General features: G+C 52.4%; 54 protein-coding genes, 1 other RNA gene and 1 pseudogene (2 of these 56 running past the window's edge). 47 read left to right on the top strand and 9 right to left on the bottom strand.

Going from position 1 to position 57,671, the window contains the following annotated elements:
- Positions 1–684 carry the 3' portion of a magnesium/cobalt transporter CorA gene (corA, locus tag IRJ17_RS23140; RefSeq protein ID WP_063230206.1) on the top strand. It extends 294 nt beyond the left edge of the window, so the window shows 684 of its 978 coding nt (coding positions 295–978); its start codon lies off the left edge, out of view; its stop codon occupies positions 682–684.
- Between the two features lie 89 nt (positions 685–773).
- Positions 774–1,466: a DUF421 domain-containing protein gene (locus tag IRJ17_RS23135; RefSeq protein ID WP_254456891.1), complete on the top strand. Its 693-nt coding sequence runs from the start codon at positions 774–776 to the stop codon at positions 1,464–1,466.
- 3 nt (positions 1,467–1,469) lie between these two features.
- On the opposite strand, the gene spoVB is transcribed toward IRJ17_RS23135, so the two are convergent.
- On the bottom strand, positions 1,470–3,056 hold the full coding sequence (gene spoVB / locus IRJ17_RS23130) for a stage V sporulation protein B (protein ID WP_122964205.1): 1,587 nt from the start codon (positions 3,054–3,056) through the stop codon (positions 1,470–1,472).
- An 87-nt stretch (positions 3,057–3,143) separates the two neighbouring features.
- Between spoVB and IRJ17_RS23125 the strand changes: the two genes are divergently transcribed.
- From IRJ17_RS23125 to IRJ17_RS23085, 9 genes are all read left to right on the top strand, one after another.
- Positions 3,144–3,380 carry a post-transcriptional regulator gene (locus IRJ17_RS23125; RefSeq protein WP_122964204.1) on the top strand — a complete coding sequence of 79 codons (237 nt, stop codon included), beginning with the start codon at positions 3,144–3,146 and terminating at the stop codon, positions 3,378–3,380.
- Between the two features lie 178 nt (positions 3,381–3,558).
- Positions 3,559–4,797: a protein translocase subunit SecD gene (gene secD / locus IRJ17_RS23120; RefSeq protein ID WP_122964203.1), complete on the top strand. Its 1,239-nt coding sequence runs from the start codon at positions 3,559–3,561 to the stop codon at positions 4,795–4,797.
- Positions 4,787–5,701 (top strand): protein translocase subunit SecF, encoded by a 915-nt coding sequence (secF, locus tag IRJ17_RS23115; protein ID WP_122964202.1) that lies wholly within the window; start codon positions 4,787–4,789, stop codon positions 5,699–5,701. The genes secD and secF overlap by 11 nt, the downstream gene beginning before the upstream one ends.
- Before the next feature lie 113 nt (positions 5,702–5,814).
- Positions 5,815–6,723, top strand: a complete 909-nt coding sequence (locus IRJ17_RS23110; RefSeq protein ID WP_122964201.1) for a cation diffusion facilitator family transporter — start codon at positions 5,815–5,817, stop codon at positions 6,721–6,723.
- A gap of 73 nt (positions 6,724–6,796) precedes the next feature.
- Positions 6,797–9,151, top strand: coding sequence for a single-stranded-DNA-specific exonuclease RecJ (gene recJ / locus IRJ17_RS23105; protein WP_242772007.1), 2,355 nt, complete (start codon positions 6,797–6,799; stop codon positions 9,149–9,151).
- A 12-nt stretch (positions 9,152–9,163) separates the two neighbouring features.
- Positions 9,164–9,676, top strand: coding sequence for an adenine phosphoribosyltransferase (locus tag IRJ17_RS23100; RefSeq protein ID WP_063230212.1), 513 nt, complete (start codon positions 9,164–9,166; stop codon positions 9,674–9,676).
- 358 nt (positions 9,677–10,034) lie between these two features.
- The gene (locus IRJ17_RS23095) at positions 10,035–12,206 is read left to right on the top strand and encodes a RelA/SpoT family protein (RefSeq protein WP_063230213.1); all 2,172 of its coding nucleotides are present in this window, start codon (positions 10,035–10,037) and stop codon (positions 12,204–12,206) included.
- A gap of 84 nt (positions 12,207–12,290) precedes the next feature.
- The gene (gene dtd / locus IRJ17_RS23090; protein ID WP_173598617.1) at positions 12,291–12,728 is read left to right on the top strand and encodes a D-aminoacyl-tRNA deacylase; all 438 of its coding nucleotides are present in this window, start codon (positions 12,291–12,293) and stop codon (positions 12,726–12,728) included.
- Positions 12,729–12,753: 25 nt separating this feature from the next.
- Positions 12,754–12,933 carry a Rossmann-fold NAD(P)-binding domain-containing protein gene (locus IRJ17_RS23085; protein ID WP_233454075.1) on the top strand — a complete coding sequence of 60 codons (180 nt, stop codon included), beginning with the start codon at positions 12,754–12,756 and terminating at the stop codon, positions 12,931–12,933.
- A 222-nt stretch (positions 12,934–13,155) separates the two neighbouring features.
- Here the strand turns inward: IRJ17_RS23085 and IRJ17_RS23080 are convergent, their stop codons facing one another.
- The gene (locus tag IRJ17_RS23080; RefSeq protein WP_420840577.1) at positions 13,156–15,069 is read right to left on the bottom strand and encodes an N-acetylmuramoyl-L-alanine amidase family protein; all 1,914 of its coding nucleotides are present in this window, start codon (positions 15,067–15,069) and stop codon (positions 13,156–13,158) included.
- 146 nt (positions 15,070–15,215) lie between these two features.
- Between IRJ17_RS23080 and IRJ17_RS23075 the strand changes: the two genes are divergently transcribed.
- The 7 genes from IRJ17_RS23075 (at position 15,216) to IRJ17_RS23045 (ending at position 23,016) form a co-directional block, all read left to right on the top strand.
- On the top strand, positions 15,216–15,386 hold the full coding sequence (locus IRJ17_RS23075) for a hypothetical protein (RefSeq protein WP_167470285.1): 171 nt from the start codon (positions 15,216–15,218) through the stop codon (positions 15,384–15,386).
- Positions 15,387–15,479: 93 nt separating this feature from the next.
- Positions 15,480–16,985, top strand: coding sequence for a coproporphyrinogen III oxidase (locus tag IRJ17_RS23070; RefSeq protein ID WP_242772004.1), 1,506 nt, complete (start codon positions 15,480–15,482; stop codon positions 16,983–16,985).
- Positions 16,986–17,492: 507 nt separating this feature from the next.
- Entirely contained in the window at positions 17,493–18,773 is a 1,281-nt protein-coding gene (hisS, locus tag IRJ17_RS23065; RefSeq protein ID WP_173597460.1) for a histidine--tRNA ligase, read from the top strand.
- A gap of 30 nt (positions 18,774–18,803) precedes the next feature.
- Positions 18,804–20,594, top strand: coding sequence for an aspartate--tRNA ligase (gene aspS, locus IRJ17_RS23060; RefSeq protein ID WP_217022422.1), 1,791 nt, complete (start codon positions 18,804–18,806; stop codon positions 20,592–20,594).
- 50 nt (positions 20,595–20,644) lie between these two features.
- A non-coding RNA gene (gene ssrS, locus IRJ17_RS23055) (6S RNA) lies at positions 20,645–20,826 on the top strand.
- 69 nt (positions 20,827–20,895) lie between these two features.
- Positions 20,896–21,651, top strand: a complete 756-nt coding sequence (locus IRJ17_RS23050) for a tRNA threonylcarbamoyladenosine dehydratase (protein ID WP_122964195.1) — start codon at positions 20,896–20,898, stop codon at positions 21,649–21,651.
- A 6-nt stretch (positions 21,652–21,657) separates the two neighbouring features.
- On the top strand, positions 21,658–23,016 hold the full coding sequence (locus tag IRJ17_RS23045) for an AAA family ATPase (protein WP_122964194.1): 1,359 nt from the start codon (positions 21,658–21,660) through the stop codon (positions 23,014–23,016).
- 15 nt (positions 23,017–23,031) lie between these two features.
- Here the strand turns inward: IRJ17_RS23045 and IRJ17_RS23040 are convergent, their stop codons facing one another.
- Positions 23,032–23,205 (bottom strand): hypothetical protein, encoded by a 174-nt coding sequence (locus tag IRJ17_RS23040; protein WP_167470284.1) that lies wholly within the window; start codon positions 23,203–23,205, stop codon positions 23,032–23,034.
- A gap of 98 nt (positions 23,206–23,303) precedes the next feature.
- Here IRJ17_RS23040 and cymR point away from each other — a divergent pair, with 98 nt between their 5' ends.
- From cymR to IRJ17_RS22995, 9 genes are all read left to right on the top strand, one after another.
- Positions 23,304–23,723 carry a cysteine metabolism transcriptional regulator CymR gene (cymR, locus tag IRJ17_RS23035; protein ID WP_063230222.1) on the top strand — a complete coding sequence of 140 codons (420 nt, stop codon included), beginning with the start codon at positions 23,304–23,306 and terminating at the stop codon, positions 23,721–23,723.
- Between the two features lie 33 nt (positions 23,724–23,756).
- Positions 23,757–24,905 (top strand): cysteine desulfurase family protein, encoded by a 1,149-nt coding sequence (locus tag IRJ17_RS23030; RefSeq protein ID WP_173597459.1) that lies wholly within the window; start codon positions 23,757–23,759, stop codon positions 24,903–24,905.
- Between the two features lie 136 nt (positions 24,906–25,041).
- A complete protein-coding gene (locus tag IRJ17_RS23025) occupies positions 25,042–25,422 on the top strand; it encodes a DUF4183 domain-containing protein (protein WP_167470283.1) in 381 nt (126 codons plus the stop codon).
- A 102-nt stretch (positions 25,423–25,524) separates the two neighbouring features.
- On the top strand, positions 25,525–25,902 hold the full coding sequence (locus IRJ17_RS23020) for a DUF4183 domain-containing protein (protein ID WP_122964191.1): 378 nt from the start codon (positions 25,525–25,527) through the stop codon (positions 25,900–25,902).
- Between the two features lie 234 nt (positions 25,903–26,136).
- Entirely contained in the window at positions 26,137–27,801 is a 1,665-nt protein-coding gene (locus IRJ17_RS23015) for a methyl-accepting chemotaxis protein (RefSeq protein WP_173597457.1), read from the top strand.
- A 102-nt stretch (positions 27,802–27,903) separates the two neighbouring features.
- Entirely contained in the window at positions 27,904–30,165 is a 2,262-nt protein-coding gene (gene recD2 / locus IRJ17_RS23010; RefSeq protein WP_217022423.1) for an SF1B family DNA helicase RecD2, read from the top strand.
- Positions 30,166–30,240: 75 nt separating this feature from the next.
- Positions 30,241–30,738, top strand: coding sequence for a PRC-barrel domain-containing protein (locus tag IRJ17_RS23005; protein WP_122964188.1), 498 nt, complete (start codon positions 30,241–30,243; stop codon positions 30,736–30,738).
- Positions 30,739–30,756: 18 nt separating this feature from the next.
- Entirely contained in the window at positions 30,757–30,963 is a 207-nt protein-coding gene (locus IRJ17_RS23000) for a hypothetical protein (protein ID WP_005832479.1), read from the top strand.
- Between the two features lie 30 nt (positions 30,964–30,993).
- A complete protein-coding gene (locus tag IRJ17_RS22995; RefSeq protein WP_229049892.1) occupies positions 30,994–31,188 on the top strand; it encodes a hypothetical protein in 195 nt (64 codons plus the stop codon).
- 121 nt (positions 31,189–31,309) lie between these two features.
- On the opposite strand, the gene IRJ17_RS22990 is transcribed toward IRJ17_RS22995, so the two are convergent.
- Entirely contained in the window at positions 31,310–31,996 is a 687-nt protein-coding gene (locus tag IRJ17_RS22990) for a TerC family protein (protein ID WP_122964299.1), read from the bottom strand.
- Positions 31,997–32,368: 372 nt separating this feature from the next.
- On the opposite strand from IRJ17_RS22990, the gene IRJ17_RS22985 reads away from it, so the two are divergent.
- The 11 genes from IRJ17_RS22985 to udk all read left to right on the top strand — a co-directional run bounded on the left by IRJ17_RS22985 (position 32,369) and on the right by udk (position 44,605).
- On the top strand, positions 32,369–33,433 hold the full coding sequence (locus IRJ17_RS22985) for an AI-2E family transporter (protein WP_242772002.1): 1,065 nt from the start codon (positions 32,369–32,371) through the stop codon (positions 33,431–33,433).
- 321 nt (positions 33,434–33,754) lie between these two features.
- Entirely contained in the window at positions 33,755–36,403 is a 2,649-nt protein-coding gene (gene alaS / locus IRJ17_RS22980; RefSeq protein WP_173597454.1) for an alanine--tRNA ligase, read from the top strand.
- A 123-nt stretch (positions 36,404–36,526) separates the two neighbouring features.
- Positions 36,527–36,787: an IreB family regulatory phosphoprotein gene (locus IRJ17_RS22975; protein ID WP_063230247.1), complete on the top strand. Its 261-nt coding sequence runs from the start codon at positions 36,527–36,529 to the stop codon at positions 36,785–36,787.
- Positions 36,788–36,796: 9 nt separating this feature from the next.
- The gene (gene ruvX / locus IRJ17_RS22970; RefSeq protein ID WP_122964184.1) at positions 36,797–37,213 is read left to right on the top strand and encodes a Holliday junction resolvase RuvX; all 417 of its coding nucleotides are present in this window, start codon (positions 36,797–36,799) and stop codon (positions 37,211–37,213) included.
- A 6-nt stretch (positions 37,214–37,219) separates the two neighbouring features.
- Entirely contained in the window at positions 37,220–37,510 is a 291-nt protein-coding gene (locus IRJ17_RS22965; RefSeq protein WP_005832492.1) for a DUF1292 domain-containing protein, read from the top strand.
- 82 nt (positions 37,511–37,592) lie between these two features.
- A complete protein-coding gene (locus IRJ17_RS22960; RefSeq protein WP_242772000.1) occupies positions 37,593–39,071 on the top strand; it encodes a sigma-54 interaction domain-containing protein in 1,479 nt (492 codons plus the stop codon).
- A gap of 529 nt (positions 39,072–39,600) precedes the next feature.
- Positions 39,601–40,491, top strand: coding sequence for an NAD(P)-dependent oxidoreductase (locus IRJ17_RS22955; protein ID WP_242775319.1), 891 nt, complete (start codon positions 39,601–39,603; stop codon positions 40,489–40,491).
- A gap of 24 nt (positions 40,492–40,515) precedes the next feature.
- Positions 40,516–41,973 (top strand): CoA-acylating methylmalonate-semialdehyde dehydrogenase, encoded by a 1,458-nt coding sequence (locus IRJ17_RS22950; protein WP_122964181.1) that lies wholly within the window; start codon positions 40,516–40,518, stop codon positions 41,971–41,973.
- A gap of 130 nt (positions 41,974–42,103) precedes the next feature.
- Positions 42,104–43,204, top strand: a complete 1,101-nt coding sequence (mltG, locus tag IRJ17_RS22945) for an endolytic transglycosylase MltG (RefSeq protein ID WP_242771998.1) — start codon at positions 42,104–42,106, stop codon at positions 43,202–43,204.
- A gap of 71 nt (positions 43,205–43,275) precedes the next feature.
- Entirely contained in the window at positions 43,276–43,920 is a 645-nt protein-coding gene (locus IRJ17_RS22940; protein WP_217022427.1) for an O-methyltransferase, read from the top strand.
- A gap of 43 nt (positions 43,921–43,963) precedes the next feature.
- Positions 43,964–44,605: a uridine kinase gene (gene udk, locus IRJ17_RS22935; protein WP_122964178.1), complete on the top strand. Its 642-nt coding sequence runs from the start codon at positions 43,964–43,966 to the stop codon at positions 44,603–44,605.
- A gap of 196 nt (positions 44,606–44,801) precedes the next feature.
- Here the strand turns inward: udk and IRJ17_RS22930 are convergent, their stop codons facing one another.
- Together IRJ17_RS22930 and IRJ17_RS22925 are read right to left on the bottom strand one after the other, a co-directional pair.
- Positions 44,802–45,365: a DUF3221 domain-containing protein gene (locus IRJ17_RS22930; RefSeq protein ID WP_173597450.1), complete on the bottom strand. Its 564-nt coding sequence runs from the start codon at positions 45,363–45,365 to the stop codon at positions 44,802–44,804.
- 31 nt (positions 45,366–45,396) lie between these two features.
- Positions 45,397–46,758, bottom strand: coding sequence for a S1 family peptidase (locus IRJ17_RS22925; RefSeq protein WP_173597449.1), 1,362 nt, complete (start codon positions 46,756–46,758; stop codon positions 45,397–45,399).
- Between the two features lie 353 nt (positions 46,759–47,111).
- Here IRJ17_RS22925 and IRJ17_RS22920 point away from each other — a divergent pair, with 353 nt between their 5' ends.
- Positions 47,112–48,941, top strand: a complete 1,830-nt coding sequence (locus IRJ17_RS22920; protein ID WP_217022429.1) for a peptidoglycan D,D-transpeptidase FtsI family protein — start codon at positions 47,112–47,114, stop codon at positions 48,939–48,941.
- 91 nt (positions 48,942–49,032) lie between these two features.
- Here IRJ17_RS22920 and IRJ17_RS22915 read toward each other — a convergent pair.
- Positions 49,033–49,257 (bottom strand): annotated as a pseudogene (locus tag IRJ17_RS22915) (Mov34/MPN/PAD-1 family protein); the annotation flags it as partial.
- Positions 49,258–49,514: 257 nt separating this feature from the next.
- Between IRJ17_RS22915 and IRJ17_RS22910 the strand changes: the two are divergent.
- The 7 genes from IRJ17_RS22910 to sigK all read left to right on the top strand — a co-directional run bounded on the left by IRJ17_RS22910 (position 49,515) and on the right by sigK (position 55,275).
- The gene (locus tag IRJ17_RS22910; protein ID WP_122964174.1) at positions 49,515–50,579 is read left to right on the top strand and encodes an HD-GYP domain-containing protein; all 1,065 of its coding nucleotides are present in this window, start codon (positions 49,515–49,517) and stop codon (positions 50,577–50,579) included.
- Positions 50,580–50,791: 212 nt separating this feature from the next.
- Positions 50,792–51,358 carry a GNAT family N-acetyltransferase gene (locus IRJ17_RS22905; RefSeq protein ID WP_242771996.1) on the top strand — a complete coding sequence of 189 codons (567 nt, stop codon included), beginning with the start codon at positions 50,792–50,794 and terminating at the stop codon, positions 51,356–51,358.
- 242 nt (positions 51,359–51,600) lie between these two features.
- A complete protein-coding gene (locus tag IRJ17_RS22900; RefSeq protein WP_242771993.1) occupies positions 51,601–52,917 on the top strand; it encodes an SMI1/KNR4 family protein in 1,317 nt (438 codons plus the stop codon).
- 36 nt (positions 52,918–52,953) lie between these two features.
- Positions 52,954–53,373, top strand: coding sequence for an immunity 22 family protein (locus tag IRJ17_RS22895; protein ID WP_242771990.1), 420 nt, complete (start codon positions 52,954–52,956; stop codon positions 53,371–53,373).
- A 283-nt stretch (positions 53,374–53,656) separates the two neighbouring features.
- Entirely contained in the window at positions 53,657–53,941 is a 285-nt protein-coding gene (locus tag IRJ17_RS22890; protein ID WP_122964170.1) for a DUF4183 domain-containing protein, read from the top strand.
- Between the two features lie 86 nt (positions 53,942–54,027).
- Positions 54,028–54,435: a DUF4183 domain-containing protein gene (locus tag IRJ17_RS22885; RefSeq protein WP_122964169.1), complete on the top strand. Its 408-nt coding sequence runs from the start codon at positions 54,028–54,030 to the stop codon at positions 54,433–54,435.
- Between the two features lie 129 nt (positions 54,436–54,564).
- Entirely contained in the window at positions 54,565–55,275 is a 711-nt protein-coding gene (gene sigK, locus IRJ17_RS22880) for an RNA polymerase sporulation sigma factor SigK (protein ID WP_122964168.1), read from the top strand.
- Positions 55,276–55,736: 461 nt separating this feature from the next.
- Here sigK and IRJ17_RS22875 read toward each other — a convergent pair whose 3' ends face one another.
- Positions 55,737–56,336, bottom strand: a complete 600-nt coding sequence (locus IRJ17_RS22875) for a hypothetical protein (protein ID WP_122964167.1) — start codon at positions 56,334–56,336, stop codon at positions 55,737–55,739.
- A 391-nt stretch (positions 56,337–56,727) separates the two neighbouring features.
- Between IRJ17_RS22875 and IRJ17_RS22870 the strand changes: the two genes are divergently transcribed.
- Positions 56,728–57,141: a hypothetical protein gene (locus IRJ17_RS22870; protein ID WP_242771987.1), complete on the top strand. Its 414-nt coding sequence runs from the start codon at positions 56,728–56,730 to the stop codon at positions 57,139–57,141.
- Positions 57,142–57,249: 108 nt separating this feature from the next.
- Here IRJ17_RS22870 and IRJ17_RS22865 read toward each other — a convergent pair whose 3' ends face one another.
- Positions 57,250–57,671, bottom strand: the 3' portion of a protein-coding gene (locus IRJ17_RS22865) for a hypothetical protein (protein ID WP_242771984.1). It continues 430 nt past the right edge of the window; only the last 422 of its 852 coding nucleotides appear in the window; its start codon lies off the right edge, out of view; it ends in the stop codon at positions 57,250–57,252.

The raw sequence follows: 57,671 nt of genomic DNA, 5'->3' as shown, positions 1-57,671 counted from the left end.
GTAGAACTGAACGTTTTTCTCGGCCCTAATTACATCGTGACGATCCACAAATCCCCGATGAACACGATCGGGCGGATCGCAGCCATGTGTCACCGCAACAATTCCTATCTGAACCGGGGTCCCGACTATTTGCTGTATGCGATTGTCGACGGGATTACCGACGAGTATTTTCCGATTATCGATCGGATTAGTGTGCGGATTGACGAGCTGGAGGACGAGATTTACGAGCATCAGATGGAGGAAATTACGGAGGAGTTCCTGGCGCTCAAGCGGACGATTATTTTGATCAGGCGTGTCATCATGCCGCAAAAACGAATCTTCGCCAATGTGAATGGCCGCTTCTCTTTCGATATTTCCGAGGAAAACGTTCCGTTCTACAGCGACTTGACCGACCACCTGGAGCGGATCTCCGACTCGACAGAGACTTTCCGCGACCTGGTGAACGGTGCGCTCGATACGTATTACACGATCATCAGCGCCAAGACAACCGAGACGATGCGTGTACTCACGATCATCTCCACCATCATCCTGCCGCTTACGTTTATCACCGGGCTTTTCGGGATGAACACATTCGCCTGGCTGGGTGAGGAGGCAGAGCCTTACATGCTGATCGTAGCGCTTGTGATCATGCTGGCGATGACCTTCTTCATGCTGCACATTTTCCGCAAACGAAAGTGGTTGTAATTGGAGCTAATAGTTGCAAGCTCCCTGCCGAACAATAATATCAAATGTTCGATAGGGGGCGGCGGGAAGTGGAAGATATTTCAACTGTCATGTTGCGCACCCTTTTCTCGTATTTTTTCCTCCTGATCTTGCTCCGCATCATGGGCAAGCGAGAACTGGGAAAGTTGTCCGTTTTTGATGTGGTGATTTCCATTATGCTGGCTGAAATGGCGGCTCTGGCGATTGAGGATGTAGAAAAGCCCGGGTTGCGCTTTTATTTGCCGATGCTGTTGATTGCCGTTCTGGAAATCGCCATGGCGTATCTCTCGTTAAAGAGCAAGAAATTTCGCGATGTGGTCGACGGTTCAGCCGATATGATCATTGAAAACGGGCAAATTCGAGAGCAGGCGATGCGCCGCAATCAGTTGAACATGGATGACCTGATGGTACATCTGCGGCAAAAAAACGTGAAAAATATTGCGGATGTCGAGTTCGCCCTGCTGGAGCCTACCGGGCAGATGAGCGTCTTTTTGAAGCCGGAAAAAGAGCATCTCACCCGTGGGGATATCGAACTGGCTAAAGAAGAACATATCGGGCCGGTTTCATACAAAGGCTTGCCCATTCCGTTGATTCTGGACGGCAAAGTCAGGCAGGAAGCATTGCAAAAGATCGGGCAAAATCAACTGTGGCTCAAGCGGGAAATTCGCAAATACGGGATCAAGGACATCCGGGAAGTTTCCTTTTGCAGCATTGACGAGCGAGGAATTATGTACCTGGATAAAAAAGACAAGCCGCTACACTAGGTGTTAGCGGCGAGGGAAGAAGATGGCGAGCTGCTCTCCGATCCAGGGAATCCGGCGGACGTCCTGTTTGCCCAGGACGCGCATGGCGACCAGGAGGAGCAAATACAGCAAGCTGCTGATGGACGCGCTGGCGAGAAGCAGCTTGGCCGTCGAGGAATGCAAGAACAGGTGATCCGCCATGTATGAGCCGAGGTAACCCATGGCCAGCATGGCGATCCCAATTTTTCCGAACTCCCATACATCGACGGTAAATCCGATTTTTTTGATCAGGCTGGCAAAGTGCAAAAGGGTGCCCAATGTGATGCCAATATTGGTCGCAATGACGGCGCCGTGAATGCCGAAGGTCGGTTGGGCTGTAAAGACGAACATGGCGGCTGTTTTGATTACAGCGCTGATCAGCGTATTTCGGAAAACGACCTGGGCGTAGTCAAGACCTTGCAAGGCCGCTGCGAGCGGGGCCTGGAAAAAGAGGAACACGGAAAACGGAGCCAGCTCCTTGAGCAAGACGCCGACCTCTCGATATTCGCTGCCGTAGAGCAGTGTACATAACGGCTCCGCAAAAATAGTAAGCAGGACAGTACATGGTGCTCCGATTACGAGTGTGATGCGCATCGCTTGATAGATGCGCCGATGCACGAGAGGAGCATTTTTTTGATAGGCGGCCTCTGCTACGGCAGGAACGAGTGAAACGGACAAGGAATAGGTTAAAAAAGTGGGAAAAAGCAGCAGAGGTACGGCCATACCGGCAAACTGTCCGTACAATCCCGTTGCCGTGGCAGTCGTATACCCCGCGATCACGAGCGCAAGCGGTACGAGCATCGGTTCCAGGACGTAGGCGATCGAACCGATGATGCGGCTCAACGTGACGGGCAGAGCGACGTGAATCAGTTGGGAGATGTTTGTCTTGCTGGCAGAGACAGCTTGCAGAAACGGTCTTTCCAGAAGTTGCGCAGCAGCTTTTTTGCTTCCTTTGCGATATTGCCAGAGAATGTAGAGGAGTCCGGCGGCTTCCCCGAAAATAATGCTGGCGACTGCACCGGCTGTGGCATACTCGATCCCTGCGGACAAAAACGACATGGTCATGACGACGACCAGCGCCATGCGGGCCACTTGCTCCAGCAGCTGGGAGATGGCGGTGGGGATCATGTTTTGCTTTCCCTGGAAGTATCCGCGCAGCACGAGTGAAATACTGGAGATCGGAATGACCGGGATGGCGGCGAGCATGACGATATGGGCGCGAGGGTCCGCGAATAGAGCGCCTGCAATCCAGTGGGAAAACAGCAGGAGCAGCGTGCAAACCAGCAAGCTGATGCCGCCAGCGACTGCGAGGGCGAGCAGCAAGTAGCGGCGGGTCATGCGCGGATTGTTAGCTGCCTCGGTTTCCGCCACTTGCTTGGCGATGGCGACAGGCAGACCGAATGTCGTCACCGTGATCAGAAAGTACAACAGGGGCACGACCATTTGATACAGCCCCATTCCTTCCGCTCCGATGATGCGTGAAAGCACGATCCTGTGAGCAAAGCCAAACACTTTGGTGATGCCGCCAGCAATGATGAGGATAACCGTTCCGTAAAAGAATGACTGTCTCATGGAAGGCTCCTTTGCAAGGAAAAATTCACTCAGTAAAGAATATGGACGTGCCGCTGTCGGCATGACTACTTTGAGGGGGAAACGGGGATGGACCAAGCGCAAAAACAGGAATGGTATGGGCAAGTAGCAAGTCTTTGCCAGAGCAAGGCCGAGGAATTTGCCTTGTTGGGCTACGAAAACGTGGATGCCAAGGACATATGGGAATGCGTCACGAACGGGTACAAGGAATTTCCCCCGATGCACCGTCTCGTCAACGATATTTTGTCTCTGAAACCGAACAAGTACATGAACTATCTCATGATTCAAATGTATAAAAATTCTTAGTGAAACTTCCAGCCTCCCTATTCGTATAAGTAGCATGCTCATTATAGATAAGGGGTTGGTTACCATGGTTCGCTCTTCCAGCAATAATTGACACGTTTTTTCATACTTCGCTATAATGGGCATATTGGTTTCTCGCTTAGGGGCGGGACCCTGTTTATGAAAGAGGGGTATTACAACGATGATAAAATGGGGAAGATTTCTCCTGTTCCTGGTTGTTGTAGGGCTTTTGGCGACACTTGTGTCAACTACGACCAAACAGGTGGCAGGAAACATCACTCTCGGTCTTGACCTGCAAGGCGGGTTTGAGATTTTGTATGAGGTAGAGCCTCTTGAGGCTGGGCACAAGGTTGATATCGAGCTGTTGAAATCAACTGCACACATGATTGAGAAACGGATTAACATCGGCGGCGTGGCAGAACCTGTCATTTCTACTGAGCTGCCAAACCGGATTCGCGTGCAAATCGCTTCGCAATCCGCTGATCAGGACAAGCTGCGTGAACTGATCGGAAAACCTGCTGTACTGACGTTCCGCGACGAGTCTGGCAAGGTCATCCTGCAAGGTAGCGACTTGGCGCCAAACGGGGCAGCGGTCGGCTACGATGACCTGAAACGCCCTCTCGTAACCGTGAAATTCTCGGATGCAAAAAAATTGGAGGATGTAACTCGCGCCAACCTGCATAAGCGCATGGCGATTTTCCTGGACGAAAACCTCCAAACCAATCCTACGATCCAATCCGTGATCTCGGGCGGCAGCGCTCAAATCACAGGAGACTATACCCAAGAATCGGCTCAGGAACTGGCTGACTTGCTGAACTCCGGTGCGATGCCAGCGAAGCTGATCGAGAAGCAGGTAACATCTGTGGGAGCGTCTCTGGGTGCCCTGGCATTGGAGAAGACGCTTTATGCCGGCTATATCGGCGCTGCGCTGATTTTCGTGTTCATGCTGCTCGTCTATCGCATGCCGGGCATGATTGCGAATATTACATTGGCTGGATTTACTTACTTTTGTATGGTCGTTCTCGACTGGATGGACGCAACGCTGACTCTCCCAGGTATCGCCGGTTTCATTTTGGCGGTAGGGATGGCTGTCGATGCGAACATCATTACGTATGAGCGTATCCAAGAAGAAATTCGCTCGGGCAAAACGATTTTGTCAGCGTTCCGCTCCGGTGAACGCCGTTCTTTGATCACCATTATTGATGCGCACGTGACGACGCTGATCGCGACAGGCGTATTGTTCTACTTCGGAACAAGCTCCGTTCAAGGTTTTGCTGTCGTACTGGCTATGACAATCATCGTAAGTATTATCACCAACGTGTTCGGGTCTCGTTTCCTCCTTTGGCTGGTGGTCCGTGCCAACATGTTTAAAAAGCCGTTCTGGTTCGGAGTAAAGGAGAGTGAGATCGGTGAGCTTTGATCGCGAGCATACCGTAGTGCGGTTTGATATCGTTAAAAATCGCCGGAAGTTCTTCATTTTCTCTTCCGCGATTATCATCATCGGTTTTTTGTTTATGATGTTCCAAGGGCTGCACCTTGGGGTTGACTTCAAGGCAGGTACGCGCCTGGACATTTACGTAGGAAAAGAGTTCAAGCCGGAAGACGTCGAAGCCGTTCTCAAACAGGAGATTCCGAATGTCGCTTTCTCCAAGGTAACGCCGTACGGGCAAAATCAAGCCTATACTCGCTTTGATCAAACCATTTCTTCGGATACCTTGATGAAGACAGAAGAAGCGCTGAAGAAAAAGTTCGGCGATCAGGTCACAAAACAAGTATCGTCCGTTGATCCGAGCATTGCTCAGGAGATGGTGAAAAAGGCAGCCATCGCGGTAGGGATCGCTTCCCTCGGGATCGTCATTTACATCGCGATTCGCTTCCAGGTGCTGTTCGGGATTGCCTGCGTCGTGGGACTTTTGCATGACGTGATTATCCCGATCGCGCTGTTCTCCGTGTTTGATCTGGAAGTAGACATTACTTTCATCGCAGCGCTTTTGACCATTCTCGGTTACTCGATCAACGATAAAATCGTTATTTTTGACCGTATCCGCGAAAACTTGCGTACCATGAAGTCCAAGACGATTCCGGATCTGGAGCATCTGGTGAACGTTTCGCTTTGGCAGACGATGCGCCGTTCCGTATACACAGTAGCTACCGTATTTTTTACCGCGCTGGCTATTGCGGTACTCGGAAGCGAGAGCATTCGCAACTTCTCGCTGGCTCTGTTGTTCGGTCTGGTGAGCGGTACGTACTCCTCCATCTTTATTGCTGCTCAAGTTTGGGTAAACTTGAAGGAGCGGAATATGAGAAAGAAGAAAGAAGCATAAGCGGTTCGCTTTTCGCTTCGTCAAAGAGCTTTCGCTATGTAGACCGCAGGGGTTATTCCCTGCGGTTTTCTACTCTTGAAGACAAGTAGGCTGATAGAGGAGGAGAGGCAGGAATGGGCGATGATCGGTTGGCACAAGCGCAGTTTGGGGCATGGGTAGGCATTGTGGGCAACCTTGCTTTGGCAGGGGTGAAGCTGTTGATCGGGCTGATGGCAAAGTCACAGGCATTGATTGCCGATTCTGTGCATTCCGCATCGGATGTAGTCGGTTCCGTGGCGGTTCTGATCGGCTTGCGAGCGGCAGAGCGTCCGCCTGACGCAGATCATCCGTACGGTCACGGAAAAGCCGAATCGATCGCAGCGATTATTGTCGCGGTTTTGTTGGCAGTTGTCGGCTTCGAAATTGCGATGTCTTCGATTAAAGCGTTTTTTGCCCCTGTGGAAGCGCCAGGCATGCTGGCAGTCTGGGCTGCCATCGGTTCCATGATCGTCAAGGAATGGATGTTCCGCTACAAGTTCAAGCTCGGCAAAAAACTGAACAGCCAGTCGTTGATCGCCAACGCCTATGAGCATCGCTCGGATGTATACTCTTCGTTTGCCGCACTGGTAGGCATCGGCGGCGCGATTGTGGGCGAGCGGCTGGGTGTTCCCTGGATGCTGTATCTGGACCCGGCAGCCGGGATATTCGTATCTGTGCTCGTTTTGAAAATGGCTTACAACATCATGATGGAATCGATCCACAGCACGCTGGATCACGTCTTGCACGAGGAAGATACCAAGCAGCTCAGACAGGCGATTGCCGAGGTCGATGGCGTGTTGCGCATCGATTCGCTGCGGGCCAGGGAGCACGGGCATTACCAGATCGTCGATGTGAAAATCGGGGTGGACCCGGCGATTACCGTCCTTGCCGGGCATCAAATTGGCAAGCGCGTCAAGCATATGCTGCTGGAAACATTTCCTGATATTCGCGATGTTTTGGTCCATGTAAACCCATTTGATCCCACTTCACAGCCAAAACGGTAAAAACGGCATGTTTTATGCTGTTGTCAGTCTCCCTCTCCATCCACTATAATGAATGAGGATTGGAGGAGAGCCTATGCTGAAAGCGAAAACACGCTGGAAACTGGCCACCTACGATGAACAGATTGCGGCCAGTATAGCTGAGGAGTGCCAGCTAACTCCGCTCGTGTCCAAGCTGCTGGTGATTCGCGGCGTCGACACAGCGCAGAAGGCCCGTGATTTTTTGCAAGCTGGCCCGGAGTTGTTTCATGACCCTTATTTGCTTGATGGAATGGAACAGAGCGTGCATCGCATTCAACAAGCGATAGAGAGGCAAGAGCCGATCTGTATTTACGGAGACTATGACGCGGATGGGGTCAGTTCGACATCGTTAATGGTACACCTGTTGCGCCAACTGGGCGCTGTTTTTGACTATTACATTCCCAACCGTTTTACTGAAGGGTATGGGTTACATAAAGACGCCTTGGCGCATCTGCATAAAAGCGGTTACAAGCTGATCATTACAGTCGATACAGGAATCAGTGCAGTAGAGCAGGTAGCGTATGCCACGCAGTTAGGTCTTGACGTCATTGTAACCGACCACCACGAACCTCCGGCTGTGATTCCGGAGGCATTTGCTGTGATCAACCCTAAAAAGCCTGGCTGTACGTATCCGTTTGACATGCTCGCGGGAGTCGGGGTCGCCTTCAAGCTGGGGCATGCCTTGCTAAAGGAGCCTCCTTTGCATTTGGCTGACCTGGCAGCACTCGGGACGATCGCCGATTTGGTGCCTTTGGTAGATGAAAACCGCATCCTCGCCAGAGCGGGCTTGAAGCGTCTGAATCAGACCCGCAATATCGGATTGCAGGCGCTGATCCGCGTGTGTGGACTGTCTGACAGCGAACTGTCGGCCGGACATGTCGGATTCGCGCTCGGGCCGCGTCTGAACGCAAGTGGACGGCTGGAGACGGCAGAGTCCGCCGTCAAGTTGCTGACGACCGAGGATATGGCGGAAGCAGAGCAGTGCGCACAAGCTTTGGACGATTTGAATCGCGAGCGTCAGGAGCTTGTAGCGACGATGACGGAAGAAGCCGTGCAGATGGTGAAGGAGCAGTATCCACCCGAGGAAAACAACGTCCTCGTTCTGGCGAAGGAAGGCTGGAACGTCGGGGTTGTAGGAATCGTAGCGTCACGGCTGGTAGAGCTGTTTTACCGTCCGACCATCGTGCTTGGCATCGATCCGGAAAAAGGGACAGCCAAAGGCTCGGCGAGAAGCATCGCCGGCTTTGACATGTACGAAGGTTTGACAGCATGCAAGGAGTGGCTCCCGCATTACGGGGGGCATACGATGGCCGCAGGAATGACACTCCCGGTGGAAAACCTCGATCTCTTGCGCAGCAGGCTGAACGAGCTGGCAGGGGAATGGCTGACGCCGGAAGATTTTACCCCTCTGACCAAAGTAGATGTGTCGATGAGCATGGACGAAATCAGCCTGGAGGCAGCCGAGCAGCTGGAACGGCTCGCTCCTTACGGGATGGGCAATCCGACTCCGCTCGTCATGCTGGATGAAGTCGAGACACAGGGAATGCGCACAATCGGGCGCGATGACAATCATTTGAAATGCACACTCGTCAGGTCAGGCCAAACGTTGGATGCCATCGGCTTCAACTGGGCGCACGTGACGAAAAAGGTGACCCCAAAAGCGCGTTTTCAGGTGCTGGGCGAGCTTTCAGTCAATGAATGGAATGGCAACCGCAAGCCGCAGCTGACGATCCGGGACTTGTCCGTTCCGCATCAGCAAGTGTTCGACTGGCGGGGAAGTCGGGACAAAATAGAGAAATGGCAGCAGTTGAGAGCGGAGTCCGGGACGATGACCGTTGTGTTTCGGGCGGAAAGCTATGAACAGCTCATGCCAAAGACAAGCGCGGACGGGCAGGCTTCTCTCTTTTTCCTGGGCAATGCTGTCGCGCTTGACAGGCAGGCGCCGCAGCAAGCGGTTGTGCTCTACGATTTGCCGAAGCGTCGTGCCGATTTGCTGCAAATCAGTCCGCTGCTGCAACAGGCTGAGCGCATCTACTGTCTGTTTGGCGACCCGGATTTGGGCATGGAGCGGCTATCCTGTCCGAGCCGCGATCATTTCAAGCAGCTGTACCAGTTTTTTGTGCAAGTGCCAGTAGTGAAGCGCATACATTTGGATGCGCTCGCCCGCAAGCTGCAATGGAAGCGAAGCTTGCTGGACGGCATGCTTGCGATCTTTTTGGAGTTGCAGTTTTTGCAGGAGGATGCCGAACAGTATCGCCTGCAAGAGTCGGCAGAAAAAAGGCCGCTGGAAAGCTCCGTCATTTATACGGAGTGGAAGGAAGAAGCGCAACTCGCTACGGATTTGCTGCTCTCATCCTCGGAATCATTGATCCAAACGTTTCATCAGCTGGTGACACCGGTCACCGTATAGGAGGAATTTTTCATGGATTACAAACAATACATTCGCGTCATTCCGGACTTCCCGCAACCGGGGATTCGTTTCAAAGATATCACGACTTTGCTGAAAGACGGCCCTGCTTATCGCGCAGCGATTCAAGACTTGGCTGAATTTGCCCGCGAAGTGCAGGCTGACGTGATTGCAGGTCCGGAAGCACGCGGATTTGTCGTAGGAGCGCCTCTGTCTTACGAAATGGGAATCGGCTTTGTGCCGATCCGCAAATCCGGCAAGCTGCCTTACGAGTCGATCAAGGCAGATTACGACCTGGAGTACGGCAAAGACGCGCTCGCTGTGCACGTAGATGCCGTTACGCCAGGCCAGCGCGTGCTGATTGCGGACGACCTTCTGGCGACCGGAGGAACCATCGAAACGACGATCAATCTGATCGAGCAACTCGGCGGAAAAGTAGTAGGCGCTGCCTTCTTCATCGAGCTGTCCTATCTGGAAGGACGCAAAAAAATCGGGGATGTTCCGATCAAATCCTTGGTGCAATATTAATTGATGCTTCAACGAAAAACGGGTCATGTACCCGTTTTTTTCTTTTTTCCACGCATGGATCATACTTTACAGGGGAAACAGCTTTACAATACGAACGACATAAAAGATAATAGTATGAAATAGACATGACGCTTTTTTTCATCCAGACAGACAACCGATAATGTTCGTCTGCCGCTTCCAAGGAAGAGCAGGCTGCCAGCGTCCGCACGCAGGACGCACCAAAATCATCCGCTACAGAAGAACTACTTGTTCGAAAGGGCTTCTATAGATGATTTTTTTTATACGCTCAAAGCCTTCGCCTGTGACATAAGGCTTGGCAAAGCCAAGTTTTCCAATGAGAGGATAAGGGAAGGGAACTATGATTACCGGCATTGATGAGGTAGTAAAAAAAGCAAGCACCTATTTGTCACAATCGGATCTGGACCTGATTACTCGCGCCTATCAGCTGGCTGAAAAAGCTCACGAAGGGCAGATAAGAAAATCAGGCGTTCCGTACATCATGCACCCGATCGCAGTAGCGGGGATTCTCGCTAACCTGCACATGGACGCGGTTACGATCGCTGCCGGATTTTTGCATGATGTAGTGGAAGACACCGACATTACGCTTGACGATCTCCGCCAACAGTTCGGTCCTGACGTGGCTCTGCTGGTAGACGGGGTAACCAAGCTGGAAAAAATCAAATACAAGTCCAAGGAAGAGCAGCTTGCTGAAAACCACCGCAAGATGCTGGTTGCCATGGCGCAGGACATTCGTGTCATCATGATCAAGCTGGCAGACCGTTTGCACAACATGCGGACATTGCGCCACATGTCCGAAGAGAAGCAGCGGGAAATATCCGATGAGACGCTGGAGATTTTCGCGCCCCTGGCTCATCGGCTGGGGATTGCCTCCGTCAAATGGGAGCTGGAAGATACGGCGCTGCGCTATTTGAATCCGCAGCAGTATTACCGGATCGTCAACCTGATGCAAAAGAAGCGGGTGGAGCGCGAGGCTTACCTGAACGAAGCATCGGATACGATCAGGGAGAAGCTTGGCGAGCTGAACATCGAGGCGGAAATATCGGGGCGGCCCAAGCATATATACAGCATCTTTAAAAAGATGACCAAGCAAAACAAGCAGTTCAACGAAATTTATGACTTGCTGGCCTTGCGGATCATTGTGAACGACATTCGCGACTGCTACGCGGTGCTTGGCATTGTCCATACGTTGTGGAAGCCGATGCCTGGCAGATTCAAGGACTATATCGCGATGCCGAAGACCAACATGTACCAATCGCTGCATACGACGGTGATCGGGCCAAAAGGCGAGCCGTTGGAAGTGCAGATTCGCACGTGGGATATGCATCAGACGGCAGAGATCGGGATCGCGGCCCACTGGGCGTACAAGGAAGGCCAGAGTGTCGTGCAAGGATCGTTTGCCGAGAAGCTGGGCAGCTTGCGCGAGATTATCGAAGGCGGGTCAGAGGAAGCGCCCAATGCGCAGGAGTTCATGGAAAGCCTCAAGCAGGATTTGTTCTCGGACACGGTCTTTGTGTTCACGCCAAAAGGCGATGTAGTCGAACTGCCAAAAGGCTCCGTGCCGCTGGACTTTTCCTATCGCATTCACTCGGCGGTAGGAAACCGAACGATTGGGGCAAAGGTAAACGGCAAGATCGTTCCGCTTGATTACGCCATGAAAACGGGCGATATCGTCGAAATCCTTACTTCCAAGCATTCGTACGGGCCAAGCCAGGACTGGCTGAAAATGGCCAAGTCCGCCCATGCCCGCAACAAAATCAAGCAGTGGTTCAAAAAAGAAAAGCGGGAAGAGAACGTTGCCAAAGGCCAACAGATGGTGGAAGCGGAGATCAAATCGCGCAGCTTCGACGTGAAGGAAGCGATGACGGACACCAACCTGAAGGAAGCGGCGGCGCGATTCAACTTCCAGGGGGCCGAGGACATGTTTGCCGCAGTCGGCTACGGCGGCATTACGGCTTCCCAGATTGCCACACGTCTGCTCGACAAGCTTCGCCGCGAGCGGGAGGAGCAAAATCCGGTCATCCCGGAGATCAAGCAAAATCCGGCTCACCGTGCGCAAAAGAGCGAGTCCGGGGTAAAAGTGCGCGGCGTAGACAACTTGTTGGTGCGTATCTCGCGTTGCTGTACACCAGTTCCGGGCGATCAGATCATCGGCTTTATTACAAGAGGGCGCGGTGTGTCTGTGCACCGGAAAGACTGTCCGAATGTGCTCGCAGATGAATGCTCAGAGCGTTTGATCGACGTCGAATGGGATACCGATCAGAAGCACAACTTCAACGTGGAAATCGAGATCACGGGCAACGATCGCAGCGGACTGTTGAACGACGTGTTGCAAGTCGTCGCAGAGACGAAGACGAATATTGCTGCCGTCAGTGGCAAAGCAGATAAAAATCGGGTGGCGACGATTCATATGACCATCTCGATCAGCAATGTGGATCATCTCTTGAAAGTTGTGGAACGAATCAAGCGGATTAAAGATATTTATTCGGTTCGCCGCATATTGAGCACCTGATCCGTTTTTGGATCGGGTGTTTTGTTTAGGTCAGCCGTGCGTCATTGCGAGCGGCGAGCTTCCAAACGAAAGGAATGGATCGACGTGAGAGTTGTCGTACAGAGAACGAAAGAAGCAAGCGTGACCGTTGCTGGCGAGGTAGTCGGGCAAATCGAGCACGGGCTGTTGCTGTTAGTCGGAATCACCCATGAGGACAGCGAAAAGGAAGTAGACTTTGTCGCGGATAAAATCGCCAATCTGCGAATTTTTGAAGACGAAGCAGGAAAAATGAACTTTTCCGTCCTGGAGACGGGCGGGCAGATTTTATCGGTGTCCCAGTTCACGCTGTACGGAGACTGCCGCAAAGGGAGAAGGCCGAACTTCATGGCAGCCGCTCGCCCTGAGCAGGCTGAACCGCTGTACGAGCTGTTTAATGCCAAGCTGCGGGAAAAAGGGCTGATCGTGGAGACGGGGCGTTTTGGCGCGATGATGGACGTGCGTCTGCTCAACGACGGACCTGTCACCCTGATCGTAGAATCGTAAGCGAAAAGACGGGGAGGCGGGGAAAATGGCACAGGAAGCGCTGGTGATCGGGGCGAGCGGCATGCTGACAGAGGTAGCTCGCTGGCTTGCCAAAGAAGGCTATCGAGTGACAGTGGTGGGACGCGAGCGGCAAAAGCTTGCCCGCGTGCGGGACGGTTCCGGCAATCCGGCAAAAAGCAGCACAGGCGATTGTCGGACAGGTTGAGCCGTGGGAGCGGCGTCCGAGTTACTGAGACTGTGAGATATATAAAAACGGCTGCTGCGGCAACCGTTTTTTCTTTTGCGTGAAACTGCTTATTACGAAAAAATGAAAACACCCCCGCCCAAGGAGGGGACGCACTGGCGATTCGCGCGAGCAGTGTGTCCGTCTCTCGTGGAACGGGGGTTTTGTTTTGGAACCCGTTGTTACGCAGTCTGGCAGCCGGAATCAGCCGCCCTGAGGGTTCAGCGTATTGAAGTATTGGACGATCCCTTTGTACAAGCCGTCTGCGGCGAGATCCTGCTGTTTTTCCGAGCGCACGCGCAGCTCCTCGTTGTAGTTGGACAGGAACCCGATCTCGGCCAGGATGGACGGAACGGAGTTTTCCCGCAGCACGAAGTAATCGCCAAAACGGGATTGCAAATCTTTGTAGCTCGTCGCTTTCACCAGTTCGTTTTGCACGAGGGACGCGAGCTTGCTGGAATTGCCTTGGTAGTAAAAAAACACGATGGAGCCGTTGGTTGCCGTGTTTGGATGTGTATTGTGGTGAATGCTGACAAAAATATCCGCTTTGTTCATGATGGCGACATCCACGCGCTGCTGCAAGGTGAGCTTGCGGTCATCCGCTCTCGTCATGATGACTTTGGCCCCGGAAGCCTCCAGCTTGTTTTTCAGCAGCAGGGCAACTTGCAGGTTGACGGTTTTTTCCAGCGTAGAAAAGCTTTTGCCGGTTGCGCCGTTGTCGTTGCCGCCGTGTCCTGCGTCGACGACGATCAGCTTTCCGGCGAGATCCTGACTGCGAATTACGGCAGGCACGCCGCTTGCCGATACGAGCCACCCGGCAATATAGCCTGTCGAGCCATCGCTGAGCGTTACTTTGAACCAGTCGCCCTCTTTGGACACGACGCTGTATTTTTCCCCTGCCTGCACTTGGCGAATCAAACCGTGCTCGGCACCGGGACCTGAGCGAACGTTCGTATTCGGATTGATGACCGTGACATACGGCCCGCTTGGTGTCGGCACATTCGGCCCGGAGACACTGACCAGCCATCCGGCTACCCAGCCTGTCTGTCCGGCTGATGTCTGCACCCGATACCACTCGCCTTGCTTCTCCAGCACCTTCAGCTTGCTGCCGACAGGCAACGTAGCGAGAATCGCACTGGACGTATTGGACTGGCTGCGCAGGTTCAGTCCGTCCGTTTGCACGGTAGCTGTCTGTTCGGCAGGTGTGGCAGGCTGACTCGGCTGACTTGCCGAGCCGGAATTAGCATCGGTGTTTGGCCCGGGAGACGTGGTCGTGTCTTGCGCGGGCTTGTTGCTGTCCGTTGATATCCAGGCGTTGACGCCATCGTAAGGGAATTGAATCCAGCCGTTTTGTTGCGATAAAACCGTGATCGTCTCGCCAGCGTGAAGCTGCCCGATGGCAGGAGCGCTGGCATCCGGCGTAGGGTACACGTAGGGAGCGAACTCTAGTGTCAGGCTTGCTCCTTGAACGGCTGTCGGCTTCGGCGGGGTGACGACACTCCCTGAATTGCCGGAGCCTCCTGGCTGTTGTGGTGCAGTAGTTCCGCTTCCCGGCGTGGAACCTGGCGACGCTGGGGATGAGCTGTCCTTGACCAGCCAGGCTGCCACCCAGCCTTTGCTTGTCCCATTTAGCTGAATCATGATCCAGTCGCCGTTTTTTTGCACGATCGGGTATTTGGTTCCCGGGTTGATCGTCGTCACAACCGGGTACGTTTGGCCCGGGCCGGAGCGGACGTTGAGATTGGTAGTCGTGCTCTCTGCCGTACTCGCCGGAGCTTGTGCAGGCTGCTGGTTTTGCGAGACGAGCCAGTTTGCCACCCAGCCGCTCTGACCATTAGGCAGCTTGACTTGAATCCAGTCGTTTTTGGTAGAGATGACAGGCAGCACGGTCTTGTTTGGCAGCGTGGTGACGACAGCGTCCTGAAGGCTCGGCCCGGAGCGGACATTGAGCTTGTCCACGCTGACCTGAACAGAACCGGCGGCCCAGGCAGTTGAAACGGGGAGGGAGATGGAGCAAGCGATAGCCAGGAGCGACCCCAGGATTTTTTGACGTAACAGCACGTTTTTGACATCCTTTCCAGATAAAATGCGAGGGAGGCGAAGCGTCGATTCTTTCATGTTTTTGCCAACACAATCACTTCGCGCCAGTTTCTCGTTTTTCCTGCAAGAAGCGACAAAGCTTTTGCCAGGTGCCGCTGGTTGCAATTTGTTGCAAAAGGCCATACTAGAACAGATAGAGCCACAAAAACGCAGGAGGAATTGCAGTGAGGCAGTCAAACAAGGAAACGTTTGCGCAAGGCTTGAATCGACAATTTTTTTCCGTCGACTTTCATGACGATTTGGCGAAAGAATCGTCACGGCAAAATGTAGAAATGTCCCAAGATTTTTATGTCAATATGCGAGACTTGCCGCAATCACACCCGAAAAGGAAGTAATCGCCTGAGATGCCGCCCATCCGCTCTGTTGACCGCGATTGTGCCTGTCAGCTATGATGGAGTGTGGCATTTTAAATAAGCAGGTGAGCACATATGATTCAAATAAAATGCGAGGGACACGCGTTTGAACGCGAACTCTCCTTAATTCTTGCGCTGTTTTACGAAGACCCTGCGTTAGCTTTTGTCTCGGAGTGGGATGGCGCTGCCGATATGCAAATCAGGCTCGCGCTTGCCACTGACAGCTCGGGTGTAGTGGCGTCGGGAGAACTGGATGACAAAACTACTCGACTCAGCCGCCAGGTCAGGCGGGAGTACGTTTCCCGCGATGAAAAGGCGATGCGCAAAACAGCGAAGCAGGCATTGTGCTACACGCTGTTGCTCATGCTGGAACAATATACGGGAATCGAACAAGGCTGGGGAATCTTGACGGGAATCCGTCCGACCAAACTGCTCCATCAGCTGAACGTGGCAGGTGTCGAGAAAGCAGAGGCGCACAAGCGGCTGCAACAGGATGTCATTTTGCGTCCGTACAAACTGGAGCTGCTCCAGGAGATCGTCGACAAGCAGCTTCACGTCGTGCCTGATCTGTACCAGATCGACCGCGAGCTGTCGGTGTACATCGGCATCCCTTTCTGTCCGACGAAGTGCGCCTACTGTACGTTTCCTGCCTACGCGATCCGCAGTCATACGGCTTCGGTCAATCCGTTTCTCGAAGGACTGCATTACGAGATCGAAAAGATGGGCGAGTGGTTGACGAGAAACGACCAGCGAATTACTTCGATCTACTTCGGGGGAGGAACGCCGACGAGCATTACCGCCGATGATATGAACCAGTTGTTCGAGACGATGCACCGCAGCTTCCCGCATATGGACGGCGTGCGCGAGTTGACTGTCGAAGCGGGCAGGCCGGATACGATTACGGCAGAAAAGCTCGATGTGATGAAACGGTGGGAAGTCGACCGGATCAGCATCAATCCCCAATCGTTTACACAAGAGACGCTCAAAGCGATCGGGCGGCACCATACCGTGGAGGAGACGATCGAGAAGTACCATCTCGCCATGGAAATGGGCCTGACCAATATCAACATGGACTTGATTATCGGGCTGCCGAACGAGGGCGTAGCCGAGCTGGCGCACAGTCTGGAAGAAGTGGAAAAGCTGATGCCTGCGTCGCTTACCGTGCACACGCTCTCCTTCAAGAGAGCTTCGGAAATGACCCAGAACAAGGAGCGTTACAAGGTAGCCAGTCGCGACGAAATCGGCAAAATGATGGAAATGGCGTCTGCCTGGACGAAAGCAAACGGCTACGATCCGTATTATTTGTATCGCCAAAAAAACATTTTGGGTAACCTGGAGAATGTCGGCTATGCGAAACCGGGGCAGGAAAGCATCTACAACATCATGATCATGGAAGAAGTGCAGACGATTCTCGGCCTTGGCTGCGGGGCGGTTTCCAAGCTGATGGCGCCGGGCAGCGGCAAGCTGAAGCGTTTTCCGAATCCGAAGGACCCGAAAACCTACAACGACACGTACAAAACATTGGTGGAAAACAAGCTGCGCGATCTGGATGAAGTCTACGCAGGGGCAACGACTACGTAAAAAAGCAGCGCAGGTGCAGGCTGAACGCGCGGCAAACCATAGTAAAAAAAGTTTTATGGAGCGCCTGTTGACGCCTGCTGGCTGGTTTGCTATGATTCACATTAAGCTTTTGGATACAATCAGATCTGATGACGGGAACAAGTACCCAACGAACCGGATAACCAGAGAGAAAGCGCCGTGGCTGAGAGTGCTTTCGTATCACGACTTGGTGAATGACATCCCTGAAGACCGCAGTGAACGAGCGAGGAGCAATCCTCTCCCTTCAGTAACTGGCAGGCGTGCGCCGGCGTTAACGGCTTAATCAAGTGGGATGGCCTTTGATACACAAGGCTGTTCAAACAGGGTGGCACCACGGGAGTATAACCAGTCTCTCGTCCCTGACATGTGGCGAATTGCTAAATGTCAGGAGGCGAGGGGCTTTTTTATTTGGCTAAATAGAAAAGGTCCTTTGATCCTGGAGGTTTGGCGTTGCCCAAGTTTTTCAAAAGACATGGAGGTTCGAGAGGAATGACGAGAATCCAGATTCCCCGCGGTACGCAGGATATCATGCCAGGTACCGTAGAGTTGTGGCACTACGTAGAGGCAAAAGCCCGCGATTTGTGCCGCCGCTTTAACTACGCGGAGATTCGCACGCCGCTGTTCGAGAGCACGGAGTTGTTCCAGCGAGGCGTTGGCGAGACGACGGACATCGTGGAAAAGGAAATGTACAGCGTAGCAAATCCGCGCAGCAACGACGCGCTCACGCTGCGTCCGGAAGGGACGGCTGGCGTCGTACGCTCTTACGTGGAAAACAAGCTGTACGGATCGCCCAACCAGCCTACCAAGCTGTACTATCTGGGGCCGATGTTCCGCCACGAGCGCCCGCAAGCAGGACGCTACCGCCAATTCGTTCAATTCGGGGCAGAAGCGATCGGTTCGAGCGACCCGGCGATTGATGCAGAAGTGATCGGCCTCGCCATTCGCCTGTATCAGGAGCTTGGCCTGACAGGGCTGTCTGTCGAGCTGAACAGCGTCGGCACCGTAGAAGACCGCGCTCGCCACCGCGAGCATTTGCTGGCGCATCTGAACGGCGTACGCTCCGAGCTGTGCGAGGATTGCCAATCCCGGATTGATCGCAATCCGCTGCGCGTGCTCGATTGCAAAAACGAAAAATGCAAAACATTGACCAAAGACGCACCTTCCATTCTGGATTACTTGAGCGAAGCATCGGCAGCTCACTTCGAAGCAGTGAAAGGCTACCTGACTGCTCTCGACATTCCGTACCATGTCAATCCGCGTCTGGTTCGTGGATTGGACTACTACACGCTGACGGCTTTCGAGATCAAAATGGCGGAAATCGGCGCGGTGGAAACGCTTTGCGGCGGCGGACGCTACAACGGTCTGGTTGCAGAGCTGGGCGGCGACGATATGCCAGGCATCGGTTTCGCGCTGAGTATCGAGCGCTTGCTGCTCGCTCTGGAGAAACAAGGCGTGCAGCTGCCGATTAGCGGCGGTATTGACTGCTTCGTCGTCGTACAGACACCGGAAGCCAAACAAGGCGCCTTTATTCTCGTCGACCAACTGCGTCAAGCAGGCGTGGCTGCCGAACTGGACTACCTCGACCGGAAAATGAAAGCGCAGCTGAAACAGGCTGATCGCCTCTCGGCCCGCTTTACGGCCATCATCGGAGAATCCGAGCTGGCAAACGGTACCGTCGTTCTGAAAGAAATGGCAACAGGCGAACAGCAGGAGCTGAAACAGGCTGATTTCGTAGCTGCGCTTGCCGCAAAAGTACAAGGCAACAACTAACAAAACAAAGCAAAAGTGGGGGAAATCATCATGTCTTGGCAATATCGCACCGTACACTGCGGTGAAGTGACAACTGCACACGTAGGACAGGAAATCGTATTGAACGGCTGGGTACAAAAGCGCCGCGACCTCGGCGGAGTTATTTTCATCGACTTCCGCGACCGTACGGGAATCGTGCAGATCGTATTCAACCCGGAGCACAACAAAGCGGCTTGGGAAGCGGCTGACAAAGTGCGCAGCGAGTACGTTCTGGTCGTAAAAGGAACAGTAGTCAACCGCGCGCCTGAAGCAATCAATCCGAAGCTGAAAACAGGCGAAGTCGAAGTTCATATTTCCGACATTCAAATCTTGAACGACGCGAAAACGCCTCCGTTCCAAATCGAAGACGACATCGAAGTAGATGAGCAAGTTCGCCTGAAATACCGCTACCTCGACCTGCGCCGTCCGGAAATGCAACGTTCCCTGTTCCTGCGCAGCAAAGCGGCGAAAGCATTCCGCGACTTCCTGGACGAGAACGGCTTCCTGGAAGTAGAGACACCGATTTTGAACAAGAGCACGCCAGAGGGCGCCCGCGATTACCTCGTGCCGTCCCGTGTGCATCCAGGCGAGTTTTACGCCCTGCCGCAATCCCCTCAGCTGTTCAAGCAGCTTTTGATGGTGTCCGGTCTGGAGCGCTACTACCAGATCGCCCGCTGCTTCCGCGACGAAGACTTGCGCGCTGACCGCCAGCCTGAGTTTACCCAGGTGGACATCGAGACGTCGTTCTTATCGATGGACGAAATTTTGCCGATGATGGAAAAAATGGTCGCTCACGTGTTCAAGCAAACGATCGGCGTGGATGTCGTGACGCCATTCCCTCGTCTGACTTACGCGGAAGCGATGGGACGCTACGGCTCTGACAAACCGGACGTGCGCTTCGGCATGGAGCTGACAGATGTATCCGACCTCGTAGTCAACAGCGACTTTAAAGTGTTCGCTTCTGTCGTATCTGGCGGCGGTCAAGTAAAAGGGATCAATGCAAAAGGCTGCGGTCACTACTCCCGCAAAGAAGCAGACGATCTGGGCAAATTCGCTTCCCGCTACGGAGCAAAAGGCTTGGCTTGGATGGGCTTCAAAGATGGCGAAGTAAAAGGACCAATTGCCAAGTTCTTTAAAGAAGAAGAAATTACCGAGCTGAAAAAGCGTCTCGAAGCGGAAGAAGGCGACCTGCTTCTGTTCGTAGCCGACAAGCCGAAAGTGGTTGCAGACGCATTGGGAGCACTGCGCTCCAAGCTGGGCGCGGAGCTTGGCCTGATCGACCACAGCAAGTTCGCGTTCCTCTGGGTTGTAGACTTCCCGCTGGTAGAGTGGGATGAGGATGCCAAACGTTACGTGGCCCTGCACCATCCGTTCACTCGTCCAAAAGACGAAGACCTGCACCTGTTCGACACCGATCCGGGCCAAATCCGTGCGCAAGCGTACGACATGGTGCTCAACGGCTACGAACTGGGCGGCGGTTCCATGCGGATTTTCAAACGCGACGTGCAAGAAAAAATGTTCAAGGCGCTCGGCTTCACACTGGAAGAAGCGCATGAGCAATTCGGCTTCCTCCTCGATGCATTCGAGTACGGTACACCTCCACACGGCGGAATCGCCCTCGGTCTGGACCGTCTGATCATGCTCCTGGCTGGCCGTACCAACCTGCGTGAAGTGATCGCGTTCCCGAAAACGGCAAGTGCGAGCGACCTGATGGTCAACGCGCCGGATGTAGTAGCTCCGAAACAACTGCAAGAGCTGTCGATTGCAACAATCGTGACAGAAGAAGAAAAGGTAGAAGCGTAATCGACTTGCGCAACTGCATTGCTGTTTGATACATTGGTAATACTATCTACAAAGCCCTGCGATGTTCGTGACATCCGATAGTTTTGAGCCACAAAGTTTGTTCAGGGAGTTTTTCGTCCGCAATTGTAAAGGCATGCCTCCGTCGAGTGGACGTCTGTAACAGTTGGGCAAGACACCCACCTGCGATTAGCAGGTTCAAAACTAAGGAGCTACACGGCATAATGGGGCTCCTTTTTTCTTTGTGATTCCTACTTTTCCGATTGACAATTATCTTACTTGCGAATGAAAGGTGAAACGAACGATGCTTCATCAATTTTCCCGTTGCGAATTGGCCTTCGGTCCCGAAGGTTTGGAAAAAATGAAAAATAGCTGCGTCGCGGTTCTCGGAGTCGGCGGTGTCGGTTCCTTTACAGTGGAAGCGCTGGCGCGTACAGGTGTAGGCAAGCTTGTGCTGGTGGACAAGGACGCCGTTGACATCACGAACATTAATCGGCAAATTCATGCGACACTGAACACGATTGGACAAAAAAAGGCAGAACTGATGAAGGAGCGCATCGCTTCGATCAATCCCGAGTGCGAAGTCGTGACGCTCAACATGTTTTACAACGAGGAGACATATGAGCAGTTGTTTGCCCATGAACTCGACTATATCGTAGACGCCATGGATACGATGTCTGCCAAGCTGCATCTGATCCAGGAAGCCAAACGCCGCAACATCCCGGTTATCTCCAGCATGGGCGCTGCCAACAAAATGGACCCGACCCGGTTTGAAGTAGCGGATATTTCCCAGACGAGCTACGATCCGATCGCCAAGGTCATTCGCCGCGAGCTGCGCAAAAAAGGCATCTACAAAGGCGTCAAGGTCGTCTATTCACGAGAGATTCCTGTAAACGTGCGCACGGATGTGCGTGAGAAAATCGTTTCCAACCCGGATTCACCGATTAGCAAAGTGCGGCAGCCTCCAGCGAGCAACGCGTTTGTTCCGTCCGTAGCGGGCCTGATTTTGGCCAGCGTCGTCGTGCGTGACTTGCTGGACTGGCAGCCGATAAAAGGATAGGGTAGCATGAACGATCTGTTTTCGTTTGCTTATGAAGAAGAGGGCGGCAGCAAGCAAAAGCCGCTCGCTGCACGCATGCGTCCAAAGACGATCCAGGAAGTGATCGGCCAATCCCACATTCTCGCGCCAGGCAAGCTCCTGCGCCGGGCGATTGAAGCCGATCAAGTATCGTCGCTCATTTTTTACGGGCCGCCCGGGACGGGAAAAACGACCTTGGCAAAAGTGATTGCCCGGACGACCCGCACGCATTTTTCCGAGTTGAACGCCGTAACGGCAGGAGTGGCGGACATTCGCAAAGTCGTTGAGGCGGCCAAGGAAAGACTCGTGATGGACAACCAGCGCACGACTTTGTTCGTCGATGAGATTCATCGCTTCAACAAGTCCCAGCAAGATGCGCTGCTTCCTTATGTAGAGGAAGGCACGATCATTTTGATCGGGGCGACGACGGAGAATCCTTTTTTCGAGGTCAATCCGGCGCTGTTGTCGCGTTCGCAAGTGTTTTCGCTCCAGTCGCTTTCGCACGAGGAATTGCAGCAGGTCATGGATCGCGCGCTCGCAGATGAAGAGAACGGATTGGCGGAACTGTCTGTCAACGTGACGAAGGAAGCGGCGGAGCATTTGATCCAGTATGCAGAAGGAGACGCCAGACGTTTGCTGAACGCCTTGGAGCTGGCTGTGATGACGACGCCGCCCGGAGCGGACGGGAGAGTGACCGTAACGCTCGATGTAGCGGTCGAGTCGATCCAACGCCGCGCCGTGCGCTATGACAAAAGCGGCGACAACCACTACGACACGATTTCCGCTTTTATCAAGTCGATACGCGGTTCCGATCCCGATGCTGCGCTGTACTGGCTGGCGAGGATGATCGATGCCGGAGAAGACCCGCGGTTTATTTCGCGCCGACTGGTCATCTCGGCTTCCGAGGATATTGGAAATGCCGATCCGCAGGCGATCTCGGTTGCGGTAGCCTGCTTCCAAGCGGTAGAATTGGTGGGGATGCCTGAAGGACGAATCCCGCTGGCGCAAGCGACGACGTATTTGGCTACAGCTCCGAAAAGCAATGCCGCATACAACGGGATCAACTCTGCGCTGGACCGGATTCGCACCGACGGCCACAAGCAGGTTCCTATCCACTTGCGAGACTCGGCTTACAAGGGCGCAGCCAAGCTGGGACACGGTCAGGGATATCTGTATCCGCACGACTATCCGTACGGTTATGTGCCCCAACAGTATCTGCCTGACGGTGTACATTATTCGTTTTACCAGCCAAAGGACTTTGGCTACGAGCGTCATATCCGGCGTTTTCAGGAAGAGAGACAAAAGCTGGATAACCGTGGATTGCCGAAGAAAAACTCCCCCGAATAAAGGGGGAGGGTGAAGTTAGGTGCGGACGTCTCCGCCGGGTTTGTTCGGCAAGTCACCGTTTTCGTTTGGCTGTTTGCTCTGTTCGCTCGCCCCGTAGCGGGCTTTGTGGGCAATGGTGCCCGCAGGCTGTTCGTACAACGTGTCGGACGGGTGGTTGCGTCCTCGTTCTGAGCGTTTGTTTGTCGCCATTTTGCTTTCACCCCCTAAGATGCTAGTGTGTCCCAGGACGCTCAAGTCATGTAAGCTAAGGGAGTGGGTAAACCCAAGAATAAGAGGAGAGTTGCTACGTGAAGATTTCTACGAAAGGACGCTACGGACTGACGATCATGATGGAACTGGCCAACCGTGTTGGGGAAGGGCCGACTTCCTTGCGCAGCATTGCCCAGAAGCACGACCTGTCCGAGCATTATTTGGAGCAGTTGATCGCGCCTTTGCGCAACGCAGGATTGGTGAAAAGTATTCGCGGAGCTTACGGCGGCTACGTGCTGGCGAAACAGCCGGACGAAATATCCGCAGGCGACGTCATCCGCGTACTGGAAGGACCGATCAGTCCGGTCGAGTTTGCAGAAGAAGAAGATCCGGCCAAACGCCATCTGTGGCTGCGCATTCGCGACAGCATCTCTGCGGTGCTGGACGCGACTTCGCTTCAGGATTTGATCAGCTTCGAAGACGACGGGCATTCCGATAACTATATGTTTTACATTTAAGCAACAGCTACCAAGCTAGTAGAAGGTGACACAGTGTCTGACATGTTGTATTTTGACCACGCTGCCACGACTCCGGTACATCCGCGAGTGCTGGAAGCGATGACTCCGTATTTGACGCAAGTATTCGGCAACCCGTCCAGTGTCCACGGTGCCGGTCGCGAGGCGCGCAAAGCATTGGAGCAAGCGCGGGATGCGATTGCCAGCTTCATGGGTGCCGAAGCGCAATCGCTCATTTTTACGAGCGGCGGCACGGAAGCGGACAATATGGCGATTATCGGCGGGGCGATGGCCCAGCGCGAACGCGGCCGCCATGTCATTACGACGCAAATCGAGCATCATGCCGTCCTGCACGCTTGCGAGTATTTGGAGCAGGCAGGGTTTGACGTCACGTATTTGCCCGTAGATGAGACAGGCTCTGTCCGCATGGAAGACTTGCAGCAGGCTGTTCGTCCCGATACGGTGCTTGTGTCGATCATGTACGGCAACAACGAAGTGGGAACGATTCAACCCATCGTAGAGATCGGGAACTTCCTCCGGGAAAAAGGCATTATTTTTCATACAGACGCCGTTCAGGCATTTGGCGTGCTGCCGTTTCAAGTGAGCGAGTTGCCTGTGGACATGCTGTCCGTGTCCGCGCATAAAATCAACGGGCCAAAAGGCGTTGGCGCCCTGTACCTCGGACGCAAGATTCCGGTGTCTCCGATTTTGCACGGCGGCTCCCAAGAGCGCAAGCGCCGGGCGGGAACGGAGAATTTGGCGGGAATCGTCGGCTTTGCAGAAGCGACGAAGGTTGCCGCAGAGGAGAGGGCGGACCGGGTAGCCAAATACGAGCAGATGAAGGCAGTCATGCTCGCGGTTTGGCAAGAGGCGAACATCGCTTACCATGTAAACGGTCATCCCGAGCATGTGCTCCCGCATATTTTGAATGTCAGCTTCCCTGGCGTTCACACCGAGACGATGCTGATGAACCTCGACTTGGTTGGCATCGCAGCTGCGAGTGGCTCTGCCTGCACGTCCGGGTCGCTGGAACTGTCGCATGTACTCGTGGCGATGAAGCTTGCCGATGAGATTGCCCGATCCGCCATCCGCTTCAGCTTTGGCATTACCAACACGGTAGAAGAAGCAAAACAGGCAGCGCAGGCTGTGGCGCAAATCGTGAGCCGTCTCGCCCGAAGCAAATAGCCTTCAACGACAAACGAACCGCTTGGGTTATGTCCCTGAGCGGTTTTTTCCTGTCCAAAAAATGGTTGCCTGCCGGATTCCAACGGCTTTTCGCAAACATACGCTACTACTGACGTCGGTTGAAAAAGGTGAGAGTATGTTCACGGACAAAGCATCTGAGGCAAAAGCGAAAAAAATCGAAGCAGAGAAGGCGACCAGACTTTGTGCGGAGCCAGAGCTGGAAAAGCAAGAAAGGCAGCAAAAGCAAACGCATCTGAAAGCGGACTGTCATTACTTTTGTGCGATCGCGGATGGGACGAAGCGGGTCTACACCGACGAGGACGCCTGGTTGCCGTACACGACCAGCGGGATTCTTGATCCAGACTGCGTTTCGTTGGTGAACTTGTTTATCAACGGGATGATCCAGCCTCCTGTCCTCTATGAAGTAGCCAAAGGCAGACTGCGGCTGCTGACAAAAGAGCCTCCAGGCAAAGATGTGAGCATCGTCCTGCAATTCATTGCCATTGCCGCATCCTAGCGTTCGCGACGGAAAATAAGGCGGATGATTACGTCACTTGTCCAACACTTCTTCGCAGCTTGCTCAATAAAATAGAGTAGCAACGAAAAAGGAGGACGGATGATGGCGCTTGAGATACTGAAGATCGTGGTCACAGCTACGACGACAACGAATGCGGTTCCGACCGTGACGCGCTTTTTTCGCAGAACATTGGCTCTTGTCGTCGGACCGGCGACGTTGACCATAAATGTAGGGGACTTTCAAACGGATGCGGGTACAACGGCTACCTCTCTCCCGACCCTTCCGGCAAACAATAGCTACTATAACGTCTACATTAACGGGATCATGCAAATGGGCGGGCTTACCACTTATACTCCGGGTGGATCGGGAGTAGGGAAGCTGGACATTACCGTGCCGTCGGGGCAAACGATCGCACTCAGTACCGTCATTGTACTGGAAATTGTCAGCTATGCTCCTACGTCGTCGACAACAGTGAGCTGACGGCGCAGCGTACCACAGCACACATGGAAAATGAGGGAATAAAAGGAAAAACTACAGATAACAGTTCGGTGCAGATTGCAAGCAAAAAAAGCAATCTGCTTTTGTTTTTCGCTCCAAATTTTCTAATTGTGTGGCAATTGTGGTTAATAGTGGATAACAATGTTAGAATGATTCCGTAGAACCAGGCCGGAAGAACGAAAGCGCTTTCGTCCAGCAAAAGGAGAGGAATTATTCATGATTGCCAGACGTATCTCGATTCGCTACAAACTGGTGCTTACCATTCTCTTCCTGACCATGCTTCCATTGATGGTAGTCGGGTACATCCAGTTTGAAAACGCACGGAATGCGGTTTACAGACTGACCGTTTCCGATTTGCAATACATAACCCAAATGAAGGCCCGGGAGCTGGTTCCCTACACGCAGGACACAACGATCAGCGACAGCAATAGACAAAAAATTGACGAGATCATTCGCGAGGTGGCAGAGAGCTACTATAAGCCGAATGGCATGGTTGGCTATGCCTATATCGCGGATGCCAGCGGAGTCCCGATCTTCCACCCGGACCCGAACGTGCAAAACAAATCGCTCGCGGGCGAAGCGTTCATGCAAGAGATGCTGGCGAAAAAGAGCGGCTGGCTGGAGTATGAGTTCCAGGGAGCTACGAAGTTGACCGTGTACGAAGAGTTGCCGAACGGCTGGATTCTCGCGATTGGCAGCTACCAGAACGATTTGCTGGCGACGATCGAGAGCAGCCGTCCGATGATGTTCCTTTTGAACCTGATTAGTGCAATCGTGGCTCTGGCTACCGGAATTTTTATCGTCAGCAGGCTGGTTCGTCCGCTGAAAGAGCTGGTCGCAGCGATGAAAATGGCCGAGACGGGAGATTTGACCAAGCGTGCGAAAATCCGTTCGGGGGACGAGCTTGGCGAGCTGTCAGCTATGTACAACGAGATGATGGAAGTGTTTTGTAAAATGCTGAGTGAAGTGCAGCGTGTCTCCCAGCAGGTTGCGGCGGCATCCGAGGAGTTGACAGCGAGTGCAGCAGAGAGTGCCAGGGCTGCCGAGCAAATCTCGCTTGCTTCAACCGAGATCGCCATGGGCTCGGAGCAGCAGAAACAGACCGTATCGGATACCACTCGATCTTTGTCGCACATCGGCGGCGATATCCAAGAAATCGCCTCTTCCACGGAGCGGGTCAATGCGGATGCGACGCAGGCGTTCCTTTTGGCGCAAGATGGCGAAGGCAAGCTGAAAGAACTTGTTCAGGAAATGGATCAGATCACAAATCATGCGAGGAACACAGAGCAAGTCATCCGGGAACTGGGAATGCAATCGGAAAAAATTATTGGAATTATTACGATCATCCGGCAAATTTCTGATCAAACCAATCTGCTTGCGCTGAATGCAGCGATTGAAGCTGCCCGCGCAGGTGAACAAGGAAAAAGCTTTGCAGTCGTTGCGCAAGAGGTACGCAAGCTGGCAGAACAGTCAGGACATGCGGCAGAAGAAATTGCTTCGCTGATCCATGCGATTCATACCGATATTTTGGATGCGGTGCACGCGATGGGAACGACAACCGAAGCCGTCCAGGAAGGCAGAGGCGGAGTAGCCATCGCCGGAGAAAGCTTCCAGCAAATTTTGGTGGCCGTCCAGGATGTCAGTCAGCAAGTGTACCGGATGAACGAGGCGGCCCAAGGGATTCATCGCGATACGGTCAAACTGGTCGCGCACTCGGATAAAATTGCGGAGCTGGCTGACACGGCGGCACGAGATACGCAAGAGGTAGCGGCAGCGTCCGAACAACAGACCGCGACGACGCAAGAGATGACGGCGGCTGCGGAAACATTGGCGCAAATGGCTGAACAGTTGTCAGACCAAGTAAAACGCTTTACAATTTAAAACGTATGACTGCGAGAAAAATCCACTTTCCCTGTTAAAGTGGATTTTTCTGTTCGTGCCACTTTGAACGTGCTTGGAGCAAGCAAGAGAGGAGAAGGTGAGATGGAAGAACAACAATCAATCTCCCTGTTTGCGGAAAACTATATTCGCGGATTTATTTCACAAGAAATTTTTTACAATGAAGAAACATGGTACGGAGTTATTCGTCTAAAGATAGAGGAGACTACTGAAGCGATCAAGGAATCAGAAGTCATTATTGTCGGCAACTTCCCTCGTCCTCATCCGGATGAGCTATACACCTTCTACGGCGAGTGGAAAACGCATGCTCGCTTCGGGCAGCAGTACGTGGCGAAGCGATACGAGCGAGAGACGCCGAAGACATTGTCGGGCGTGGAGCGGTATTTGGCCAGTGGACTGTTTCAGGGCATCGGGAAAAAAATGGCCAAACGAATCGTGGAACATCTCGGCGTAGATGCCTTGACGATTATCGCCGATTATCCGGAGCGGCTCGCAGAAATTCAAGGGATTTCCGAATCGCGCGCCAAAATCATTTACGAGTCTGTGCTGGAGCATCGTTCGCTGGAAAGCGCGATGGTATTTTTGTACGACTTCGGGATTGGCGTGAACATGGCGTTGCGAATTTACCAGACGTACAAGCTGGAGACGATGACCGTGCTCAAGGAAGAACCGTACCGGCTGATCGAAGATATCGTCGGGATCGGCTTCAAGCGGGCGGACGATATCGCGCGTGCTACCGGGATAGCCGCATCTTCGGAAGAGCGCGTCAAGGCAGCGGCGCTGTTTGTGCTCCAGGAAGCGTCTTATTCGGAAGGCCATGTTTATTTGCCGATCGAAGAGCTTTGCGAAAGAACATTGGCACTGCTTTTGGAATGCGGCGGACATCTGTTTGTCGCAGAAGACATTACCCGTGCGGTCGAGGACATGTTTGTCGCGAGCAAAATTGCCTGGGAAGACGAGCGCGTGTACTTGCCCTCCTTGTTTTTTGCCGAGCTTGGGTTGGCCAAAAGGCTGCGTCATTTCGCGCAGCGGGACTCATTCGGCTCGTTTCCTACCTCTGAATTTTACCGTGCGCTGGGAGCCGTGGAAGATGAACTGGGCATCACGTACGCCCAGACGCAGCGAGACGCGATCGAGCAGGCGATTACATCCGGGCTGATGCTTTTGACGGGGGGACCGGGAACGGGGAAAACAACGGTAATTCGCGGGATTTGCCGCGTCTTTTCGCAGCTGCACGGCCTGTCACTCGACCTGAAAAAATACAACGAAGAAAATCCTTTTCCGATCTTGCTCGTTGCGCCAACCGGACGGGCTGCCAAGCGGATGACGGAGACGACTGGCTTGCCAGCCATGACGATTCATCGCCTGCTCGGCTACAAAGGGGAGAGCTTCGAGCACGACGCCGAGCATCCGATTCGCGGCAGGCTGTTGATTGTGGACGAAATGTCGATGGTCGATATTTGGCTGGCGAACCAGTTGTTCCGCGCCGTACCGGATGAGATGCAAATTATTATGGTCGGCGATCCCGACCAGCTGCCGTCCGTCGGCCCGGGAAACGTCCTGCTCGATATGATCCGCTCCGGCTTGTTGCCGCTGGCCCAGCTTACGGAGATTTATCGGCAGGCGGAGGAGTCGACGATTATCCGGCTCGCCCACGATGTGCGCAAAGGCAACGTCCCGGCAGATTTGCTCGATACGACACCGGATCGGCGATTTTTCACAAGTTCGCCACAAGAAGTTCCGGAAGCAGTGAAACAAATTTGCTCCGGAGCCGTAAAAAAAGGATATACGGCAAAAGATGTACAGGTTTTGGCACCTATTTATAAAGGAAATGCCGGGGTGAACCGGTTGAATGAAGAGTTGCAGGAGCTGTTTAATCCAAAGACGCCGCAAAAACGGGAAGTGACCTTCGGGGACACGACGTTTCGCACTGGCGACAAAGTCCTGCAACTGGTGAATAATGCTGAGGAACAGGTGTTCAACGGCGATATGGGTGAAATTGTTGCGATTTTTTTCCCGAATGAGAACGCAGAAAACCAGGAAATGCTGGTCGCTGCCTTCGACAATCGGGAAGTGGTGTACAAGCGTTCCGATTACCATCAGTTGACGCTTGCCTACTGCTGTTCCGTACACAAATCACAGGGGAGCGAATTTCCGATCGTAGTCATGCCGTTTGTCAAAAGCTATTACCGGATGCTGCGGCGCAAGCTCGTTTATACGGGCATTACCCGGAGCAAGTCTTTCCTCATTATGTGCGGGGAGCCAGATGCTTTTCGCGCAGCCGTGGAAACGGACGAGGAAGGCGTGCGGTACAGCTTTTTGGAAGAACGGCTCAAGCAGGATTGAAAGCTGGAACCATTTGCGCCGAATGGACATGTCCGTTTCGCCCGATACTAAAGGAGCGGAAGGGGGATGTCCCACATGCGCAAGGCAATGGATGCAGTCGGTTTGCCAGTAGTTTGCCTCCAGACGGGAGAGACGCTCGGCACCGTTCGTGACATTCTTTGCGACTCCACTTGGCATGTACGAGGAGTCTTGCTGAGCGAACAGGGTTGGTTCCATTCTGGCACCTACATTCCTACCGAACAGATTCATGCGGTAGGGGAATCCTGCCTTACCGTATCGGGTAAAAACGCAATCACGCCCTTGCCTCATCTCGCCGGATTTGAGCCTGTCGGCATCGTGACGGGAAAATCAAAGCTAAAAGGAAAAGCGGTCATTACCGCTTCCGGAGAACTCCTTGGCAGGCTGGAAGATGTTTACTTTTCAGCGAACTGGGAGAAACTTGTAGGGTACGAACTGTCCAATGGCTGGTTTGCGGACGTGACAGAAGGTCGCAAGCGTTTGTCTGCCCCAGCTTCCGTCATCATCGGGGAAGAAAACCTGATCGTGCCGGACTTTGTTCGTATCCAGGCGTGATAAGGGAGGAAAAGCGTGATGCGTGTCATTTGCCCGAACTGCAGTTCCAAAGACGTAGGGAAGATTGGAACCAATCAATACTACTGCTGGAATTGCTTTATAGAAATGAGCGTTTCCAACGAGCAGATTGCTTCTGTCTACCAGGTGGAAGAAGACGGTTCTTTGCATTCGCTCAACGATCTGTTTATTGAAGATCAAACTGTCTCTGCTCAACTGAACATGTAGCAACTGCTTACGCAGGAAAAACAACTGGAGGTGGCACGCTTGTTTACACGAAGCCTTTTGCGCGTCCTTGCCACAAGCGGAATTGTGGCTGTCATTGGCTATTTGATGGCTCCGCGCCGCCGCAGTCGGTTTTCACTGAATTGGAATCAGCTGCCGTTTTCCATGCGTGATGTGACGCGCATGCTGAAGACAGGGCGCAAGCTGATGCGCGCCGTAACCCGTTAACGGGGGATGACGCTCACAGGAACGTTCATAAGCACCTGAACATAGTATGAGTTCGGGTGCTTTTTTTTTGTGCAGAAAAAAGCTCCGTCGCACGGATGGCGACGGAGCCTACGTTTATTTGTCAGTTTTGTTCGGCGAGTCGTTTTTGCTGCTGGCTTTTCATGCGTCCAATCAGCAGGACGCCGACGACAGCGGCAACGATGAATACCCATTTGACCCACGGATAAGCGGTAAAGAACGGGGCCAAAAACTTCTCGCTCGTTACCATGCTTGCAGCCGTGTAAGCGAGGACGCCGGCACCGACGTAAATCACGACAGGGAAACGCTCCATGAATTTCAAAATCATCGTGCTTCCCCAGACCATGATCGGAACGCTAATGATCAGTCCGATGATCACCAGAAGAAAGTCGCCATGTGCGGCACCGGCAACAGCGATAACGTTGTCCAGACCCATTACGGTATCCGCCACGATAATCGTCCAGATCGCTGCGCCAAGACTTCCGCTTGCCTTCATATTCTCGTGACCGTCATCGGAGACGAGCAGTTTGAGGGCGATCCACAACAGAATCAAGCCACCTACGAGCAGCAAGCCCGGAATTTTCAGCAGCCACACTACTGCAAGTGTTGCCAAAGCCCGGATAATAATCGCGCCCACCGTTCCCCAGATGATCGCTTTTTTCTGCTGATGGGCTGGAAGGTTGCGTGCAGCCATCCCGATGACAATCGCGTTGTCTCCGGCCAAGACCAGGTCGATGACGATGATCGCAAGCAGCGCCGACCAAAATTCAGGTTGTAACAATAGTTCCATGTTCAATTCCTCCTCCTCTTCCTGTTTGGAAAAATGAGTCATCCACCGGGCCGTTTTCTAGATACCTCCCATATTGTATGTAAAGGGGCACAAAAGAAAACGACCTTTCCCTGGACAGGCAAAGGTCGTTTGAAAACAGAAAAAGACCTTTTACCTGTTAGGCAAAGGTCTTGCTTACAACATTAGAAAAATGTTGCCAACATAGCCGGGGATTTCTCCCGTAATGACGACTATGTTGCGAAAAAGCTACTCCCCTTTGGAGATATCCTCTTGTAACTCCATACTACTATCGATGCTTGGAAGGTGTCAATAGGTTACATGAATTTTGTACGAAGAACACACCCTAATGGAAATGGAGAGGAGGTGTCCTTCGTGGAGGAATTGCGGCGTAGCCGCCTTTTTGCGGCTGCTCTCTGGTTGATTGCGCTGCTCGTCATCGGCAATCTGCTGTGGATGCTCCGTTCGGTCCTCGGGCAGTTGTTCGCCCTTTTGGAGGAAGTGCTGATTCCCATTATATTGGGTCTGGTCATTGCGTATTTGCTTCATCCGGTCGTGCAGCTGCTGGAAAAGCGCAGAGTCCCGCGGCTGATGGCCGTTCTGCTGATTTACGCTTCCTTTGTACTGGTGATTACGATTGCGGTCATCAACGCGATTCCCGTCTTTACCAATCAACTCGTGGAGCTGTCCGATGACTTGCCGCGGCTGATGGACTGGTACTACACGTGGATGAGCGAATGGGAGGCGCACAAATACTTTTTGCCAGACAGTATCTCCCACGGGGTGGATCGGGTAATTATCCAGTCGCAGGAAGGGATGTCCCACTCTGTAACGAAGCTTGTCAACAATGCCCGCCAGTCGCTGGGCAAGCTGTTTGCCTTTGCGATCGTCCCGTTTATTGCCTTCTATTTTTTAAAAGACATGAAGGAACTGCACGAAACAGGCATGTCCATCGTTCCGAAGCCGTACCGCAAACAAGTGTTGGTCGTCCTGCGGGACATTAATGAATCGCTCGGGAATTACATACACGGCCAGATGATCGTTGCGTTGGTCGTCGGGGTGCTGGCTTATCTCGGCTACTGGCTGATCGGCATGCCGTATCCGTTCGTGCTCGCCGCTGTGGTATGTTTGACGAACATCATTCCTTACATCGGGCCATTGATCGGGGCGGCGCCTGCGATTGTCGTCGCGCTGACGATTTCGACCAAAATGCTGTTGTTCGTGATCGCCGTCAATCTCGTCATTCAAGTGCTGGAAGGCAACATCCTGTCGCCGAACATCGTGGGGCGCTCCTTGCAGTTGCATCCGCTGACGATTATCGTGGCCTTGCTTGTCGGGGAGACGATCGGAGGGATTATCGGGCTGATCGTGGCTGTGCCCGTACTCGCCGTTTGCAAAGTTGTCATCAGCCGAATCGCTGTGATGATGCATGAAAGTTGACATGGGTCAGGAAAAAAATTTATAATACGAACAGATGAGTACAGGCTTGATCAATGAGGGAACGAGTACGCTGCAAACCTTCTACAGAGAGGGCGCTTCACGGTTGAGAGGGCGCTCAGAAGAAGTGCAACGGAAGGCTACTCCTAAGACCGGGCAAAAACCGGCGGGTTGGCACCGTTAGATGCCCATAAAGCGACAGGCTGTCGCGCCGTTTGGCGTGCAAGAGAGCCTGTAAGCAGGGTGGTACCGCGAGAAAAACAGTTCTCGTCCCTGAGGGGATGGGAGCTTTTTTATTTATTTTCAGAATAGAGGAGAATGCAGATGAAGAAGCTGACAGGCAATCAAATTCGCCAGATGTTCCTTGACTTTTTTGTGGAAAAAGGACATCGCATTGAGCCGAGTGCTCCCCTGGTGCCAATCGACGATCCTTCCTTGCTGTGGATCAACAGTGGTGTAGCGACGCTCAAAAAGTATTTTGACGGACGCATCATCCCGGACAATCCGCGCATCACCAATTCACAAAAGTCAATCCGTACCAACGATATTGAAAACGTTGGCCGGACGGCTCGCCACCATACCTTCTTCGAGATGCTGGGCAACTTCTCCATCGGGGAGTATTTTAAAGAAGAAGCGATCGAGTGGGCGTGGGAGTTTTTGACCAGCCCGAAATGGATCGGCTTCGATCCAGAGCTGCTTTCCGTCACGATCCACCCGGAAGACGAGGAAGCGTTTGAGCTGTGGAACAAAAAAATCGGAGTTCCCGAGGAGCGCATCGTTCGTCTGGAAGGCAACTTCTGGGATATCGGTGAAGGTCCGAGCGGCCCGAACACAGAGATTTTCTACGATCGCGGCGAAGCGTTTGGCAACGATCCAAGCGACCCGGAACTGTACCCAGGCGGCGAGAACGAGCGTTATCTGGAAGTGTGGAACCTGGTGTTCTCCCAGTTCAACCACAACCCGGATGGCACCTACACGCCACTGCCTAAGAAAAACATCGATACCGGCATGGGGCTGGAGCGGATGGCGTCGATTATCCAAGGTGTCGACAACAACTTTGAAACAGACCTGCTGTTCCCGCTGATCGAGCAAACGAGCGCGATTTCGGGTGTGAAATACAAGACAAGCCCTGAGCTTGACGTAGCGTTGAAAGTCATCGCTGACCACGCGCGTACGGTCGTGTTTGCCATCGGGGATGGAGCGCTTCCTTCCAATGAAGGTCGCGGCTACGTCATCCGCCGTCTGCTGCGCCGCGCTGTGCGGATGGGCAAAAAGCTGGGTGTGGAAAAGCCGTTCCTGTACAGCCTGACAGAAACAGTCGGCACGATGATGGGCGAGTTCTACCCAGAGGTTGTAGAAAAACGCGCGTTTATCGAAAAAGTCATCCGTGCCGAGGAAGAGCGCTTCCACGAAACGTTGAACGATGGCCTGGCTATTTTGTCAGACATGGTGAAGGCAGCAAAGGAAAGCGGTCAAACGCAACTGTCCGGCCAAGACGTATTCAAAATGTACGACACGTACGGATTCCCGGTTGACTTGACCGAAGACTTCGCGAACGAGCAAGGCTTGAGCGTAGATCGCGACGGTTTCGACAAGGCGATGGAGGAACAACGCGAGCGTGCCCGCGCTGCCCGTCAAGACGTGGACAGCATGCAAATCCAGGGCGGTCCATTGTCCGAATTGACGGTTACAAGCCAGTTTGTTGGTTATACTGAATTGGTAGCAACAGGAAAAGTCGAAGCGATCATTTTCGACAACCAATTGGCTGAAGAAGCGGAAGAAGGCCAGACTGTACAAGTGATTCTCGACCAGACGCCATTTTATGCAGAGAGCGGCGGTCAGATCAACGACGAAGGATACTTGGTGTCCGACTCCGTCAAAGCCCGTGTGACAGATGTGCAAAAAGGTCCAATGGGCCAAAACGTGCACTCGGTCATCGTCGAAGCAGGAACACTGCGCAAAGGCGATACAGTCCGCGCGGAAGTAAACCGCGAAGCACGCCTGGCGATTACGAAAAACCATACAGCTACCCACTTGCTGCACCAAGCGCTGAAAGACGTACTGGGCACGCATGTCAACCAGGCAGGTTCTTTGGTAGCACCGGAGCGTCTGCGCTTTGACTTCACCCACATCAGTGCGATCACAGCAGAAGAGCTGGAGCGCATCGAGGCAATCGTCAATGAAAAAGTGTGGGAGAACCTGACTGTCGAAATCTCCAACAAAGCTTTGGCAGAAGCAAAAGCAATGGGCGCCATGGCGTTGTTCGGCGAGAAGTACGGCGATGTCGTGCGCGTTGTCAAAGTGGGCGACTACAGCCTTGAGCTTTGCGGCGGCTGCCATGTCAACAACACAGCGGAAATCGGACTGTTCAAGCTGGTCAGCGAAAGCGGCATCGGCGCAGGGACACGCCGGATTGAAGCCGTGACAGGACGCGGGGCTTACCAGTTCCTGAACCAGCAGTTCACGACGCTCAAAGAAGTGGCTCACGCACTGAAAGCACCTGTGCTGGCAGAAGCGCCTGCGCGCGTGGAAGGCTTGCAGCAACAACTGAAAGAAGTTCAGCGCGAAAACGAATCGTTGCGCGCGAAACTGGGCAACATCGAAGCGGCATCGCTGACCGATCAACTGAAGCAGGTAGACGGCATGAACGTGCTCGCTGCACGCGTATCCGCTTCTGACATGGACAACCTGCGCGGCATGGTAGACGAGCTGAAGAACAAGCTTGGCTCTGCTGTCATCGTGCTTGGCTCTGTCGATGGCGAGAAGGTCAACCTGGTAGCAGGTGTCACCAAAGATCTGATGGATCAAGGCGTTCACGCCGGAAAAATTATCAAGGAAGTGGCTACTCGTTGCGGCGGTGGCGGCGGCGGGCGTCCTGACATGGCGCAAGCGGGCGGAAAAGATCCTTCCAAGCTACAAGAAGCATTGGATGCGGTAGTGGAGCTTGTCAAAAGCCAGGCAGTAGCGAAATAACGAAAATCCCGCCAACAATTTTTGCAAAATCGACAAGGAGTAGGTTCCATCCGGGTCGAATAAAGTATGGAAGCGAAAAGCCAATACAACCTTTAAGTCTTGAAGGAAATCGAGGTGTTGATTGTGAGTTCGTTGGATAATACCATGAAGTTTACGGTGCCCAAGGAAGCGAATGCGGCGGAAGTGCAGGCAACATTGACAGAGGTTTACCAAGCCCTGCAAGAAAAAGGATACAACCCGATCACCCAGATCGTCGGTTACTTGCTTTCTGGCGACCCGGCGTTTATCCCTCGCCACAACAACGCGCGCAGCCTGATTGGCAAACTGGAACGGGACAAAATCATAGAAGAGTTGGTGACCGTTTACTTGTCCGAGCGCAAGTAGACCTTGAACATGACACGATTGATGGGATTGGATGTAGGCGACAAGACGATTGGAATTGCTGTCAGCGATGAGCTGGGATGGACCGCCCAAGGGGTGGAGACCATCAAGCGGCAGTCCAAGGAAAAAGACTTTGCCCGCATTCAGGAATTGGTAGCGCAATATCAAGTAGGTGCTTTCGTAGTAGGCTTGCCGAAAAACATGAATGGCACAATCGGGCCGCGCGCCGAGATGTGCCAGGCATTTGGCAAGCTTTTGGAGGAACGGACATCTCTTCCTGTCCACATGTGGGATGAGCGTTTGACGACGATGGCAGCAGAGCGTATGCTGATTTCTGCGGACGTCAGTCGCCAAAAGCGCAAAACAGTAATTGACAAAATGGCGGCCACATTGATCCTGCAAGGATTTTTGGACGCGAAATCGAGGTGACCCTAAGTGAGTGAAGAGATGATGGAAGAATTTGAAGTAGGCGACGTGATTGCCCTGACAGAAGAGGGAACAGAGGAGCCGCGAGATTTTCGGATCATGTATATTTTTGATATCGAAGACCGCAGCTATCTGGTGCTCGTTCCAGTCGATCAGGAGGAAGAAGAAGAGTACGAGGTTCACTTCCTGCGCTATGACGGTACAGACATGCTTCAGCCAATCGAAGACGACGAAGAGTGGGAGCAAGTAGAAGCTACCTTCGAAACATTGATTGCTGATTTGGAGAAAGACGGGATTTAACAACGAGAGAGGGCAGATGCCCTCTCTTTTTTTATCGGCAAGGCTGTTTGCTTCCGAAGTCAAACAGAGAGGAGAAAGCGAGATGGATGGCCTAATCGAGTCCGGCTCCGAACTGATTTGGGAAAAGTACAAGGAAGCCGAAAAACGGATACAGGAGTTGGAAAATTCAATCGAATGGTTCAAGGTGTGCTTCGATACAGCATACGAGGGCATTACGATCGTGGATGAGCACGGCTACATCCGCATGATGAACGATGCGTACTGCCGATTTATCAGCGTGCGCAAAGAAGATGTCATCGGCCGTTACGTGGAAGAGGTGATCGAAAATACGCGCTTGCCTGTCGTGCTGCAAACCGGAATACCGGAAAGAAACCAGGCGCACAGACTGCTCGGGCAGGATATGGTCGTTCACCGCATCCCGATCTGGAAAGAAAACCGGGTCATCGGCGCCGTTGGCATGCTGATTTTTGAAGGGGTGTCGGAGCTATACCAAATTTTTGACCGCATGCAAGTGTTGCACGAGAAAATCGGGGATAGCCGAATTGTGATCGAGGCGCCTAGGCCGAAAAGCAACAAAGTGACATTTGACCAGATTATCGGGGAGAGCGAAGCGATCGCAGAGGCGAAAAAAGTCGCGCGGCGAGCGGCCCAGACGTCTGCCACGATTTTGCTGACCGGGGAGAGCGGAGTGGGCAAGGAGCTGTTCGCCAAAGCGATTCACTCGCTAAGCCCGTTCCAAAATGGCCCGCTCGTAATCGTCAACTGTGCCTCCATCCCGGAAAATTTGCTGGAGTCGGAGCTGTTCGGCTACGAGGAAGGCGCTTTTACCGGCTCGAAAAAAGACGGAAAGCCGGGCAAGTTCGAGCTGGCAAACAAAGGAACGCTTTTTCTGGACGAGATTGGCGACATGCCGCTGCACATGCAAGCGAAAATTTTGCGGGTCTTGCAGGAGCGCGAGGTGGAACGCGTCGGGGGAATCAAGAGCATTCCCGTCGACTTTCGGCTGGTTGCGGCTACGCATCATTCATTGGAAGACAGGGTCAGGGAGGGGGCTTTTCGCAAAGATTTGTATTACCGCCTGAACGTCATTCCGCTTGTCATTCCTCCATTGGCGCAAAGAAGAACGGACATTCCTTTGTTGATCGCGGCGCAGTTGCAGGCGCTCAGCAAGAAAAACAACATGCCGCCAAAAGACATCGACAAAGAAGCCATGTCACTGTTGATCAACTACGATTGGCCGGGCAACATACGCGAGCTGGTCAACACGGTTGAGCGCCTTGTCACCTTGTCGGAGGACCATCGGATACGGACGAGTGATCTGCCTGCGGTCTTTTTCGGGGGAACAGGCTTTGCCGAAGCAGTCTTGCCCCAGCGTGATCGGCAAGCCGGGACGCCGCTGAATCAGGCTGGTGGAGGCGGAGCAGAAGGGGCTTTGGCGGAAAAGAAGCGTATTCTGGAAGCGCTGCATGAAGTGAAAGGGAACAAGTCGAAAGCAGCCAAAAAGCTCGGCATTTCCCGGGCAACGCTTTATAACAAGCTGAGCAAGTATCAAATTAGCTGATAGGTAGCAGAACGGGGGCGGCGATCAAAAAGTGTCTAGACGATTCGGTGTAATTGTCTAGACACTTTTTGTGTTTTCTGGACAGTTGGTCGAAAGAAAGCAAGGATGAAGCGGTTAAAACGTCGTGGCACGGAGTTTGCTTTCTGGAGGGGGGAGAGGCGGGATGTGGCTGCGATTTAGGAGAAGTAGAAAGCGCCTTGGGTTTGGAGATGCGGATGTGTCTGCGAACTAGGAAGAGGCAAAGAGCGTCCGGGACATAGGGAGGCGGGGTGTGCCTGCGATTTTAGGAGAGGGAGAAAGCGCCTTGGACTTGGCGAGGCGGATGTGTCTGCGACCTAGGAAGAGGCAAATAGCGTCCTGAACTTAGGAGGGGCGGGGTGTGCCTACGATTAGGAGAAGTAAAGAGCGCCTTTGATTTAGGGATAGGCGGAGTGACCGCTAGACTCAGGAACAGACAGAGGCATCTGCCGTAGTGCATCCGTCTAACCCCTCATCTTTTAGAAAAAAGGAGGAGTTCAATATGTCGAGTTTGCCTGTAATTGGTATGATTGGTCTGGGCAATATGGGGATGCCTATGTCCAAAAACTTGCTTGGCAGCGGGTATGCGGTATATGGCTTCGACGTCAATCCAGACGCGGAAAAGGAGTTTGCGGCCGCTGGCGGAGTTGCGGGACTGACGATTGAAGAGGTGGTGAAACAGACAGAGGTCGTTTTGACGAGCTTGCCCTCGCCTGGAATTGTTGAGAGCGTTTACACCGGAGCGGGCGGCATTCTGGAGCATGCGAGAGCAGGGCAGATTCTCATGGATACGAGCACGGTGACACCTGGGCTGAATGAGCGCTTGGCAGTGGCTTGCGCAGGAAAAGGCGTCGGCTATTTGGCTGCTCCTGTCAGCGGCGGAGTCATTGGGGCGAAAAATCGGACGTTGACCATCATGGTGGGCGGACCAAAGAACTTGTTCGACCAGATGCAGCCGATATTCGCTGCGCTCGGTCAAAATATTTTTCACGTCGGGGCGAGGGTCGACAGCGGAACGGCGGTCAAGCTGATCAACAACTTGCTGATCGGGTTTTATACATCTGCGGTCAGTGAAGGCGTAACATTGGCGGCGCAAATGGGGCTCGACCTCGACCAGCTGTTCGAGATATTGAATGTCAGCTACGGACAGAGTCGCATCTACGAGCGCAACTATAAAAGCTTTATCGCAACCAACGACTTTGCGCCGCACTTTTCCTTGAATTTGCTGCTGAAAGACTTGAAAATCGCCCAGGAGATGGCTCATCAGGCTGGTCTGGATTTGCCGATCACAGCCGAGCTGATCAGCCTGTACGAGAAGTCGCAGCAAGCGGGCTTCGGTGAGCAGGACATGGCGGCGCTGTATTCCTACGTGCAAGCCGCACAGCGAAAAATTCAGGCGTAGTGCCACAGGGGAGGAGAATGATTCATGGCTACAGCAGTGAAAGAGGTAAAAAACTTCATCAACGGAGAGTGGGTGCAAAGCAGCTCCGGCAAATCGGAAGCCGTCATCAATCCAGCCACAGGCGAAGTCATCGCGCAGGTTCCGCTGTCTTCCCGGGAAGAACTCGATCAGGCTGTGAAGGCGGCGAGCGAAGCGTTTTCCTGGTGGCGCAAAACGCCCGTGCCCAATCGCACGCGGATTTTGTACCGCTATCATCAACTGCTTGTGCAGGAAGCGGAAGAGCTGGCTGTCATTATTACGCAAGAAAACGGCAAAAACATCAAAGACTCCCGTGGCGAGGTACAGCGCGGGATCGAGGCGTTGGAGGTTGCGACAGCCACTCCTACACTGATGATGGGACAATCGCTGCCGGAAATCGCGACAGGAATCGAGGGCGTCATGTACCGCTATCCGCTCGGAGTCGTGGCAGGAATTACTCCGTTCAATTTTCCGATGATGATCCCGCTCTGGATGTTTCCGCTGGCGCTTGCATGCGGCAACACGTTTGTGCTGAAGCCATCCGAGCGCACGCCGCTGCTTGCGGAAAGACTGGTTGAGCTGATGATGGAGGCTGGATTGCCAAAAGGCGTGCTGAACATGGTGCACGGCGCCCACGACGTCGTGAACGGCATGCTGGTCCATCCGCTCGTCAAAGCGGTTTCGTTCGTCGGTTCCCAGCCGGTGGCCGAGTATGTCTACAAAACCGGAGCAGCTCATGGCAAGCGGGTTCAAGCGCTGGCGGGAGCGAAAAACCACGCGGTCGTCATGGCAGACTGCCACATGGAGAAAACCGTGCAGGGAATCATCAACGGCGCTTTCGGCAGCGCGGGAGAGCGGTGCATGGCGACGTCTGTCGTATGTGTCATGGAAGACATCGCGGATGAATTTACCGCAAAGCTGCTGGAAGCCGCGCAGGAGCTGAAAGCAGGAGATACGCAAGACGAGGAGGCGTTCGTCGCTCCGCTGATTCGGGACGCCCATCGCCAGCGTGTGCTCGGATACATTGAGAGCGGGGAGGCGCAGCGAGCGCGTTTGCTGCTGGACGGCAGAAGCGTGATGCAGGAGCTGCCGGACGGCTACTATTTGGGGCCGACCGTTTTTGACGGGGTGACGCCGGAGATGAAAATTTGGCAGGACGAAATTTTCGCTCCCGTTTTAAGCATTGTTCGTGTCAAAAGCCTGGATGAAGCAATCGAGCTGGCGAACCGCTCGGATTTTGCCAATGGAGCCGTGCTTTACACAACATCGGGAGAGCATGTGCGGCATTTCCGTGAAAATATCGACGCGGGAATGATCGGGGTGAACGTGAATGTCCCGGCTCCGATGGCGTTTTTCTCTTTTGCAGGCAACAAGGCGTCGTTTTACGGCGATTTGGGCACAAACGGAACGGATGGAGTGCAGTTCTACACCCGCAAAAAAACAGTGACGGCCCGCTGGTTCTAATTGGGTCTTGAGCAGAAATCCTCCCAATTCTTCTCTTTTCGCCAAAAAATCGTATACAGTGACAGCGAAAGTCAGCTCTTGTATAATAGACGGGATGGAGAGAAGAGACCCTAAAGGGAGGATTTCTAGCTTGAAACCAATGTCAGCGAAGTCTGATTTCAGATCGGAAAGACCTGCCACGTATCGGCGCAGACGGGGCGGACGAATTGTCATGTGGCTCGTCGCCTTGTTTCTCATTGGCCTGTTGGCCGCAGGAGGGGCAGCGTGGTACGTGTACAACGGGTTGCAACCCGTAGATGGTCCGCAAGCGGCCAAAAACGTGACGATCCCCGCCGGTTCTTCCGCGCGGGAAATCGGCAGACTGCTGGAAGAGCAAGGGCTTATCCGCAATGCCGATCTGTTCCAGTATTACGTGAAGTACAAAGGCGTGGGACCGCAGCTGAAAGCGGGAGAATACCAGTTTACAACAGGACAAGCCATTGACGATATGCTCACGGCGATGGCCGAGGGAAAAACGGTCGTCAACGCCGAGCGTTTTACGATCCCGGAAGGCTGGAATATTGAGCAGATTGCCGAGCATCTGGACAAGGAAGGAATTGTGGAAAAAGCAGCCTTCCTGAAAGAAGTGAATGAAGGAGAGTTCCCCGAGTTTGCTTTTGTAGCGGAAATTCCGAAAGATAAAAACCGGAAGCACCGCCTCGAAGGATACCTTTTCCCGGAGACGTACGAAGTGAAAAAAGATTCGACGGCCCATGATGTCGTGTCCCGCATGCTGGCTCAGTTTGCCAAGGAATGGCAGCCGGAATGGAACGAGCTGATCAAGCAGCGTGGGCTGACCATGGACGAAGTGGTCAACCTTGCGTCCATCGTCGAGCGGGAAGTGACCGTGGACAAAGAACGTCCGCTCGTCGCGGGTGTTTATTTCAACCGCATCCGGGACAAGTGGCCGTTGCAGGCAGACGCTACCGTGCAGTTTATACTGGGCAAGCAGCGCGATCGGCTGACGTATGACGACTTGAAGGTAAAAAGTCCGTACAATACGTACACGAACCCTGGATTGCCGCCGGGACCAATCGCAAACCCGGGTCGGGCATCGCTTACGGCGGTTGTCAATCCAGCGAAGCACGACTTCTTTTTCTACGTGACGAAAAAAGACGGAACCTCGGAACATTACTTTTCCAAAACACTTTCCGAGCACAACGCAAATGATGCAAAAAGCAGGGGAAACTAACCAGGTTTCCCCTGTTCTTTTTTGCAAGGTATGCTATAATAATGCGGTTGTAACGAAAGAGGAGTGAAAGCATGATAACCAATCCCGCAATTGACGACTACGTGTCGGGCCTGGTTCCGGAACGTTCTTCGCTGCTCGCGCGGCTGGAACAGGAAGCGGCCGAGGAAAATATTCCGATCGTTCAGCTCGCTTCCGCTCAGGTGATGAGAATGCTGCTTTTGCTGCATCGCCCCGCAGCGATTCTGGAGGTGGGGACGGCAATCGGCTATTCGACCATTTGGCTTGCCGAAGCGGCACCACAGGCGCGGATTGTCACGATGGACATAGATGAAGACCGATTGACCCGGGCACGGGCAAATGTACAGGAAGCAGGCTGCGCAGAACGGGTTGAAATTCTTTCCCGCGACGCGACGCTCGGCTTGCCTGATTCTTATCAGTTTGACTGTCTGTTTATCGACGCGGCAAAAGGACAGTATCGGGCGTTTCTCGATTTGTATTTGCCGCTGCTGAAAGAAGGTGGGCTGGTGATCAGCGATAACGTGCTGTTCCGCGGTTTGGTGGCGACACCGGAAGAGGCTGGAAAGAGACAGAAGCCGATGGTGGACAAGCTGATCGCATTCAACGCCCATTTGGCGGAGCGACCGGATTTGGAGACGACGTTCATTCCGGTAGGAGACGGATTGGCTGTCAGCCTGAAGAAAAAGATACAGCCGTAGGGCAAAAAAGGATGGACGCAGCATGAGGAAGGGGACATGTGGCATGGGTAACCCTGTATTGATTGGCGTGGCAGGGGGCAGTGGTTCCGGAAAAACCACTGTGGCAAGGGAGTTGTATCATCAGTTCCGCAACGATAGCGTGACGATGATCGAGCAAGATTCTTATTACAAAGATCAAAGCCATCTGAGTGTGGAAGACCGGGCTTTGACCAATTACGACCATCCGTTCGCTTTTGACAACGATCTGCTTTTGCAGCATTTGCAGGAGCTTTTGCAAGGAAAGGCGATCCAGAAGCCGATCTACGACTTCAAGGTGCACAACCGCAAGAGCGAGCAAGTCCAGGTAGACCCGAAAGACGTCATCATTTTGGAAGGAATGCTGATTCTTGAAGATGAGCGCATTCGCAACCTCATGGACATCAAAGTGTTCGTCGACACGGATGCAGACGTCCGCATCGTTCGCCGGATCGTACGCGATATCGAGGAGCGCGGCCGTTCCCTGGACTCCGTGGTCAACCAGTATTTGAACGTCGTCCGCCCGATGCATCTGCAATTTATCGAGCCGACCAAACGCTACGCCGACGTCATCATCCCAGAGGGCGGATACAACCGGGTGGCGCTCGATCTGCTGTCCACCAAAATCAAAAACATTTTGTTGGAAAAACAGGAGCCAGCCAAGCTGTAGCATTCTGATGGATACAAAAGAAGGCAAGCACGATGGGCTGTCCCAAAAGGGGAGTCCTGAATGACGGAAACCCTAAAAAGGAATAAAAACATCCCGTTTCACTATCAAAAGTGGAGCGGGATGTTTTTATTCAATAAGTTGTTCTTCTGATTTTAATTTAGCAAGATAAGGGGGTGACTCAATTGCAGTTTGGGGCTTAAGAGACTTCAGCAGTCTCTGGATTAACTCTTAATTCATAACTCTTCCCTAAATCAAAATTATATATATGAATGAGCCATTCAGTTTTTTTGATTTCTACCTTTTGCACGATTAGTGTTGCTGGTTTGTCAGAAAGATTTTTTACAAAATTTAAAGCCGCTTGAACGGCTTTCTTTTGTGACATATCAGAATTAGGGTGCTTCACATCATCTGCAACTACTAGCATACTCAAGTCTGTTTTAGCTGGATATGACTCTAACGAAGGTGAAGTTGACCATGTTTCTACCTCTGAACCCACTTCAATATCTGTAAACAAAATCTTACTATTCTTACTATCAAGCAGAATAGCATCGTCATTTAACGAATACCATTCAACACCATATTTTCCTTCTGTAGCAGATGTTTTGTCACTTTCTGCAACAAGTAGCGCTCTTTTTTCATAGTTCGCCTCAATGACAAATCCCGTTAGTCCTTTATGTTCATTTTTAGGTTTTTCCTCTGAGCAACCTACTGTTAAGAGAACCATGGTAGACAAGGTAATGAACTTTAGATATTTATTCATTTTACCTATTCTCCCTCGTATAAAAAATATCTTAGTCTCCAATATAGATGTCATCAATATCAAAATGATTAACAGCTCTAGTTATATGAGTGTAAATACCATCCCCTGCGTTATGAATGCCTATAGCTGTACCCTCTAGAAAGATTGGAGCGCCACTATCCCCACTCTGGCTTGAATATGACGCTTGTCTCAAGCCTGTAAAGTAAACTTTACCGTCACTGGTGGTTAGGTAGCCACTCCAATTCTTTGATTCTAATGTCCCGCATTTGACGCTTCTTGTTGTAGCACCAGAAATGCATACGGCATCTCCAACTGTTTCATTTTTTGTTTTTTGAACCTCATCAATGTTATTTAATTTTGACTTATCGTTACCAAAAAGATAATAAGTGGCGTCATCAGATCCTTCATCTAACTCAATGATTGCAGCATCAACATTTCCCCCGAAGTTATAATCCTCAACTCTACCAAATCTCTCCCCGCCTTGAGAGAATTTATCTCCAGTAGACTCGACACAATGACCAGCAGTAAGCACATAAGAATCTGTTCCAATTTGAGCAGAGAATGCAGATGTGCAGTTACCACCCGTCTCCACATTAGTAATCCTTAAACCGGCTTGAATTGGCCTGAATTTACTGGATGGGCTAGCTTGAACTTCATGCACATCTTCTTCAAATATATTAATGAGATTGCCATCAACGCCTAGATCTAAATCACTAACAATGACTGAATCTAAAAGAAGACTTCTGGAAGCAGCAGTCTTTTTCTTTACTCCAATATCAATTTTTTGTTCAGGAATATTAACACTGACAGAAGAAATATCCAGTCCCCGCTGTGCTAATACATCCCTTTTTTCGGATACAGACTCTGCAATTTCATCCAGTTGCTGTTCAGTATAATCTGTGTAGTATAACTCAAGCATGTCTTTTGAATAAAGGTTCTTCAGTTCTTCCTCAAATTTTTTGACCTTTTCTTCAGATCCAGTTTTAAATCCAATACGAACTATGCCCCCTAGTTTTTGATCAATATACATGCTAGCAAATTCTTCTTGCAGATTTTCTGCAATGAAGTCCTTGATTGGCGGAATGAGCTTTTTTTGTTCCTCTAGCCTTGCATCTAGCTCTTTTTCCTCTTTTTTCGTGAGAAATACCCCGTATTTTTCTGAGAAATTTTGGGGGTCTTTGGACAATGTTTTTAAGTTTTTAGTATTGGAGGACAAGCCCATTTCCTCTCTAAATCTTTCACTTTCTTTGAGTGCATCATTAGACTCGAGATATTGCTGTATCTCTGGGCTGTGTTTTGGTGCTGCCAATGTTGACGTTGCCGGAATTGAGAATGTAGTTACTGTGGTAGCTAATAGTGCTGCGACCAAAAGTGACGCTCCTAGTTTCTTCATTAGTTCTTACCTCTTTTGTATGATAATGGTAAATTATAACATTTTTTAGGTTAAAAAACCTCATTTCATATTAATTGATAAAATTTCATTTTTTTACATTATTTGAGTTTTAAACACTTTATATTACGAACCGAAATGCTACCTATCACGTGTAATGAATTGGATATTTGCCAATGAAAATGGTGCTAGCCTTAAACATTTGGCACGAAAAAACGGTAGTGTGCTTAGAATTTTTGTGGAACAAATGCACCATCAGCACAAGCCGCTTGGAGTGTCAAGTTTTCGCACCGGATCGTTTTTCGCCCGGCTATTCTGGCAATACTGGGAAGAAAAGGGCGAGGAGGGGAAGCTTCATGCAACTGGATCGCCGAATCAAAAGACGGCATTTTTTGGTGCTGATGGTGATGTCGCTTGTCTGGCTGGGGCTGATCGCCCGTCTGTGGTGGATACAGCTCGGAGCGCCTCACCGCTTTTCCAGACGCGGGATCGACTTGGTGAAAGCCTCGGTGAAGCAGCGGCAGCAAAGTATCGTGCTGCACAGCGGGCGCGGAGATATTTTGGATCGGGGAGGCTATGCGTTCACGGGCGTGGAGCATTTGGCGCTGATCTTGTTTCCGCTCGCTCGTGGGAGCATGGAAGGCACAGATGGGCTTGTCAGACTGGCGAAGATCACCGGACAGCCGAGTGAGCGATTGTCGCGGGCGATGGAGCAGGCGAAGGTGCCGCAGCTTTTGCGCAATGACGCAGGCAAGCTGATCGAGCTAACCAAACAGCAGGCAGAGGAGATCAACGCGCTGGCGATACCGGGCGTGGTGGCGCTGGCGGTGACAGAGCGCTATCGCACGGAAGAAGTAGCGAAGCACCTCATCGGCTTTATTCATAAAAACCCCGGCATGGTCGAGTCCCTGTATCCCGATGAGTGGGCAAACGGCAAAATGAACGCCGAATCGACCGTGGGCGCGTCTGGTCTGGAGCGGAGCTTCGACCGCTTTTTGCAAGGCGTGGAGCCATCTGTCTTGTCCTACTATGTGGACGGTCAAGGAAGGCCGCTGCGTGGTCTCGATATTCGCTATACGAAGCCAAGCAACCAATACTATCCGCTGTCGTTGTCCACCACGCTCGATGTGGACATTCAGCGGCGCATGGAAGCAGCGGCTGAGCAGGTCGGGCTTCGGGAAGGCAGCTTGATTGTTCTGGATGCGCAAAATGCCGATATCATCGCGGCTGTCAGTCGCCCGGCCTACGACCAGACGAATGTGAGCGGGCTTGCGACAGAGTGGAAAAACAGAGCGTTCAAACAGTTGCCGCCAGGTTCCGTCTTCAAGACGGTAGTCGCTGCCGCCGCTCTGGCAGAGGGTGTCGTTTCCCCGACCGATCGGTTTACATGCAGCGGAGAGTATGGCAAGTACCATTTTTCTTGCTGGAAAAAAGAGGGGCACGGCAGCGTCACGTTGGAAGAGGCGTATGCGCAGTCGTGCAATATCGCTTTTGCCGAGATTGCGAAAAGGGTCGGCGGGGAAAAGCTTGCGGAATACGCCCGTCGGCTGGGCTTGGCGACAGAGGTTGGGCACGCTACGGCCCACTTGTTCAAGCTCGATGGTTTCAAGCAGCTCGATGGCGAAGAAAGCGGGCGTGTATTTGCCGAGGGCGTGTCCCACAATGACGAAGGCGTGCTGATCCAAAGCGCCATCGGCCAGCGCGATGTGCGGATAACGCCGTTGCAGGCAGCGAATTTGATGGTGACGATCCTGCGCGGAGGTGAACCCGCGCAGGCGCGTCTGGTCAAGGAAATCGCCTACCGGAACGGTCAGTCTTTTTACTCGTTTCCGGAGCAAAAGCTTGCGGCCGACGGCATCGACTACGTGACAGCCAGCAAGCTGCGAAAAATGATGCGCAAGGTCGTCACAGATGGGACCGGCCAGATGCTGCTGAACTCTTCCTGGCAGGTGGCCGGGAAGAGCGGGACCGCGCAGACAGGGAGTACAACCGATGCCAAAAATCACCTTTGGTTCGTCGGTTACGCTCCTTTGGAACAACCGCGCTTTGCGATCTGTGTCGTATCAGAGAACCAGCCAAGCTGGGGGAAGAACCAGGCACTGGAGCTTTTTCGGCGTGCGGTCGATGAACTTGCCGATTATACAGCTCGATCTTCCCGACCTCCTGGAGCGTATTCCCGAGAATGAAGCCGCGCGCCTGAAGCTGGTTGCGCTTGCCCAGCCCGACAATCAGCATGAGCGGCGAGGAAGACATGTACATGGATTGTGAAGCTTTTGTCCAGATCGTCCGTTTGTCTCCTTTGCTTGGAGACAGGCGCTTGATCGTGTGGCTGTGCCAATCCCCGATGTATTGCGACTGGCTGTTTCTGCTCATTTTGCGAACGAGCCGTTTGAGATAGTCATCGTCGAAAAAGATCGAATTGGGCTGGTGAATCGCTCGTGGCCCAGGGTCGCTGGCAAATGTCACGACCCACTTTTCATCACCGAGCGGATACCCCATCATTACCCCTCCTGTTTCCACCGAGGGTTTTTTTCGTACAGCCTGCTCGATCTGCCTCCATGCCTTTGGCGTGATGTACAGTGTTGTCATGAAACGAGGTCCCTCCTTGAGTTCACCGCTAGCATTCGCTCTATATCGTATGTGCGCAGGCGGCAGAAGGTCCCGCTCAGGAAATCATGGCAATTGTCGAAAAAAAGATTGTAACTCTCCTCCTTCCTTTCTATAATTTAGAAAAAGACATGACTGGAAAGGTTGATTGTATGCCTACGGCCCCCGTTGATCACACTCTGATTGGGCAAGAACTAGCAGATGACCTTTACTCGGATAGCGGTGTACTGCTGCTGGGGAAGAATACGACCATAACAGCTGCACATGTGCACATTCTCCTGAAACAGCGCGTACGGGAAGTCAACATCGTGCGAACATGGTCAGAGGGAACTGGAGAGCATGTCACTACGCAATTATTCCAATTGGAGGCGGACGGGGAAACGGTTGCCGCCTATGTACAGGCTTTGGATCAGACGAGGTTGATTTTCGATCAGCTCAAGCAGGGGAAAGTAGCCAGCTTGGATCAGTTTTCGCAAGTTTTTGAGAATGTACTGGAAAAGTCCACGAAGGATTTGGGGCTTTTTCGCTCCCTTTACGTCCTGGAAGGGGCGGACAGTTATACATATCGACATTCGTTGAACGTAGGCATTCTCTGTTCGCTAATTGCCCGTTTGCTGAAATGGGACGAGCAGCAGGTGACGTTTATGGGAACGGCTGGCTTCTTGCATGATGTGGGGAAAATGCGCATCCCGACAGAAATTTTGTTAAAGCCGGGCAAGCTGACAGACGAAGAGTTCGCGATTATGAAAAAACATACGACATACGGCTACGAAATGATCAAGGAGATGGAAGGCGGATCAGAGCGGCTTGCCTTGTGCGCCCTGCTTCATCATGAGCGACTGGATGGCTCCGGCTACCCTGAGCAGCGCAAAGGCCATGAGATTCCTTTGGACTGCCAAGTGTTGGCGGTTGCCGACATGTTTGACGCCATCTGCTCGGATCGGGTGTACAAAGGCCGCACCTCGCCTTTCGAAGCGGCGCAGCTTTTATGGAAAGAAGCTTGCAACGGGCTGTTGAGTATTGAAATAGTCTCTGTGTTCGTGCGTTACATTGCCTTGCTGTACGTCGGAGCGAGAGCGCGCCTGAGCAGCGGCGAAGAAGTCGAAGTGATCCTGATTCACCAGGACGAGCCGATGCGGCCATTGGTGCGGCGCAGCGGGGAGTTTCTCGATTTGCGCTACGAGCGCAAGCTGACGATCGAAAAGATGATTGGATAGAGCCGCTTTGATGCGACTGCGACCGCTCTCGTTTATGAGAGCGGTTTCTTTGTTGCCAATTTGTGACGGATGTCCCGGTTGCTCGACCTTGGGTGTAAAGTGTGACACAATAAAGCGGAAGCATGATCGTACAGGCAACAAAAAAACGTGTCCACGGACGATTTTCCGATTGGAGATGACGGGTGGACGCTTACATGCAGGGAGAGAGTAACATGATACGTAAAGCGGAACCTCAAGATGCAGCTTTTGCGGCACCGCTGATTTATGAAGCGATTGGCGACATCGCCCACACATTGACCGGAGCGACGGAGCAGGAAGAAGCGCTCTTGCTGCTGGAGCAGTTTTTTGCCCAAAAAGGCAATCGGCTCAGCTATGAAAATGCGGTCATCGCCATGCATGAAGGCGTGCCGGTCGGCGTAGCCCTTTTCTACCACGGCAGTCAGACAGAGCAGCTGGATCGCCCGTTTGTCGAGTATGTTCAAAAGCGGACAGGAGTTGCGCCCACGCTGGTGAAGGAAGCGCGCGACGATGAATTTTATTTGGACTCGGTCGCCGTTCGGGCCGATCAGCGCGGCAAAGGAATCGGAAAAATGCTGCTTTCGGCATTCGAAGAAGAGGCAATCCGGCGCAAACACGACCGCATCGCCCTTTTGGTAGACGAGGAAAACCCGCGTGCCCGTCAGCTCTACGAATCAATGGGCTATCGTCAGGACGGGAATGTGACGGTGAGCGGACATCAATTCCGCCATATGGTAAAAAGCGTATTAGTGACGGTGTAGCGACAAACGTTTCTCTCGGGCCAGCGATGACAGGTCCGGGAGAGGCGTTTTTTTGTGGAGTCGGCTGGGGGTGGGGGCACTTTTGCGTAAACGTTAGCCCAGCGTGAACGCAGAAGCGGTGTTTTGGTGTATATGTTGGATAAAAATGGTTCTTTAGAAGGTTGAAAGTCGCGAGCTATATTCGCAACAATGAAAAAAGAAGGATTGTGATAAACGAGCAGAGTGGAAGGAGCGCTGTAGCTATGCGCCAACAAATAGAAAAATGGGTTTCTGCGTGGAGAGCGCTGATCGCGGATATGGACAGGCAGGGCGCGCACACCTGGCCGCTGATCATCGCTGATCCTGCGCAGCCGTGGCAAGTGGACGAAGCAGAGCAGCGACTGGGGATCAGTCTGCCGCTTGCGCTTCGACGTCTGTTTCTGGAAGGGACAAGCGAAGTTCAAATATACTGGTCGCTTCCTACTAGGACCGTCGAGCCATTTTCCCTCGGCGGGGATATCGGCTGGAGCCTGGACAGTTTGGAGTGGCCTTATTTCGGTCACGACGACGAAAGCGCCGACGAGCGACAGTACCTTTGCTTCCGCGTCGGCGGCAATGGCGACATGTTGCTCTTGGATTTGCGAGCATGCGCGGACGATCCGCCTGTTTACGCCTGGGGGCATGAGACAGACGAATATATTTTGCTCGGGCACAGCTTCACAGCGTTTGTCGAGCGGGTGACCGAGCTGGGCTGTATTGGAGCGGAAGTGTGGAACTACGAGCCTTTTGCTGGCGCAGATGGACTCGATGTGCATGGGGAAAATGCGGTTCGCTGGAAAAAATGGCTGCAAACGTACCGGGAGCTGACGCTGGAAACCGCAGCAACCGATTTTGCGCAGCTCGTCGAGTACGCTGCCTTGCATGGAGCAGACGATGAGCGTGTGCGAAAAGCGTTCGATCAGTATGACGCAAAAGTCGTCCAGCAGGCTTGGGTGGCGAAAATCAGCCAGGCGCCGAACTTTGCTGCAAAAGAGCCATGGTGCCAACTGCTGGTTGAAACGTTGGGGATGAAGGCGGCGAATTGGGTTCGCTCGCTGTGGGAATCAGCTGGGCAGGAAAAGCTTGTTTCAGATGTCCAGCGGGCGTACTTGTCAGCGGTTTGCCTGCCAAAAGAGGAAGGCTTGCCGCTGGTGCTGGCCGAGCTGGACAACGAGGCGAACAGCGAGACGGTGAGCGGTTATACAGCCTATGGCCGCCTCAAGCATTTTCGTGCCAGGGAAGTCATTGCCTGGATGGAGGCATATGCGGCGTACCCGCTCGAAGGATGGGACAAGCTGTTTGCCGTGTCTGCTCCCGAATGGCATGATCTCGCACATTGGCTGGCAGGCAGTGAGGCACAGCGCCAGATTGCGCTCATGGCTTGGGGACGGATGTTGGACAAGGGAGATGCTCCAACTGGCGAGCCGGATTGGACAAAGCTGGACAGCTTATTGGACTTGGCAGCGGAGAAGGCTGTTTTGCGCAAGGAACGGGAGCGGGTCGAGCGCATTCGTGCTGCCTATGGTGAGCATGCACGGTAAACCGATGAGTCAGTAAGAAAAGGAGATGAGGTGTCCATGAAGCATATCGTGGTGGTGTGGGGAACAGACTTGCAAACAGAGGATGAGCTGCAAGCTTTTCTGGAGCCAGTATATACGGAAGATGGAGACATGTATCCATCGGAATTTATGAAAGCGACAGGACTCACATGGGTAGATGAAGACTTTTTTGAAGTACACGCCGTGGCGAAGGCAGAGGAGCGAGCAGATTTTTTGGAGTATTTGCGACAGGAGTGCGTTTCGGATGGGGAAATTTTTGCCGAGAAGCTGCCAACTGCGTTTTCCGAGGAATTGACTGGCTACCCGACCGTGCTGCTGTTGTACGGGCAACAAACGGCTTACGGCACGGTTAATGAAGAGCTGTTTTCACTCGCAGGCGAACCAGAGGCAGAGCGTGCGCGAGTGAAGCTGCTGGCGAAAATTGAATATGAGGCTTGAAGGGGAAAGGCGTCCGTGGGAAGTGGACGCTTTTTTTGATTACTCCGTCAGTAGTTGTTGACGAGACGCTGCATAATCATTTTCCACCCAGGTTGGAGCACGGAGCACGGAGCACGGCTTTGCTATCAGACAAGGATAGATTTCTAGCATAAAGGCAGCGGGAGCCACCAAGAAAATATGCTTTCTCCCAAATGATGTTTGTCCGTTTCGGGAAAGCCGATTCCTTCATTTGATATGTAATGTAAGGTTCATCCTTACTACTTTTCACGAGGAGTTGGTGTACATGCCAATCATCAAACCATTCATGACGTCTCTGCGCTTCAACTCGACAATTGGAGCAGGAACAGGCACAGGAGCGACTTTTGCGATTGCGGCAACAGCATTCAGCACGGACGCGGGTACTGCTGCGACAGCATTCCCATCCACTTTTGCCTACTACAACCTCTATATCAACGGTGTTTTGCAGCCAGGAGGCACGTCTACTGTCACCACATCCACGCTGACGATTCCTGACGGAGACGCTGAAAACGATGGTGTATCTGTCTTGGTTGAGTTTGTCGTCAACTAAAAGAACAAACAAGTTCAAGGGAGGCCCCAGGCGATTGTACATGCCTGGGGTAATCCCATTCCAGCGCAAGAGAGGAGTGAATCGTTTTGCAGCATAGAAACATACAGCGAAGCGGAGGGCAGCGAATTTATACGGTCAATGTGCGTTCGCAAGTCATGCCGCCCTATGGCTGCCCGGACATTTTCCCCGGTCAGCCGTGCCCAACCTGTCCTCCTTGTCCGTGCACTCCTGGCTTGCTTGCGACCACGATCTACCAATACACGACGTTTTCAGACGGACAAAAAAATATGTATACAGATGCTGACGCCACGCCGCAGCTTAGCACTTCGGGGATTATCGGGCAGCAAACCGTGTCCATCGTCAACTTGTTTATCAATGGCATTTTGCAGCCTCCCAATAGCTACTTGGTTCAGCCCGGAGTTTTGGTACTGAGCGAAGTGCCTGCGCAGGGCGCCCCGATCATTTTGCAGTTCATCCAGATCACGACATCCTGAAGCACACGGGCTGGAGGGCAGAAGCAAGCCCCGCAACATACAACAGCTGTTTTCGGGTGGTACTTGCACATCTGGGTATTCGCCCACATAAGGATAGGAGTAAGCTATATAGACGTGGAGGTGGCAGCCATGTCCAGCATCATTGCGGCGCTTTCCCTTGTGTTTAAAGAACTGGTTATGTTTGTTGCTTATGTCAAGAACAATGCGTTTCCCCAGCCTCTTCAGGATACGGAAGAAGAAAAGTACCTCCGCCTCATGGCAAAAGGCGACCCGTATGCCCGCAACAAGCTGATCGAGCACAATTTGCGGCTGGTGGCGCATATTGTGAAGAAGTTTGAAAACACCGGAGAAGACAGTGAAGACCTGATTTCCATCGGCACGATCGGCCTCATCAAGGCAATCGAGAGCTACCAGGTGGAAAAGGGCACCAAGCTGGCTACGTATGCAGCGCGTTGTATTGAAAATGAAATCCTGATGCATTTGCGAAGCCTGAAAAAAACGAAAAAAGACGTTTCCCTGCACGATCCGATTGGGACCGATAAAGAAGGGAACGAAATTACGCTGATCGACGTGCTCGGCACAGAAACCGACGAAGTGGTCGATGCTGTGCAGCTCAAACTGGAATCAAACAAGATTTATCAGCACATCCATATTCTCGATGAGCGCGAAAAAGAAGTCATCATCGGCAGGTTTGGTCTGGATCAGGACAAAGAAAAGACACAGCGCGAAATTGCCCGCGAGTTGGGGATTTCTCGCTCATACGTATCCCGCATCGAGAAGCGGGCGCTGATGAAGCTGTTCAATGAGTTTTACCGGACGAAGCAGACGCAAAATCGCTGAATGGATTGTCGAGCGGGGAAAGCAAATAGGTGCGTTCGCCCGCAAGCTGGACACAGGGAGAAAGGTGTCCGGCTTGCGGGTATTTTTGTTTGGAGTGGAGGGGAGTGGGTGCTTTTGGAGCGGTGCTTTTTTACCAAAGCTAAGAGATAATCGAATCAGGCACCTTCGCTTGTTCGTTTGCCTCGCCTATGCACGGTTGTCTTTGAGCTTCCTCGCTCTCCAGCCGCCAATAACGCAAGCCTGTCCTTCATCTTTGCAACATCTTTTGGCAACTGAGCGAACCCCTCTTTGCAGTTTTACTTTCGGAATTTCCGGCATCATTGGCTTTTTTGCAGAGAATTAGTCACCGTCTAAAAAGACTACAGATCGCAGATAGATAGAAAGATAAAAAAAGAACGGATGGCCAGTAATACTTGATCCATCAGTTCTTTTTCTCTGATAGGCTTGATCAGAATTGTTTTCTATTTATTCATGTTTTTAATGTACATGCCAGTAACCTGTTGGCCATTGTAAACCCATCCTGCCGGAATCGGTGAATATTTGCTCACAAGCAGTACGGTTCCATAAGGAGCGCCGTTGGCATTCATGATTGTTTTGCTGTCATAGTTCTCGCGCAGGACAACCCAGCCGGTTGGAATCGGAGAGAACTTGGTCACAGTGAACTCCTGACGATAAGAAGCCCCTGTTGTACATTTGATCGTCCTGCCAGCCAGTTCATCTCGCAAAACGACCCATCCTACCGGAACGGGAGAGTATTTGCTGACTCGCAATTCCGCGCCAAAGGGCGCGCCTGCTGTATTTTTGATCAGTTTTGAACCGAGATCTTCGCGAATGACGACCCAACCTTGCGGGACAGCAGAAGATTTTTTGATCCATTTCTCCTCGGAACTCCATCCTTTCGCTTTAGCAGCAAATGAGGAGTCTGCCTGCCAACGAACGGTAGTTGGTGCACTTTTGCCATCGTTTGCCGGCAAGTTTACTTCTGCGGCTTGAACCTGGGATGTCAGGATGGTAGCAAATAACGCTACGCCTAATGCTGAAAAAACACTGTTTTTGAACATAGTGATTCCCCTGCCTCTCCTATCGGTAACATCTGTTTGAATGTACCATATTTTTCCAATCATATACAGTTTTATTTTATGAATAAAATGTCATAAGTTTGTGAGTATGGAAATTCTGTTAAAGATTTTTCATGAAAGATTGGGAGATGACTTCCAACGAATGGTAACGATGCAGCGAATAAGACATTTAAATCGAAGTCCTAATGCACCTGCGTAGGCTGACAAAACCGGGACAGATAAAGCGGCGAACGAAATTACGCTGATTGACGTACTCATGGCAGCGACTGGCGAAGTGGCGGACGCTGTGCCGTTCAGGCTGGAATCGATCAAGATTTGGCGGTTTTTTGGGGAATATTGTAAGCTGGATTTGTAAAAGGGGAGGAGGTATAAAGTGAAAAAGCTCGTATTCGTTTGTCTTCTGATTTTAGCCGCTTGCAATTCTGACCAGAAAAGCATCCCGTTCCAGGCACAACACGACATTTTGCATGGGGAGAAAGACCTGGTAGATTTTCAGAGTAGCTCTGCTGTAGTGGAGTGGGCTCCAGCGGCACTGACGGAGATTGACGCCCTATTCGATGATCTGCTTCCTACGATTCAAATAACAGGGGAAATGAGCGAGTATGATGCCTATACTTCCAACAATCTATTAGGGTCTTACGAGGATGCTGTCGTGATCGTTCCACTTGACAGTAACCAGTATGCAATCAATTATTTGATTGTGGAAATAAACGGTAAGTATTACTCTGCCACCGCGGATGAAGAGGCAATGAAGAAAATACGCGCATTGGAAAGGAAAATGAGATGATTTGCCAGTCAGGTAAGCGAGAGCTAGAGAGCAAAGAGGTGGTTACCAGCAAGCATTACCACACAAAGCAAACAGACCAGAAGCCCAAACCCCTGGTCTGCCAAAAACTTACCCGCAAATTCTTCCGCCGTTTTTTATGAGCCATTCGCCCGTCTCCCAATCGGACAGCCCCTCTCCTTCCGCTTTGTAGTACAAATCAAAGCGGAAGCCCAGCCCATGATCCCACGGGCTTTTGATGGCGACGCAGCGAAAAATCTCTTCCAGTCCCGGTATGGCAAATCCGTTGGGGGCGGGAAATAGCGCCTCCATTTCTTCGCGCGATATATTTGTTTCCAGGGCAAACTGAAAAAGCGGCTTGGCGGTATACGAATCGTAGACCAGTTCGAACTTCGGCGTTCGTTTCACCGAGAAATCCGTGATGTTTGTCGCATGTTCCTCCGCTTCCGCCGGGATAATGAACGGCCAGTCTTCATCCGGGTAGCGGTACAAGTTGCAAACGGTGGAAAGCGTGGCGAGGAACTTATCCCATT

The sequence above is a fragment of the Brevibacillus parabrevis genome (assembly GCF_022701015.1).
In the GTDB taxonomy this organism is placed as follows: Bacteria; Bacillota; Bacilli; order Brevibacillales; family Brevibacillaceae; genus Brevibacillus; species Brevibacillus parabrevis.
The sequence above is the reverse complement of the archived record's forward strand: the minus strand, read 5'-3'. Positions and strand labels throughout refer to the sequence as shown.

Excerpts from the sequence above, each read along its gene's own strand:
- IRJ17_RS23135 (WP_254456891.1), top strand. The coding sequence starts at position 774 with ATGTTGCGCACCCTTTTCTCGTATTTTTTCCTCCTGATCTTGCTCCGC.
- spoVB (WP_122964205.1), bottom strand. The coding sequence starts at position 3,056 with ATGAGACAGTCATTCTTTTACGGAACGGTTATCCTCATCATTGCTGGC.
- IRJ17_RS23125 (WP_122964204.1), top strand. The coding sequence starts at position 3,144 with ATGGACCAAGCGCAAAAACAGGAATGGTATGGGCAAGTAGCAAGTCTT.
- secD (WP_122964203.1), top strand. The coding sequence starts at position 3,559 with ATGATAAAATGGGGAAGATTTCTCCTGTTCCTGGTTGTTGTAGGGCTT.
- IRJ17_RS23110 (WP_122964201.1), top strand. The coding sequence starts at position 5,815 with ATGGGCGATGATCGGTTGGCACAAGCGCAGTTTGGGGCATGGGTAGGC.
- recJ (WP_242772007.1), top strand. The coding sequence starts at position 6,797 with ATGCTGAAAGCGAAAACACGCTGGAAACTGGCCACCTACGATGAACAG.
- IRJ17_RS23100 (WP_063230212.1), top strand. The coding sequence starts at position 9,164 with ATGGATTACAAACAATACATTCGCGTCATTCCGGACTTCCCGCAACCG.
- IRJ17_RS23095 (WP_063230213.1), top strand. The coding sequence starts at position 10,035 with ATGATTACCGGCATTGATGAGGTAGTAAAAAAAGCAAGCACCTATTTG.
- IRJ17_RS23085 (WP_233454075.1), top strand. The coding sequence starts at position 12,754 with ATGGCACAGGAAGCGCTGGTGATCGGGGCGAGCGGCATGCTGACAGAG.
- IRJ17_RS23080 (WP_420840577.1), bottom strand. The coding sequence starts at position 15,069 with ATGAAAGAATCGACGCTTCGCCTCCCTCGCATTTTATCTGGAAAGGAT.
- IRJ17_RS23070 (WP_242772004.1), top strand. The coding sequence starts at position 15,480 with ATGATTCAAATAAAATGCGAGGGACACGCGTTTGAACGCGAACTCTCC.
- hisS (WP_173597460.1), top strand. The coding sequence starts at position 17,493 with ATGACGAGAATCCAGATTCCCCGCGGTACGCAGGATATCATGCCAGGT.
- aspS (WP_217022422.1), top strand. The coding sequence starts at position 18,804 with ATGTCTTGGCAATATCGCACCGTACACTGCGGTGAAGTGACAACTGCA.
- IRJ17_RS23050 (WP_122964195.1), top strand. The coding sequence starts at position 20,896 with ATGCTTCATCAATTTTCCCGTTGCGAATTGGCCTTCGGTCCCGAAGGT.
- IRJ17_RS23045 (WP_122964194.1), top strand. The coding sequence starts at position 21,658 with ATGAACGATCTGTTTTCGTTTGCTTATGAAGAAGAGGGCGGCAGCAAG.
- IRJ17_RS23040 (WP_167470284.1), bottom strand. The coding sequence starts at position 23,205 with ATGGCGACAAACAAACGCTCAGAACGAGGACGCAACCACCCGTCCGAC.
- IRJ17_RS23025 (WP_167470283.1), top strand. The coding sequence starts at position 25,042 with ATGTTCACGGACAAAGCATCTGAGGCAAAAGCGAAAAAAATCGAAGCA.
- IRJ17_RS23020 (WP_122964191.1), top strand. The coding sequence starts at position 25,525 with ATGGCGCTTGAGATACTGAAGATCGTGGTCACAGCTACGACGACAACG.
- IRJ17_RS23015 (WP_173597457.1), top strand. The coding sequence starts at position 26,137 with ATGATTGCCAGACGTATCTCGATTCGCTACAAACTGGTGCTTACCATT.
- recD2 (WP_217022423.1), top strand. The coding sequence starts at position 27,904 with ATGGAAGAACAACAATCAATCTCCCTGTTTGCGGAAAACTATATTCGC.
- IRJ17_RS23005 (WP_122964188.1), top strand. The coding sequence starts at position 30,241 with ATGCGCAAGGCAATGGATGCAGTCGGTTTGCCAGTAGTTTGCCTCCAG.
- IRJ17_RS23000 (WP_005832479.1), top strand. The coding sequence starts at position 30,757 with ATGCGTGTCATTTGCCCGAACTGCAGTTCCAAAGACGTAGGGAAGATT.
- IRJ17_RS22990 (WP_122964299.1), bottom strand. The coding sequence starts at position 31,996 with ATGGAACTATTGTTACAACCTGAATTTTGGTCGGCGCTGCTTGCGATC.
- alaS (WP_173597454.1), top strand. The coding sequence starts at position 33,755 with ATGAAGAAGCTGACAGGCAATCAAATTCGCCAGATGTTCCTTGACTTT.
- ruvX (WP_122964184.1), top strand. The coding sequence starts at position 36,797 with ATGACACGATTGATGGGATTGGATGTAGGCGACAAGACGATTGGAATT.
- IRJ17_RS22960 (WP_242772000.1), top strand. The coding sequence starts at position 37,593 with ATGGATGGCCTAATCGAGTCCGGCTCCGAACTGATTTGGGAAAAGTAC.
- IRJ17_RS22950 (WP_122964181.1), top strand. The coding sequence starts at position 40,516 with ATGGCTACAGCAGTGAAAGAGGTAAAAAACTTCATCAACGGAGAGTGG.
- IRJ17_RS22940 (WP_217022427.1), top strand. The coding sequence starts at position 43,276 with ATGATAACCAATCCCGCAATTGACGACTACGTGTCGGGCCTGGTTCCG.
- udk (WP_122964178.1), top strand. The coding sequence starts at position 43,964 with ATGGGTAACCCTGTATTGATTGGCGTGGCAGGGGGCAGTGGTTCCGGA.
- IRJ17_RS22930 (WP_173597450.1), bottom strand. The coding sequence starts at position 45,365 with ATGAATAAATATCTAAAGTTCATTACCTTGTCTACCATGGTTCTCTTA.
- IRJ17_RS22925 (WP_173597449.1), bottom strand. The coding sequence starts at position 46,758 with ATGAAGAAACTAGGAGCGTCACTTTTGGTCGCAGCACTATTAGCTACC.
- IRJ17_RS22920 (WP_217022429.1), top strand. The coding sequence starts at position 47,112 with ATGCAACTGGATCGCCGAATCAAAAGACGGCATTTTTTGGTGCTGATG.
- IRJ17_RS22910 (WP_122964174.1), top strand. The coding sequence starts at position 49,515 with ATGCCTACGGCCCCCGTTGATCACACTCTGATTGGGCAAGAACTAGCA.
- IRJ17_RS22905 (WP_242771996.1), top strand. The coding sequence starts at position 50,792 with ATGATACGTAAAGCGGAACCTCAAGATGCAGCTTTTGCGGCACCGCTG.
- IRJ17_RS22900 (WP_242771993.1), top strand. The coding sequence starts at position 51,601 with ATGCGCCAACAAATAGAAAAATGGGTTTCTGCGTGGAGAGCGCTGATC.
- IRJ17_RS22895 (WP_242771990.1), top strand. The coding sequence starts at position 52,954 with ATGAAGCATATCGTGGTGGTGTGGGGAACAGACTTGCAAACAGAGGAT.
- IRJ17_RS22890 (WP_122964170.1), top strand. The coding sequence starts at position 53,657 with ATGCCAATCATCAAACCATTCATGACGTCTCTGCGCTTCAACTCGACA.
- sigK (WP_122964168.1), top strand. The coding sequence starts at position 54,565 with ATGTCCAGCATCATTGCGGCGCTTTCCCTTGTGTTTAAAGAACTGGTT.
- IRJ17_RS22875 (WP_122964167.1), bottom strand. The coding sequence starts at position 56,336 with ATGTTCAAAAACAGTGTTTTTTCAGCATTAGGCGTAGCGTTATTTGCT.